At 65.2% G+C, this 57671-nt stretch carries 9 protein-coding genes (1 of these 9 running past the window's edge); 2 read left to right on the forward strand and 7 right to left on the reverse strand.

The genetic code is table 11. The annotated features are described in order from the left end of the window. Positions 1-16 precede the first annotated feature (16 nt). The 6 genes from ACQPYR_RS34685 to ACQPYR_RS34710 all read right to left on the reverse strand — a co-directional run bounded on the left by ACQPYR_RS34685 (position 17) and on the right by ACQPYR_RS34710 (position 3677). A complete protein-coding gene (locus tag ACQPYR_RS34685; protein WP_433623113.1) occupies positions 17-991 on the reverse strand; it encodes a PPE domain-containing protein in 975 nt (324 codons plus the stop codon). 14 nt (positions 992-1005) lie between these two features. After that, the gene (locus ACQPYR_RS34690; protein WP_433623115.1) at positions 1006-1302 is read right to left on the reverse strand and encodes a PE domain-containing protein; all 297 of its coding nucleotides are present in this window, start codon (positions 1300-1302) and stop codon (positions 1006-1008) included. Positions 1303-1314: 12 nt separating this feature from the next. Then, positions 1315-2664 carry a hypothetical protein gene (locus ACQPYR_RS34695; RefSeq protein WP_433623117.1) on the reverse strand — a complete coding sequence of 450 codons (1350 nt, stop codon included), beginning with the start codon at positions 2662-2664 and terminating at the stop codon, positions 1315-1317. 3 nt (positions 2665-2667) lie between these two features. Continuing rightward, complete coding sequence (locus ACQPYR_RS34700) at positions 2668-2979, reverse strand: hypothetical protein (RefSeq protein ID WP_433623119.1); 312 nt, start codon at positions 2977-2979, stop codon at positions 2668-2670. Positions 2980-3102: 123 nt separating this feature from the next. Next, complete coding sequence (locus ACQPYR_RS34705) at positions 3103-3402, reverse strand: YbaB/EbfC family nucleoid-associated protein (RefSeq protein WP_433623121.1); 300 nt, start codon at positions 3400-3402, stop codon at positions 3103-3105. Next, complete coding sequence (locus ACQPYR_RS34710) at positions 3399-3677, reverse strand: hypothetical protein (protein ID WP_397047041.1); 279 nt, start codon at positions 3675-3677, stop codon at positions 3399-3401. The genes ACQPYR_RS34705 and ACQPYR_RS34710 overlap by 4 nt, the downstream gene beginning before the upstream one ends. 277 nt (positions 3678-3954) lie before the next feature. On the opposite strand from ACQPYR_RS34710, the gene ACQPYR_RS34715 reads away from it, so the two are divergent. Together ACQPYR_RS34715 and ACQPYR_RS34720 are read left to right on the forward strand one after the other, a co-directional pair. After that, on the forward strand, positions 3955-6054 hold the full coding sequence (locus tag ACQPYR_RS34715) for a hypothetical protein (protein WP_433623123.1): 2100 nt from the start codon (positions 3955-3957) through the stop codon (positions 6052-6054). Positions 6055-6064: 10 nt separating this feature from the next. Beyond that, the gene (locus tag ACQPYR_RS34720; protein ID WP_433623125.1) at positions 6065-6844 is read left to right on the forward strand and encodes an ESX secretion-associated protein EspG; all 780 of its coding nucleotides are present in this window, start codon (positions 6065-6067) and stop codon (positions 6842-6844) included. Positions 6845-6984: 140 nt separating this feature from the next. Here ACQPYR_RS34720 and ACQPYR_RS34725 read toward each other — a convergent pair whose 3' ends face one another. Next, positions 6985-57671, reverse strand: partial view of a LacI family DNA-binding transcriptional regulator gene (locus tag ACQPYR_RS34725; RefSeq protein ID WP_433635445.1) — the 3' portion only. The gene runs 67513 nt beyond the window's last position; only the last 50687 of its 118200 coding nucleotides appear in the window; its start codon lies beyond the right edge, outside the window; its stop codon occupies positions 6985-6987.

Below are 57671 nucleotides of genomic sequence, written 5' to 3' on the forward strand. Positions count from 1 at the left end.
TTACCTCCGGGCGGCGTCATGGCTGTGCGTTCCCCGGCGCGGGCGCGTTCTGCTCGGCAACACCACCGAGCACCGGCGGTGCGGCCTCGATACCGGTTTCCAAATGCATGGCATCACCGGGGCGTGGCGTCGGGGCAGCCCCCGCACGGACAGTGCGTTCGGCCTCGCCCATGCCCGCGCCACCCGGGGCCATGCCGCCGGGCACCATCCGGCCCGTGGCATCCTCCGCGTGCACCGGCACCGGTTGTGCCGCAACGGCTTCCTCAACGGACACCGACTGCGTGACGGTCTGTGCCCGATACGCCGTCTGCGCCAGCGGCATCGAGGGCACCCCCGGGAGGACGGGCATGAAACCACCGCCGGGCATCGCGGGCGTCGCCGCGGCCGTCGATGCCGCCGCCGCATTCTGCTCGGCGTCCAGTGCGACACTGGTCGCGATCACCGGTGGATGGTCCTGCACCCAGGGAGTCGCCAGCGGCGTAGTCGCGGACTCATAGCTCTGCATCACCCGTGCGGCATCGGCTTTCGCGAGATCCTGTTCGCTGTCGACCTGCGCCGCCGCGGCGACCAGTGGCGCGCCGAGCGCGGCACCCGCGTGCTCGATGCTCTGTTTGACAGCTTCCAGTGCCGCGATCTCGGCGACATGCGGCATCGCGAGCCTGGCCACCTCATAGGCGGCGGCCTGGCCCGCCGCACTGCTGGCATTGCGGCCCGCGGATGCGGCCGCATCGACGAGCCAATCACGCAGCTTGCCGATCCGCTCCAGGACGAGATCACTGCCGTCCGACCGCCACGACTCCCGCAGCTCCGCCACGATCTGGTCGTATTCGACGACCGCCGCGCCGAAGCTGGTGGCCAGCTGCGTCCATGCCGTACCGGCTTCGGCCATCGGCGCCGCGCCGCGACCCGTGGTCAAATCACGTGCCAGCTGTTCGGTGGGTCTGGCGGGCCAGACCACACCGGTGAAGCCGATTACCGGCGGCTCGACCATCCCTGCTCCCGTTGCTATTTCACCGCCCGGAAGCCGGCCGCGTTGTCGTCGTCCATCCGATCCATCACATCGGTCTGGGAACGCAGTGTGGCGGCCAGCTTGCGGACCTCGAGAATGCCCGCCGTGGCGGCTTCGTCATAGGACGAGGCGACCGAGCGCAGCGATTGCGCGGCGCGCACCGACACCTCGTCGGTCCCGGCCGGTTCGACGGCGAGTACCGGCAGTCGCGCACGCAGGTCGGCCTCGAGCCGCGCCGCGAGCGCGTCCAATGCCATCGCCGACTTGCGGGCCTGCGTCGATTCGAACTCCATGATGATCTCCCGTCAGAGGGTGAGTGCCTTGTCCGGCGGATCGGAATCCAGTCGCCCCGAAGCTTGTTCGGGTGCCCCGACCACCGGCATCGATACACCTTCGACAGCACCGACGACCTCGTCGCCGTGCAGCCCGGTGACCAGTAGCCCGCGCAGGCCCTCGGTCGTTTGCTCCTCTTGCGCACGCGCACCGGCCGCACCCGCTGCACCGGCCAGCGGCATCGCGCCGGGCGAGGTGGCCGCACCGCGCACCGGCGAAGCCTGGGCAGCGGACGCGGTCTCCGCGGCGGGCATACTGGCACCCGCCGGTCCGAAAGAGGTGCCGCCGCGAACTCCGGCCCACGGAGTCAGCTGGCGCGCTTGCCCGCCCACTATCGGGGCGCCGACACCTGCCGCACCTCCGCCGAGCGCACCACCGGGGTTGCGCAGCTCGGCCTCATGGCGTGCCCGCGCCATATCGGCATCCTGATCGGCGATCGCCTTCGCCGGATTCAGCGCGGTCTGGGCGGTCTGCAGCGCCTGGCCACCCGCGGTCGCCAGCTGACCGAGCGGCCCCACCAGTTGCATCATCTGCTGCACTGCCTGTGACGGATCGACGTTTTTCGGCGCTCCGGTCACCGGGACCTTCGTTCCGGTTTTGGTCATGGCCGCGCTGTGCACGGTGAGTTCGGCACGAGTCTTGGCGACGCAGGCGGTGGCCTCGGCGAGAGTATCGGCCGTGAGTGCGACCACGAACGCCTGCCCGGGTGGGGTGGGCAGGAAAGGAGCCGCGGCCACCAGCGAGGTCATGAACTTCGCGATGATCCCCGACATCATCGTGGCACCCTGAAAGACACTGCCCGCCGCGGCGGTGACACCGACCGATGTCTGCGCACTCTGCTCCGAGACGGCCGTTCCGTCCGCCGCGGCCCGAGTCGCCTTCTTACCGGCGGCGGTGGCTGCGTCACTCTGCCACAACATCTGCGCTATCTGCATGGCGGAGGTGCCGAGCGACACCGCCGTCTGCACGACCGATGACACCTGGGACAGCGCCTGCACCGGATCGATCGCGGGGGCCGCCGCCGGATTGACCGCCGGGGCCGCCGCTTGATTGACCCCGGGCTCCTCGGAGCCGACGTGCCCCACGGCGGGGATACGCCCGGTGCCGAAACTGCCGGCCAGATCGGTGAGCGGTTTCGCCAGTACGGACAGATCGAGCACCGGCATCGGCGGAAACTCCGGCATCGGCGGCAAGCCGGGAATCTGCGGCAACTGCGGCAGCCCCAGATCTTTCAGGACATCGTTCACCGGCCTGTCAACTGCCTGCCCAACGGTACTGTGGCGCAACAGGTCCAGGACCGACTGATCGATCGGCGCGTTCATGGCTCAGCCGTTTATCTTCCCGAAATCGGCGGATGCGACGGCTTCGGTGCCGTCGTAGAGGGCCGCGCTCTCATAGGCGGCAACCGCCGACATTCCGTGCACATGCGCCAGCTCCGCCACCGAGGTCAGGTTGTTTGCCTGGGCGACAGCGAAGGTGGCCAGGAAGTCCTGGCCGATCAGGCCGAAGACCGGTATCGCGGCAGCCATGGTCGCGACCTGATTCGTCGCTCCCGCCAGCGCGACATCGGTCGCCAAGGCCGCGGAGGCGTCACCGTACCGGCGAATGGCATCGGTCGTAGCTACTACTTTATTCATCGCAAACCTTCACTGCCGGAACACGATTGTTTCGCATTGTTGAATGTAGCGGGTTACCGCGGCCGCGCCTCGGCGGAACCACCCACTGGTGGTAAGGGGTCATTGTCGTGATACGCGCCCCCTCTACTCGGCGGCCTCTTCGTTGAACGCGGCAACCAGATCGCCACGTTCGGCAAAAGCACGGTGCGCCGCACGACTCACCGTGTCGACCACTAGTCGCTCGAACTCGGCCGGGGTCAACTTCGCGATCCCCGCCGACAATTTCAGCTCCTGCAGCGCGCCGTTCCCGTCGACCACCACGGTGACGACTCCGTCGGATGAGGTCTCGCGGCCGCGCACCGCACCCATCTCGTCGGCGAGGTCGCGCAGCCGTTCCAGGCTGCGCTGTGCCCGCGCCTCGAGATCGTCCATCGCCTTACTCATACCGACCGCAACCAGCTCTGCGGCTCGACCTCGTACTCGGATTCTTCGATGAGCTCTTGGCGGGCAACATCTTCCGGCTTGGGCAGCCCGGTCAGCGCGAGAACGTCACTGCTCAGCCCCGCCTCCCGCAACTCCGCCCGGCGCGCGAGGCCGGCTCGATTCGCCGACTGCTTACACAATCTGACGATCTCGGCCGCCAACTCGGCGGGGGGACGACGCAATTCACCGCGTTCAACCTTGATGCCGACCGGCAAACCCTGTTCAGTGGTCTCCACCGAGATCGAGCCACTCCTTGATGCGGCTGTCCACATAACACCCCTCATCATTTGTGATGTGCCTGCTCGTTACGACACCCCAAAGGGGTTTGTCGAGGAGTGTACTGCGGCCGAAGATCGACCAGACGTTAATGCATTGCCACCACTGAGAAGTCGATCATGGGTCGGGGTGCACGTCCATGCCAGACTGGATCGAATTCTCGGCGATAGTCAGGAGCGGACCCATGGTTGACACCACGGCCTTGCCCCAGTCGGCTGCCCACACCTGGAGGCACCGATGACCCGTGATGGCGGTAGCGGCGAGGCGCCCGAGGTCCGCGGCCCGGTCAATTCCCCCGGCAAGAAGGCCGAGGACCCCTGGAAAGACGTCGCCAAACAGGTGGCCGACGGCAAGCTCCGGTTCGAGCCCTCTGCCGCTACGAAGGCGGCCACGGAATGCGTGAACGCACTCGCCGGAATCAGCCGTATCCAGCAAAAGCTCAACGGGACGAACCCTCTCAGCCCGTTGAGTCAACTGAAGTCCGGCTCCGCGCTGGCAACTCTGTTCAATGGGACTCGCCACGGCCTGGGCGAGGTGTTGCAGACGCACAGCACCGCGTTGAACGAAATGCTGAATACGTTCAAGGACGCAGGTAAGAAATATATCGAGGTCGACCTGGATTCCGCGCACGATATGGATCCCGACGTGAAGAAAGGAATGCTCAACGATCTCGACCGGATCAAGCCGAAATCGGCCGCAGATGCCGGAAAATTTCTAACCAAGATGCCGAAGAGCGATAAGCACGAAACCGAATACATGGACGTCAACTTCCCAGGCGTTCCCGTCAAGAGTAAAGAGCCACAATCAGCTTCGGAGCTGGAAGAACAAGGAGTGGCTTTCGGTAGCCGCGATTTCATCAACGGCGGAAAGAAGCTGACGGAAGACCAGATTGTCGATTCGTCCCAGGGTCGGGCGCCGCTCAGTCAAATCGTCAAGCCTGCCGCGCTCCCGGACAAACTCGTCGACTCCATGGGGTCGAATCAGACTCAGACGGAAGCGCTGAAGCTCTGGCGGCTCGAGTCCGGTCCCAACCCCGAGAACCCGGACAGCCAGTCGTGGCGCGATCTGTACAACCTCGGTCAGACGGCCGGGCACGCGGTCAAACCGGTGCTCGACGCCGCGCTGGCGTGGCAATCGATGGCGAATGAGCTGAAAAAGACCAGCAAAACACTGGCCCAGTATGCGGTGGACAAGTCGCTGTGGGAAGGACATGGGGTAGACGGAGCCGTCAAAGCGGTCGAGAACTACCACACGAAGGCAAAAGCCCTGGCTACACAAATCACTGGTATGGGTAAGACCCTCGAATACACGTCGGAATGGCTTGCGAATACCAAGGCCGGTATGCCTCAACAACCTGATCCGCCGAAGCCGGGGATGGTAACCGGATACACAGAAGACCCGTTGACCGGTAACTCGTCATATAACGTCGATATGACGGCCACAAACCAACGAAATCTTGCGATATATCGCCAGAACATGGAAAACAACTATGTTCAGGGCGTCCAGACTTCATCGCTGTTCGTTCCATCAATGGACGAGTTGCCGGTAACCACTCCGAAGAAGTCCCTCTCCAGCGAAAATCCGGGTGGCAAACAAGACACCGGCACCACCCCCAGCGGTGGCGGCACCGGCACCACCCCCAGTGGTGGCGGCACCGGCCCCACCCCCAGCGGTGGGGGCACCGGCACCGTTCCGACCGCGGCCTCCAACTACAATCCGGTCGACCCGTCCAAGCTCGCACAGGGAGCCGACGACCGTACCACCTCCCAGGCCGAGACACCGAACTACACGGCAACCACTCCGGCCACGGCTGATCCCACCCAATCCGCCACCCAGACATCAGGTTTGGATGGTCTGAGCCAAGCGGCCGGGCTCGCCCAGCAGGGTATCGGCGGCGCCCAGAGCGCGATGCAGGCCGCTGCACAAGCCGCGCAGCAAGCAGCGGCGAGCGGCCTGACTGCGGCCCGAGCCAACGCGCCGGCATTCCCCGGCGGGTCGGGTGCATCGAGCACCGGCGGTGGTGGTGCCGGCAAGATCGGTGGTGGTGCCGGGCTGAGCGGCAGCGCGGCTGCCGCACTGCAGAAGGAAGCCGACGCGGCGCGGTTGTTTCCCCGGGCGAATGCCGCCGGACCGGCCTCGCCACTCGGCCGCCTCAGCGGAATACCGGGCGCCGGTGTGCCCGCGAGCGGTGCGCCCGGTTCTCCCGGTGCGGGCGCCGGCCAGGGCCAAGGGCAGGGCAAGGACTACAAGCGGCCCAAGTACCTCGAGTCCAACAAACATCTGGAAGAGGCGCTGGGTGAGGCGCCGGCGGTAGCCAAGGCCGTCGTGGAGAAGTAACTGTGGAGAAATGACCCGAACCTGGAAATTCACCGACCTCGAGTTCGTCGTCGCTTGGGAGGCCGTGGAGGCGGATGTGCTTCCATCCCCCTTCATCTTCACCAGCAGCACGCCGCTGTACGAGGACTTCGCACGCGAGAAACGGGAACTCCGTGCGCAATTGGGCAGCAGGATCGACGATGTCGCACCGGTGCTGGATATCGTTGCGCGGCCGGATATCCGGATCGAACTGCACGGTTGGGGCAGCGACTTCGACGACGCCGACAGCCAGATCCGCCTGCTCGCGGTCCGCCGCGAAGGCTACGGATATCTGCTCAAGCAATTGCCCGGCGAAACCGCTTGGCACAGTGGCGGTTATACCATCAGCGAATGCGGTCCACTGGAGCTCGCGGATCTCCTCATCGCCGAACTCCCGGAGGCCACCTCCGGCAAGCTCCCCGATGTCGTACTCGCCCCGCGCGACCGCAACCCCGATCTGGACTATTCCTATGGCCAGTCGCTGGTAGCGGACACCTTCGACGACACCGTCGACCGCCTGGCCGACCAATTCCTCCGCACCCCCGCCACCGGCGAGGGGATCATCGAAATCGAGCAGGGACTATCCCGCTTCGGTCCCCGCGGCGTAGCCCGCAGCCGATTGGGCTGGCGCGACCTCGCCGACGACGGCCGCTACGCCATCACCACTGCCACTCCACCGGTTGCCGTGCCCGCCGACACCAAACGGCTTACCACCCTGTTGAATTCAGGCATCGCCGAAGTGATCAAGGCCATCAAGGACGAACGGCGCTGACGCGAGCTCTCGTGGCCGATGACGCCGATCAGTGTCCTACGCTCAGCGACCATCGCCATCAACGGGACCGAGCAAACGTTCCCACCAGCCGTCAACCCCGAACAGCAGGCCCTCCTCGACGCCCTCACCCACGGGCAACGTCAGGCACCAAGCATCCGGTCGCGGATCTCGGCGATCAATTGCTCGGCGTCTGCTGGGGTGATATCCAGGTGCGCGCTCAACTCTGCTGTCAATTCCGGGTCCGGATGACCCGACAGCGCTCGCCGTATGCGCTGCGCGAATATCGCGTCTATCGGGGCCGGACCGGGCTCGCCCACATCATCGCGGGGGCGGGCTCCGGAATCTCCGACCGGCATGTCCGTCAACATCGCCCGCCGCGCGAACACCGCACGCGCCTCGGTGAGCGCGGCCAGTTCGATGCCCAGCTCCCGAGCGGCCTCTGCGTCATCGGGTTCGACCCCGGTTTCCGAGAATCGCCTGTCCTTATATTTGTCGGCCGCGCTGATCAATCGTCGTGTTCGCTCGTCCACGTCCGGATAGTGAAGCTCGAAGTGGGCTCGACGCACAGCATTATGGGCCGCGGCCCAGGCGGCTAGGGTGAAGTCGAACGAAGGGATAAAATTGAGGATCGCCTTCATAATGGCTATTCGGGCTACTTGCGCGAATTCATTGCGCAACTCGTGCGGAACTCGCCAGCCGAGCGCCACCTCTTCCGCGATCGAATCGTACCCCGCGAATATTTCATCGAGAATCCGTTGTTCCTCGTCCCGCCTCGTCTCGATCAACTCCCAGAACAAGCGATTATCACGCCAGGTCGCTCCGGAATCCACTTCGGGATAGAATCGCCGCAGTGCCGCAACAAGCATTTCCTTCGGCATGTCGAGAAAGTCCCGGATGGTTCGAAGCATGAGTATTCCAGGCTTCCTGTCCCGCTCCGCCCTATAAATCCACTGCCGCGACATCCCGATGAATTCGGCAAACTCGTATTCGGTCATTTCGCAGCATTGCCGAATCCCTCTCATCCAGCCGTGAACGGATTCGTAGCGTCCAGGAGGTGGAATATCTGTTGCACGGGACGATCCGACACGGTGTTCGAGATACTGGCGAGGCACTTCCACTTCGTCTGCCAATTGCGTCCACCGGCGTCGCTGCCGAGCACCGATGAGATAGAAGCGCTCCAGCGCTGCCGCCAGGGCCTCGTTCGAAATTCCCAGAACATCTCGTAGCGCACGGAGGAATGCCGCATTCGGCCTGATATACAGCTCGAATCCGCGAATCGACGACTGTTCGGTTCCGATACGCGCTGCCAATGCTCGTTGCGTCAATCGGTGGTACAGACGTACCGCTTGCGCCCAATCGTGCACCGAGTCATAGACATCCGAGTCGGGGACCGCTTCCCCGGCGGGATCCATTCGATAGCTGTATCCCCAGGACAGCGCCAGATGGTTCCATGGGCCTGCGCGATGCAGCACGTGATCGTATACCCGCAGCAAAACGAGGTCATCGAGTGGACCGCTCGAACCCTCCAGGTGCCGACGGATCGTCATTTGACTGAGTCCGAAGACGCGTGCCAGCTCTGATATTCCGAGTCCGTTCAGACGCTGGAAGTAGCGCAGGTACTCCGCGAACGATCCGACGGCGAGCAAGCTCGGAAAGGTAAGCGACTCCCTCGGGAGGGAGAAAACCTCGGCGATCTCCGCACTGATCACGCAGTCGGGCAGCACATCAACAAGATCGTCCACATCTTGATGCCCGGGAACCCGGGCTCCGCGCTCCCACTGTTCGATGTCGAAGTACGTTTTCCCGCTCCGGGTGGCCAATTCTGTTCGGGACCACCCCGCGGCCAAACGCAGGAATCGTAGATATCCGGCGATTCGAGAATAGCCTTCCGGATATGCGGCTATGCCATCGTGGGCATGTAGCTCCGGGTAGTGTCGTGCGGCCTCGGAATACGTGACTCGGGCACCCGGAACTCGGCGCAGCAGCGCGCGCACCTGCTCCGTGCTCAATTCTGTCTCGCCTCGCTCGGCGGCGGCCCATGTCCCCCGTGGCGCGTCGATCAATTCGTCCATTCGTTCCGGCGTCACGCACAGGAACCGGCGTATCGCCGACAACCAGGCTGTCGTGCCACTCGCGCCAGGCCCCGGGAACTGTCCGGTCGGCATCGCATTGTGAGCGGCAGGGTCCAACCCGGCGCGCGTCAGCCACCGATCCACCTGGGAATTCTCCAAGTGGTGCATCGCCACATAGTCGGTGAGGCTCTGCCGCGGCTGCCCGGATTCGTCTGCCAGGCGTGCCCGATACCACTCCACGAACCGCCGTTCTGCTGGAGACGACAGAGCATCGAATATGCCCTCACTCAGATAGATCGACAACAGTTCCGGAGCAAGTGGCCGGGCCAGCCGAATGCTGATCCGGTGCAACGATGCGTCGACCTCGCTGATACTCGAGCCGGTATCCCGTGCGATCTTCGCCTTGTCGTACAGCAGGACGAAATGCCGTTCGAAAAGGTCCCGTTCGGCGTCGGACAGCACCGTCGGCAAGTGGCGAACTACCAACGGGTAATCCCGGGTCGCCGCCACTTCGACCAGTCGCATCGCGATGTCGTCGACGCTGTCGAGTGCTATCGCCATCCGCCGTATCGCGGTGCGCACCACGTATTCGACCGTGGACACACCGATCCATCGCACCGCGACCCTGCCATGCCGGGACGTCTCCGAGTCCCCGAACCTCGCGAGGAGGAAGTCCCGCCAGTCGTCGGGCAGTTCGGCGAACACGCGCTGGAACTCCGCATCACCGGCCCGCGTCAGTACATCTCGCTCCTGCTCCGTTGCGGCCTGCTCCAACGCTCGCCGGAGCTGGACATGCCGCGCATGCTGCTCCTGATCCCGCAACACGTCGTCAACCAACGACGAAACCCACTGTTGCGCATCAGCGTCTTCGGCCAAAGCTTCGACGCCGCGCTGTGCCCGCCGCAGCGCTTCCGCGGTGAGCTCCTGCGCTGACTGGTCCGATTGTGCGAACAACCAGACCCGCCGGTGCGCTACCTCGCGGAGTTGGTCCCATTCGAGCCTTCGCCACTTCTCCCCTACTCCCACCGGGTCTCGCACCAGGTCCGGCGGAAGCTTCCCGACCCACTGCTCGGCGAGGGCATACACCCATTTCTCGACGGTGTTCTGGCTGCTGCCTTCGACCGCGGCTATCGCGGTCGTACTCTGGCGACGCGCGAAAAACCGGTCGAACCGTTCCCGCTTCGACTCGGAAATCTTCGGCAGATAGGACTGTAGCGCTTCGCGCGCATAGGCGTGCACCTCCCGAATCGCCTCCGCCGCCTCGACACCGGTGCGCAGAACCCCGCCGGACAGCAATGTGGCCAATGCGACCGCGATGTCATGTTGCTGATCCCGAATGGAATCCGCCGGGCGACCGAGCATTTCCGCCAGCTCGAGAATCGGCCATTTCTCGACGAACAGCCTGCCGGCGATTTCTCGATCTGTTTCGGGGAGTTTCGGAATGCAAAGCTGCAGCTCGGTGCGCGATGCCGCACGAACCATTCGCAGCTCATCGCCACGGCGATGATAGGGAATATTGTCCGGCGGTACGTTCACCGCCGGAACCGGCGACGGGTGCGGTGCCGCGGCGGATGCCATATCGAGGATGACGCCGGAACGCACCGCTCGGTAATGGAGCCGGCGCTTCGCGGCTTCGACCCGTTCCCGGGTTTCAGCGCCTACCCCCGCACGGTTACCGAATACTTTCTTGACGGTCCCCAGTGACACCCCGCATTCCCGAGCCACGTCGTCCCGGGTAGCTCGGCGAAGCACACCACCACCGGTGTACCGCTCGGGAAGATCCGGCGGCAGCATCTCGACCACCATGTTGGCGATCTGGTCGAGACTTTCGTAGACCCGCCGTCGGTGCTGCCGCTTGGCGGCAACCATCTCGTCCACCGTCTGCCGGTTCACGAAATACCGGTCGAAGTCGTCGAGTTGCTCCGGGGCGATTTCGGCCAGTTTCCTTCGGCAGTGCGGTAATAAATGCGGTTCATACTCGGCTACCGCCTCCACCAACAACAACGTGGCATTGTCGCCACCCCCCGAATCTCGGTGCTGCCGGGCGCCGACCCGCTCCGGAATATTGTCCGGATCAAGCCGCGGGCCGGATCGCATCGACCCACGCCCACCGAAAGCGCCGCTTTCCCCGCCATTCGCGGCGTGCGCCACCACACCGTCGGGCACACCGCGCGGCACACCGCCGAACGGATTCGCCACCACCGCAGGCGGACCGAACCCGAGCCCATCCAACCCACGGGCTCGATGCGGAGGAAGACCCAGCACCGCAGCCGGATCGAACACCACCGGTGGTCGGGCACCCGGACCGAACGCCTGTGCCCGCGAGGAAAGACCAGGACCGAAAGCGGTGGCTTTCACCGGATCACTCGGGTCCACCGGCGGCGCGGGCCGGCCACCGCCCCCAGAATCACCAGTACGCGGTCCGTCCGGTCCTCGAGTAACCGGAGCGCCACCACCGCCGCCATCATCATCGTCGCGGTTTTCGATATCGATCGCAGTCGTCTGGGGGCCATCGGAAACGCCGGTGGCCGAATCGGTTTCGCCGCCCACGGCGGCTGGGCGGGCGCTTACACCCTCAGCGACCCTCCCGGCAGTGTCGTCACTATCGTCACCATCACGGTTTGGCCGATCGGCCGAGTCGGCTTCGGCACTGACTGGTTGCCCGATAGTGCCGGTAGGCCGGTCGGACACCACCACGGTGCCGAAGGTGTGCCGGATCTGCACATACCCTTCGTCGGCCAGCATGGCGTAGGCCCGGTACACGGTGTCCACCGACAGGCCGAGGCGTTCCGCAAGATCCGTGACCGGGGGCAAGCGGTCCCCGACCTGGCGGATACCAGTAATTATGGCGACGCGCAGCGCGTTCACCAAGGTCGCGAGGCGGGGGCGAAGGGGTTTCGCGCCGACCGGTTCACCCGCGATAACCCGCAGCACGGCATGGCGCGCACTGGATTCCAGCTCATCGCTGGGGACGAGCGCGACCGAACTGTCGGGGCCGACGACGGTGGTTCCGAAGCCTTGTCGGGTGCGCAGAAATCCTTCGGCGGCCAGCCGGGCGTACGCCCGTTTCACCAGCATGACCGAGACCCCGAGTTGCTCGGCGAGACTGCGATTCGACGGCAGCCGCTGCTCCGGCAGCAGTCGACCCGAGCTGATCGCCGCCCGCAGCAACCGGGCCAAATCATGGAATGTCATTGTCTCGGAAGACAATTCCGTATCCGATTCGCCGGTCACGAGAATCGGATACAGGGGCAGCGCCTCGACAAGATACGCGTATCGATGGCCGAACTCGACGGGCAGCATTGCCGCGGTGCGCTGCGTGGCCTCGGCCAGCAGCCGCTCGACACTGTCATCGGTGCGCCGCATCAGTCGCGTTATCTCGGCGATCGACTTTCCTTCAACGTACAGTCGAAGCGCCTCCAGCTGATCGGCATCGAGTTGGCCTCGGCCGAGCCAATCGAAGCAGCTTGCCAGAGCCGCTGCGTCCATACGCTGAGCCAGCTGTTCGGCCAGACGGGGAACGATCCTGCGAAGACGATCACGGATCGCGGCATTCGTGACATTGTCCGCCTCGGCAATCGCCGACGCGTCTTGGCCGAGGAACCACCGGACAAAGGTTTCCCGATGCAACGGGGACAACTGTTCGACAAGGCGACACAACTCGTCGAGATTCTCGTCGCGGGCAGCCCGGAGCACAGCTACCGCGGGCACGAGCAGCCCCTCGGACACCGCAAGCACCACACCGCCACCCGCGAGCAGCTCCGCCAGCTCTTCTCCACCGATCGGCATAGCCGCATCATCGGGTCGCTCATCCAGTTCGGCCCCGAGTTCAACCGCCAGCTGACGCAGTCCTTCCCCCATCAGACCGGTGACCACATTCGCACCGACCCCCATCGCCCTGGCCGCCGCCTCGACCGGCATGCCGTCCCCCATGAACAGCAACATCAGCACTCGACGCCGCCCATCGGTGAGCGCGGCGACAGCATTCCGGAAGTCCCGATCATTCGCCGCAACCAACGCCGCACGCTCCGCGCCCTGCGCCACTGCTTCCAGGGCGCGACGGAACCGGACATGCCGCACGAACTTGGCCTGATCCGCCAACACACCATCAGCCAGCGACATAATCCACCGGCCCACATCCCGGCCATCGCCGAGCTCACCGATACGGGCGTCAGCGCGCCGGAACACCTCCGCAACCAGATCGCCGGCGACCCTCGGATTGCCCACCACGGCCATCCGCCGCACCACCGTCGCTTCGAACCGCGCACGCAGCCGGCCGGCAGCGACCGACGAGTTCTCGTCGGCAGGCGGGGAATCCCGCGGCGGCGCACCCAACATCAACCGAGCTTCATCGGTGAGCTCGACGGTCTCGACTGTCCGTTGGTTCACCGTGTCCACCGCGCCGACAGACACCGAAGGCCGCTCCCGCCGGCGGTTTTCATCGGTGTAGGCGCCGGTCTCCTCCGTGTAGGTCGCCGCGTTGCGGCCGTGGTCGGTGAACAACGACAGCTGCACGCGCCGGCCCCCCACCGGACCGGTCACCATCACCCCCAGAAAGCCGCCGCCGTACCCCGGCCGCATCAACACCGCAGTCCAATCGGACATGGATTGCACTGCATCAGCAGCGCTCTCACCGTCCCGCCAACCCTGCGGCACCGCACACAACCGCCGCGCGACATCCTCCCGCGCCGCGTCGCCCTCGACCAGCATCAACAACACATCGGTCTTCGCCGGCTCATCCGCCAACCCCACCGACAACACGGCCGTCCCAGCATCATCACGCACAACCAACCGACCGACGCCCACCTCGGCAACATCGAGCCGGAAGCCGTCGCGACGCGACAGCTGCTCCAACACCTCGACAACAAGCATTTTGGTATCGGCGTCGACACCGGAGATGCGGTGCACCAACGCGGCAACCGAACTATCGTCGGACGACGCCGTCGGATCCTGGCCAGGATCGCGTGCAACGCCCGGTTCGTGCCCGTCGTCGCCACCTTGGACCGGAGCTTGCGGCGCTCCGGTGTCCTGACCGTCGGGCGCGACCCTGGGCAGAGCAGGTACATCGGACTCCTCGAAGGCACCGGCCCCCGGGTTGTTCTGGTCGGCGGCGTGCGCCACCACACCGTCGGGCACACCGCGCGGCACACCGCCGAACGGATCCGCCACTGCCGGTGACGGACCGAACCCGAGCCCATCCAGACCACGATCTCGCCCCGGCGGAAGGTCCAGCACAGCCGAATCGAACGCGTGGGGCGGTCGGACGCCCGGGCGGAATGTCCGACCGCGATCGACGTCACCGGGAGCACGAATTGTGTCGCTGTCCTCAGTGACAGAGTCGGAATCCACAGCAGACAGCTGCGCCCCTGCTCCGGCTTGCGCTCGGTGCAGCTCGGCCTGATCCAACGCTCCCGTCGTCGCCGCACCGGATGCCGACGGGCCGGTGCCCGTAGATCCGGCAATCGGCCGCACCGGTCGGTCGGATTCGCGTACCCCGACGGCGGCACGGGGGCGGTCGGTGATCAACACGTCCACCCAGGTATTGCGGAGCAGATCCGACATCATCGCGTCATCGTTGACCGTCCACACCATGGCGAGCAGGCCGTGCTCGGCGCACAGGCGCAGCACCCTGGCGCGGGCAGGCAGGTGATGCACGGCGACACCCGAGGCCCCGCAGGCTCGGATGCGGCGCAGCGGGAACACATCGCCCACCAGGGACAGCGCCGTACGTACCTCGGGGAAGTCACGCGAGATCGCGGCGATCGAGGAGTCCCGCAGGCTGGTAGCGATGAACCCGTCCGCGCCGAGCCGCCGCACCGCCAACTCGATCACCTCGTGCTCGTAGCCGGCCTCTTTCAGATCCAGGTGTCCGACCGCGTGTCCGGAAATGAGCGACATGACTTCGTCGACGAGCGGGACCTCGTAGCCGGCCCGCTCCGTCAATTCCGCGTAGGTCAGCGTGGATAGTTTCGGCCCGGTGTGATCGACCCGAGCATCGTGGTAGACGACGAACTTCCCATCCGCGGTGCGCCGAATATCGAACTCCACGAACTCCGCACCGCTGTGCAGGGCATCACGGTAGGCATCCATCGTTGCGGGGGTAGCCTCTTCGCCACCGCCGCGATGTGCCGAAATCGCCGGTACTCCAGTCCCTTCCCGCCCCGGGATCCGTGGTAGCTCCGGCTTGGCGAGCGGCCTCGGCAACGGCCGGGTATCGGGCGCGTAGCGGCGGCGGGTGCCGTCATCGATCGGACTGTGGCGTCCGCGTTCGGGGTCGCCGGTCCCGGATATGAGCCTGCGCTGCCGCAGATTCGGTACGGCGATGCCCGGGCGGTGTCGGGCCAGTGAGACCTCGGCGCCACGGCCGACGCCGATAAGCGCGGTATTCGCCAGCGCTTCCACCGGTTGACCTCTGGTGAACCAGTAGTAACCCAGGTGCTGCCAGAGGCCCTTCGCCAACCGGCGGTCCGCAGGGAATGCCGCGCCGGCCCGTCGCGCGCCGAATAGGGCGGTGGCCGGATCCGCCCCCAACCCGAGGTTGAGCGCTCTGCCACGCATTCCCGGCGTATTCGCACCGAACCAGGTGACCTGGTCGCCGGGTGAGCTGAGCGCGAAAACGTTGTCCGCGCCGATCCCGATCTCATCGGCATGCCGCAAGGGTCCCGCGCCCGGGGCAGCGAGAAACGAGACGGTGGCAAGCCGATTTGCCAGTCGCCCGTCCTTGACCGCGAAACCCGTTGTGGGAGCGCCATAACTGAACCCGAAGAGATGGATATCGGGCGGCGGTTCATCGAACTCCGACGCGACAACCGTGCGTGATGCGGTAAGCGCCGCGATCTCGCGCGCCAGCAACTGTCCACCCGCTTCGGCCAAACCGGTGCCGGCCATCTCGGCGGGCACGCGCGGTCCGTGTGGAGTCCGGTATCCGTTCCACAGCATCGAGGCCACCGGTCGGCTCGGGTTCAGCGCGACCATCGCCTCGTAGTGGTTGCCGACATTGGTCACGTTGTATTCCAGCAGGGCGCCCAGAGTGGAGCCGACACCCGGCACATGCACCGAAATGTCCGCAGCGTTCTTCCGAGCGTCCTTGTCATCGATGTGGCCGTAGAGCAATATCAGGCGTTCATCCTGCGCGAGCGCGCCGAAGTCGAAGGCCAGCACATACACCGGTGGCGATCCCGGCATGGCGGCCGCACGCCGCTGTGCGGCGGCCAACTGCCGCACCGTATTCCACAGATTCCGCACCGGCCGACCGATGACGCCGTTTCCGCGCCGACGCCAGTGTTCCAGCATCCGCCCGATGAACACGCAGTTCGCCTGGTGCCGCGCCGCCACCGGAATACCGTCGGCATTGCCGATCTGCCGCGGATATACCCGGATCAGCGCCCGCTGTGCCTCCGACAGCGTGGAGGAATCGTTCGCCCCCAACCCATGCCACCACCGCGCCACCGCCATCGCATGGTCCTCGGCAAGCAGCACCGGCAGCAGCAAGCCCGAATAGTTATCGTGCAGTAGGGATTTCGGGTCAGCTCCAGACCCCCACTCGTCCAACGCGGCCCGGGCGAGCCTACGCTCTCGCCCGGTGACCGGCGGGTCTGCGGGCAGGACCGCCGCCAGATCCGCCGGATCCGGTGGCCCGGACAGGCGGGCGCCATCCAGGCGGGCGCCGATGAAGAATTCCCCTCCCCCCGACGCGGACACGTCTTGTTGCGGGACATCACCTTCCCGCAACACAAAACCACGCACTTCCACCGCGGCATCCACCATGGCCGCCGCGTCCCGCATCCAATGGTCGAAGGCAACCTCCCGCCCATCTTCGACCACTACCACCCCCTCCCGCCCTGCCTTCACCCCCACTGCATGCGCCGTGCCGTCGCCGAACACCAACACCGCCACCACCGCAGCCTTGCGCCCCTGTGCCCGCTCCGCCGCGACGAGATCCCGCACCCGCGCAAGCGACCCGAACCCGCCAGGATGCCAGGCCTTTCCGACGACACCCGGCGCGTCCCAACCCCATACCCCCTGCAAGCCGGCATCGAAGTCCGTCAGCCACTCCGGAACCGAGACGCCCACTGCCGCCCACATATCCCGCGCCGCGGTGGGCAGGCAGTTCTTCGATGCACTGTGCTGCTCGCGCCCTGCGGCATCAGGCCGCGCATACTCGGCGACGGCTGTCGCGCTCGTGTCGTCGACTCCTTGCACAATCGCTTCGGAGACGGCGATGGCCCTCTCCCACATCCGCCCCAGGAAATCCGTGCGCCACCGACCCAGTCCCTCGGCCTTCGCGCGACTCGCGAATATCCGCTGCGGGGACATCACGCCGGTCGCCGAGGCGTGGACCACCCGTGCCGGGTCGGTCAGCGGCAATGCCGGATCGGCCCCGCCCGCGATTGTTCCCTCGGCGAGAGCTTCCACCGGATCGAATCGGCGAATACGGCCGAGTTCGCGGTCACCCATCCTTCTGAAAGCGCGACCCGGAAGCCGCCGCCGCCATGCCCGGTAGGTGAGAAGAGGCGGGATCAAACCCTCCCGCCGATAGTATTCATATGCTTCTTTCAGAGCCGCGGAGAGCTTCCGGCTCAGCGCCCAGTCCCCGTCGTCATCCACCACATGGACGAATTCGTGATAGGTGAGGTGATAGATCGCACCGCCGACGCCTCGTGCCCAGTATCGTTGCGCGACATTGAGCGCCAGCATCTTCTCCGCTTGCTGCAGATCGATGATCCTCGCCTTGTCGAGCCTGATCCATGCGGAGTGGTCCCTGACCCCCGTGCCTCGGGTGCCACGGCTTTCCTGGTATGCAACGGTTTTGGGCGAGCTGGCTTTGTCACCGAGATCCGCGATTTCGACGGTGCGCAGGTTGAAGCGTCCCCCGAATTCCGCGATCCGGTCGCGCAGAGCTCGGTCGATGGATGCCACGGCCTTCGGCGCGATTTCGTCGATGTCCCAGCCCACCAGCCGGATGTGATGGTCGTCGTACAACCTTTGGACAATTCGGGCCTTGACCGCATACGCGTCCAGAGGCTGCCGCGCTTCGGGAACCTCGGCCGCCGCCCCGTGGAAATCCGCCCAAACTTCACCCCACTGCTCGATATCCGACCGGTCGGCCACGTTCAGCAGCGCCGCGACATGCGTCCCCACCTCACCGCGACTGTGCAGCGGGACATGCCACGTCGTTTTCCGCCGGTAGCCGCGTTCGGGACCGTTCTGCGCGCATTCGACGGACACATGCAGCTTGCGTACACCGTCGGCCGTAGTGGACGCCCGAACCTCGAGCACCGCCATCGGTTTCCGCAGGACGGCCGCTCGGACGTCGGTATCCCGCCTCGCTACCGATTCGGTGATCCTGGCGAAATAATCCAGCACATCGGTGGTGGCCGTGCGCATCAGCTCGGCCGCCGCATCGATCTTGGCCGGATCCAGCCATCCCTGCCTGCGCAGTTCCGCGGTCAGCTCGGCGACAGCGGGTCCCACGAACCTGTTCTGGTTCGGGCTGAAGCGCAGGGTGATATCCAGATCCCGCCCCGCCGACTCGGCCAACCGGTCGCGCAGCGACCCCAGCGAAGCCGTCGAACCCGGATCCTGTTGCCTGGAGCCAGTTTCCGACTCAGCCGGATCGTCCCGGTCTTCCTCGTGCCCGCTTTCCCCCGACCGCACATCATCCGGGCGCGCATACGCCATCGCCCCGTCACCAGGCGACGACGACTCGGCAGGGTCGAGTGGGTCCGGCGGTAGGGCGGGGTCGGCGGCGAACCACACCGCCGGGTCACGTCGCCCACGACCGAACGGGTTCGCGATCGGATCCAACGGCAAATCCCGGGGATTTCCACCGATCTCGGCGAATACGCCGACCAGACCGGCCGGATCACCATGCCCGGCAGCGGCACCGCCCGCGAAAGCCCAAGCGTTCGAGGGCAACCCCGAATCCGCCGGGGCCAGGGGAGCCGAAACAGCGCCCCCCACCCGGGGATTCGACTCCCGCGGCGTGGCAGCACCCCCACTCGGCGACATACCCGACTGCGGACCGTCGACCGGTGGAGGTGGGTCCGGCTCTCCGAGATGGGTTGCGGTTTCGGTTCCGCGATCGCTCAGTTCTCGCAGCCAGCGGGCATCGGTAGCACTGCCAACTGCGACGGCCCCATCCGTGGGCCCGCTGAGCGGTCCGGTATCCGGTCGTGGTGCCGCGGCCGAGCCATCATCGTCGTCGGGTTCGTCCGGGCGGTCCCCGCGTGGGCCCACTGGCCGTGCGCCCCCGGCTTCCGGCGCCGGCGGCACCATGAGTTTCTGTCGGAAGAAGGCGTACACGAGCGCGGTCTCGAATGCGGCCTGCCGGTTGTCCGTGGTATCGGCATGCCCGCCTTCGGTGCTTTCGTAGAACCAGACCTCATGACCCTCTTCCTCCAGGCGCGCCACCATCTTCCGCGCATGGCCCGGATGAACACGGTCATCGCCGGTGGAGGTCCGGTACAGGATCGGCGGATACTGCCTGTGGGGATCCGTCTCGTGATACGGGGAGATTATGTAGGCAGCCTCCTCCGGGATGTCGGGGTTCCCGTATTCGGCTATCCAATTCCTGCCTTGATGCAGTAAGTGGTAACGCTCGAAATCCGCCGTGGGGACCTCGCCGACCAGGGCGCCGAACAGCTCCGGATACCGGGTGAGCATCACCGACATCAGCAGGCCACCGTTGCTCCTACCGACCGCGCCCAACTGTGCAGGGGTGGTAATACCGCGTCTGACCAGATCCATTGCTACAGCGGCAAAATCCTCGTACACCTTGTCTCGATCGGCTTTCATGGCACTGGTATGCCATTTTGGCCCGTACTCACCACCACCACGGATGTTGGCGGTTACCGAGATGCCACCATCCGCGATCCAGGCCATGCCTTCGGCACCGTTATAGGAAGGCGTCAAGGAGATTTCGAAGCCGCCGTAGCCATGCATGATCGTCGGACCGGTCGCATTGCGGCGACGAGTGACGAAGTATGGAATCGAGGTGCCGTCAGCCGAAGTGGCGAAGAACTGTTCGGTAACTACGTCGGTGGCATCGAAAAACTCCGGTTCCTGCTGGACCAAGCGCAACTCGCTGTCCACCGACCCGGCCAGCAAACGGGTGGGAGTCGTGAATCCCTGTGTGGAAACCAAGAAATCATCACCGCCCGTGAGCGGGTCCAAGCAGATCACCTCGGCAGCCGACATCTCCGGGATACCATCGAGCATCCGACGAGTCCAACCGTCGGCGGTGGGGGTGAGAACTTCGATCTTGGTTTGAACATCCGACAGCAAGGTCAACAGCAGGTGATTCTCGGTCCACCCGTAACCATGCAGAACGGTGTGCGCATCAGGGATGAACAGGGCCTCGAACTTGCGTTCGCCAGCCAGGAACCCATCCAAATCCGTGACCAGCAAGGAGCCAGCCGGGTACTCGCAATCGGCGACAGTCCACGAACTCTTCAGCTCCACCGTCAACCGGTTTTCAACCCACCGCACTTCCGCGTCGGTGGGAATCTCGAGCGGCTGTATCGAGCCATTATCGTGTATTACGTAGCATTTGGTATTGAAGAAATCCAGCCACCGTGCGACATTGTGCGGCCCCATACCGGGTGTGCGCTCGTGCCCGGCCACCACGATGCCGCCGGTAACCTCACCTTCGACCAGAGTTTCGGCCGCACTCAGCGGCGTGCCCCGCCGCCAGCGTTTGGCCATGCGGGGAGAACCTGCCCTGGTCAAGGTATCCGGCCCGAAATTCGTTGAGACATAGACGGTATTTTCATCGACCCACCCGAACCGGTTCCGCGCCAACGGAAAGTGGAACCCACCGTCCTCGGGTGCTATGAATCTCCTCGCTCGGAGGTCGAATTCGTATACGACCGTGCCATCGCCGCCGCCGGGAGACAGGCTGATCAGCGCCCGGTGCTGCCCATCACGCAGTACCTTGGCTTCCCCCCAAACCCAGGTCTGCCCCTGCTCCCCGGTCAACGTGTCCAGATCGAACGCGTCCAGATCGAGCAGCACATCCCATATCGGTTCGCGATCGAGGTAGCTCGCAACCTGGGTCCGCCGCCATATCCCCTTCGGATGCTCGGAGTCACGCCAGAACTCGTAGAACCAATCACCACAACGGTTCGGAATCACGATGTGGTCATCGCTGTCGAGCATGGCGCGGATTCGCTGTTCCATTTCGGCGAATTCCGGTGCGGTTGCGAACTGCGCGACCGTGCGTTCGTTGCGCTCGCGAGCCCAAGCCAATTGGCGCTCGCCTTTGACGTCCTCCAGCCACAAATACGGATCGCCGTCACCGGATGAGTCAAGCTTGCCGGCACTTGGTTCAGAGGTCGACTCCCGCGAGACCGACGATTCGTTCTCGCGGCGCTGCGCGAAGGTGCTGTTACCCCGATGCCCGGCACCTATCCGCGGCCACCGCTTGCGCGGCGACGCGGCGATATCGGCCCGGCTGGTTCCCGCATCGCCCGATGGGGGCGCTACGACGACGACAGTGATGTCGTCGACTTCACCTGCGCCGGAAGCTTTCTCGACCACCTCGGCTGCGATCGCGCCCGGCTCACCGGGGTGATTGCGCACGGCCTCGCGAAGCTCCTCGGGGACCGCCCTCGGATCGGAGGATGCGGGAGCGGACGTCGTCTTGACCGCGCCGTCGGTGGCCGTGATCACCACACCGCCGCGAGGCACTGTGATCGTGCCGTCCTCGGCAACCACGGGCGCGTCGATGTCATCCGATACCAGAACAGTGGTGATGTACTCTCCCGGCACGATATCTTCGCCCGGCCCCGCCGGGATCCGCTCATCGCGGCCGAGAGCGTATTCGATGACATTCGGCTGATCTGCCAGCCACGGGTTCCGTTCCAGCGCCTCGCTCTCGGATATTCCGTTCTCCCTCACGAAAACCCGGAGCGGCGAGTGGTCGTCGGTCAACCAGATGGCATGCCTGCCATCGGCGGACACCCAAGCCACCCGGCTGTCCCCGACCCATCCGACAGTGAGCCGATCCGCTTCCGCGACCACGACCGCGGCCGTGCACTGCGGCTTGTCCCATACCTCGGCATACTCGGGCCGCCGGCCGAGGGCCTGCACCTTCAGCTGTAGATGATGCAGCGCGTCCTGCATCACCGCTACTCGGGAGAGCTTGCGCCCGAATCGTGCCCGTGACCATTTCTCCTGCAGGTACGGCCCGAGTTCGGCCGCGGCCTCCTGAGCGGCACGGTGCCCGTCCGGCGCCCCGCTGACCCCGTCGAACGCACCGGCGACCACCACCGGTTTTCCGGCGCGGGTGAACTCCGCGACCATCATCGCGTCCTCGTTGCGACCATGGGACACACCGCGTTTGCTGTCCCCGGCAGCCGACCAGGTTTGCCCGGTCAGCCGCTGGGCCTGCTCGGGTTGGTCGACCGGTCTCCCATCCTGGTCGCGCAGCCCGTGATTCGGCCCGAAAGCAGTCGAGGCGGGGCCCCCGCCTGGTTCCCGCTCGGTTCCGGCATCGTCGGCGCGACCGACAGCGAAATCGTCCCCGGACTCACGCCACCGCACACCGTCCGCACCCCGAACACCCTCGACAACCGGGTTGCCGTCCTTATCGAGAAACAACGCCAACGTGCCGGACCGACCCGGCATATCCCCCGGCACAACGAAATCCGAAACAAACTCCCCCTTACCCGGATCCCGCAACTCGAACCACACACGATCACCATCGACATGCCGAATCAACCACCGAGCATGACCCAAATCCCCCCGCCGACCCGACAAAGCAGGCTCGAACACCACCACCGCAATCCCGTCACCCTCCCCCCGCGCATCCAGAACCCGCCCGTGCGCATCCAAACGAGCCACCGCATCAGCCAACCCCGCGACATGCTGCGCCCGACCACCCAGCGCATCCTCCATCACACTGACCAGCACCCCGCCCAGGCCGGCCCTGCCCAGCAACCGAATGTCGTTGCGACCGAACCACCGAGCCACATCCTCGACAACCTTCGGACCGCACTGATAGTCCTCGAGACCATCCGTCGTCGCAGCAGCAGGATCGGTCCACTCGGCCGTCACCTCGGGTTCCGGTGCCGCAGGCACACCCCGAGCCTGCAGCGGGACCTGGGGAGGCTCAGGCGCCGGAACCGCGCCACTCGATTCACCCACTGCCAGTAGGTGTTCGACGCTTGTCCGCAAAGCCGGGTCGATGGCTTCGACATGCTCGGGCCGGGCGGGGGCGTCGGCGTACCCGCCCTGGACGGCCCACTGGATGATCGCGTCGATATCCGAGGTGCCGAGGTTCCTGCGAAGCTTGTTCCGCGCCTGCTGAAACGCCCTGGTGGAAACGCCTAGTTCCCGGGCTGCGTCCGCGTCGGAGAGCCTGCGCGGAAGCAATCGCAAAACCTGCTTCTCGCGGCGGGTCAGCGATGCGAAATCACCTGTCGGGCCGACCGGTTCGACAATGCCCTCCGCGGCCGCATGCACGGATTTGGCGACCCGGGTCAGTGTGCTTCGATCAGTGCCCAGCTCGGCGGCGAGGGCATCGAGATAGGCGCGCACCCTCGGTGCGGTTACGCCGAGATTCGGGGCAATCGCGTTGAGGGACAACCCCGCCGCGACCTGGCGGAGCGCGGTCAGCTCGCGTGTGGTCGGCGCTGCCTCGGCGTGGCTTTCCGGCGCCGCTGTGGCCGGGCGGGCAACTGCGCGCTGCATTGTGCGTACCGCAGCGTCCAGAGTCTGCTGGACCTTGCCCGTTGAGGCGTCACCGCTGGCCGAGGGCGACTCGGGTTTTCCGGTGGCATGTGCAGTGCGGACCTCGGCGGCATCAACCAAGTGAATGGTTTTCGCGATCAGCTGTCCGGTGGTGCCGCTGCCGGTCAACTTCTTCAGGCGGGCCATCGTCGTCCGTACAGCTTTGAACGGAAGCTGCAGTTCCGTCGCGATTGCCTGGTCGGACCTGCCTTCGGCCTTCAGGAGGATGATCCGGCGTTCCTGAGCATCGTCGAAAGAGTGCTCATTCGCCGTGGGCGCAGGCGCGAGGATCTCCCCGCGAATGGCCGCAGCGACCAGCGCTGCCTGATTGTCGACGACGCCGAACGCCTCCGCCAGCGCGGTGTATCGAATATTCACCCACCCCAGTGACCGGTCGAATTCTGCTGCTATCTCTTTTCGGCCGTGACCACAGGCGATCATGGTGAGGATGCGCATCAATTCGGCATGCTGTCGCCCATCGGGTTCGGTAGGGGTGGAAACCAGCTGGTGGATCGTCTTCGCCACCAGTTCGGTTGTGGTCTCCGAATGCGTGACTTCCCTCAGCTCGGCAAGTACCTGATGCACGGCGCTGGGTGACAGGTGTACCTCGTCTACACACTGCTCAGCCGTTTTGCCTTGCGCTTTCGCAGCGAGGATGGCCCGTTCCTGTTGTGTCAGGACGATCGGGAACTGCGCGGGCGCGTCGATGAGCCCGCGCCGGATTCCGGTCGCCACCAATGCAGTGTTGTGGTTGACAGTCCACCGTTCAGCGGTGCTGTGGACAGCGACATCCAGCTCTGTGGCGAGGGCGGCAGCGCGGCTGATCAGCCACGCGGGTGAATGGTTCAGAGCTGTTGCGGCACTCGCGATGGTATGACCTGCTGCGAGAAGTTGGAGCACAATTCTCTGGAGTTTCGGTTCCCAAGGTTCCTGAATTATCCTCTCGGAGACCGCGAAATCGAACACCTCCGTCCAGTTGTCTGCGGAAAGTTTGTGCAGGACATCCTTTCCGATCGCAGAGGCCGTCTGTGTGGAAATACCCAGTTGTTCGCCCGCTTCGGCGTAGCTCATGCCTTGTGATCGCGCTTCGATAATTTGCGTTTCTCGATCGGACAATCGCGGCCGGACCGTTCGACTGGTCGATGCTTCGATAATCCCCATTTCGATTATGCGCCGAAGTATGACGTCTCGGAGCTTGAGGCCCAGGCGGTTGCCGATTTGCTGCGTGTATTTTTGAACGGTGTTGGCAGACAATCCCATTGCCGCAGCACACTGCTCGGGTTTCTTGCCCTCACCCAACAGTACGAGCAGTTCGGCATGGCGTGGTGGAAAATGTATCGGGCGGAGTTGTTTTTCCGCTGCATGTGTCGTTCGCTGTGCGCCTTCGGATTCCGCCCGATCCCCGGCGGCTCGGGCCAGCGCGCGACCGTAGTCGATATTCAATCTCTTGGCGATCTCGACGTACAGTCGATACAGAGATTGTCGAGTAACGCCCAACTCATCTGCAATTTGCGCATCTGTCGATGTGCTCAGCCGTCTGAATACCTCCATGTATTCTCCGCCAGGATCCAACTCGGCGTCATCCTCACCGACTTCATCACGACCCGACCCGGCGTCACCCTCACCGACTTCATCACGACCCGACCCGGCGTCACCCTCACCGACTTCATCACGACCCGACCCGGCGTCACCCTCACCGACTTCGGCATTGCCGGTCCCATCGGCAGGCGAGCTGTGATCGGGTATCGCAGGGGCGTCTGTTTCCGGCTCGGAAAGTCCATCCTGTCCGATATCCACCCGAAGCTGGTGGGCGAGTATGCGGGCAGCTACCACAACTCTCATGCCGTCGGGTTGGCCGACTCCGACTCCGGCAGGCCCGACACGTGGGTGCTGCGGCGTCGGCCAGAGAGCGTCGAGCAATTCGCGTTGGGGGTCGCTGAGGAGCGGCGATTCCATGGCATGTTGTAGCTGTGCGAGAGTCGCCGTCTCGAGAACCTCCACGAGTTGGCCCGGAGTTTCCCTCACCGGGCGGGCCACGGTATCCGAATCACCGAACGCAGCGACCGCCAGGACGAGTCGTCGCCGGAATTCGACGAACATGTCGAATCGCGGAATGCATCCCCTGGCCTTGGCAACGATCCAGCGCTCGATATCGAGATCGTCAGGCAGCTGCCGGAGGGTATACACCGCGCGGGCGAACGCTTCCTCGGTGACTTCGCGTGCCAGCGGTGAATCGCCGTAGCGGCGCGAAATCCATCGATACACCTTGTCGCCGAACCGCTGTTTCAGCAGATCGATGGCCTGCTCCCAGTTTCCCTGTGCATCAATCTCTTTGACGACCAGGGTCAATTGTTCCGGGGTCAACTCCGACTTCGGTGTGCCGTCTGACGGGCTCGATGACGGTTTACCCCTGTTATCGCTCGTGGCCGGGGCCGCGTTCGCACCGGCGTTCCACTCCAGACCGTCTTCTCGATGGTGGAACTCTTTGCCGACCCCGTCGCGGAGGCCGAGTGGATCGAGGGTACCGGCACGGCGGCTCTTGCGGGCCGGCCGATCCCCTGCGGCATCTTCGTCCAGCAGCGGCGCATAGGAGGACGCGGCTCCAGGATCCTGCCCGGCCAGTCCCTGCGACCGCACATCATCCGGGCGTGCATACGCCATCGCCCCGTCGCCAGGCGACGGCTCGGCATCGGCAGGGTCGTGCGGTTCCGGCGGCAGGTCGGGGTCGGCGGCGAACCACACCGCCGGGTCACGTCGCCCACGGCCGAACGGGCTCGCGATCGGAGCACGCCGCCAGTTCTCCTCGGCACCGCCAGACGGAACCAGAGACTCACGCAGCCGACGTAATTCGGCGCCGAATCGGTCCGGCGACGGCGGCCCCGCGCGGGACTCGGCACGATCGTCCGGCAGGCCGCCGATCGGCACCGCCGGGGCGGAGTCGCCGAGCACCTCGCTGTGGTCGCGTCCTTCGTCGAACCGCACCTCGGGGCGACCATCGATGCCGATGACGATGCCGTGCACCGCGGTGATATTCCAGCCGGCCCGCTCGTAAAGCCAAGTGCGGTAACCGCGTTCACTGGACCAGGTCTTTTTCCTTCCGTTGATCTTCTCGGTGATCACCACACGGCCGTCGGCGGTGCGCTCGATCGCGAAGGCGTGGGCACCCGCATCGCCGAATACCATTGCGCCGGCGATGAACCCGGCCTCACCGTCCTGCACTATCCGCAGCGCCGCACGCAGACCATCGACACCGGAGCCGAAACCGCCCTCATGCCAGTCGGCGCCCAGTGCCCGCGCCAGCTCGTCTTCCCGGACGCCGTTGGCTTTGACCTCCGGACTGTCCACGAGTGCAGGCGCATTCGGCACAATGCCGGCCACTCTCTTCACGAAATCCCGACCGGCGTTCGCCACCATCGGGGCGCAGTTCATCAGGCCGCGTAGCTTCTTCGGAAGTCCCCTGACTGCCGGCCGCTGATAGGGGATCACACTGTCGCCGGCAGCGGCGCCTGTATGGCGTTGAATCGCTCGCTGCGGCTTCCGATCGGCGGGGTCGGTGTCCAGCAGCTCGGCTACCGAGCTGACCCCACGCTGCCGCAGTTTCGCGACCGTCCTGACCTCGCCACCCAGCTCGCCGGCAATCTCGGCATCCGACCAGCCGAGCAGGAACAGCTTGATCGCCTCCGCCGTGTCCGGGGACAACAGCGCAAGGCAGTGCAGGAAGTCAGCGGGATCGTCGGCCAAAGCTTCGATGACTCGCGGCCCCGCCGCGCCGCGGGGTCTCCACACCCAGACACGGGCAAGGTTTTCGGCGAACTGTGCCCCGACATTCGCCTGGAGGTCTTCGACCCGGTCTGTGGTGATCCTCAGGTCCGCAGCGGTCTCGGCAACCGAGCGCCCCGCGAAAATGCGCCGGTCGATGACCTTGCTGCGCATGTCGAAATTCAGCTCCCGCATGTCAACCCGCAGCTGGTCCGGGTCGATCCGGCCGAGCGACTCGACCATCCGCCATGCCTCGTCGGCCGTGACCCAGCCGAGTTTCGGCTCGGCGCCGAACAACTCGACCGCTCGACGGACGGCGTGCGCGCGCAATGCGTCCACGATTCCCGCAGTCTCGCCGAGCTCTGATCCGGCACCGGGCGCAGTCGGATCCGGCTGCAGCTGCCCGGATGACGTAACAGGCATCGGTGCGGTACCCGCTGTGCCCGCGAGGTTCGCGAGTGGGTAGCTGCCGGTCGGTTCCTGCCCAGGAGCCAACGGTCGCAACGGATTGCGATCCTCATCGAACACGATGCCGTGCAGCGCGCCTTTCGGCTGCCGCCATTCGGTGAACAACACATCGATGACCTGGTGGCCCTTGCGTTCGTGCACCCACACCCGGCCGTCGTCACGCCGGTACAGCATGAACGCGTGCGCGCCGAACGGCTCGTGGGCGACGGCACCCATGACGAACTTGCCCTCGGCAGCCAACGCCCGCATCTGCTCCAGGGATTCGAAGGGCTCTTCTGCCCAGTCGGCCCCCAACAGCTTCGCGAATTCGACCGGGCTCAGACCTGCCAGCCGGATCTGCTCGTCGAACAGCGATGGGATATCCCCGGTCAACTCGAAACCGAGCAGCCGCGCGAAGTGCAGGATCTCGAGCGCGCAAATCTTCGGGATGTCGTCGGACCGATGCGACAGCTGCGCTCGGCTCGGCTCGACCACGCCATCACCTACGCTCGGAACGGCCCGCGTCGACCTACCGCGCTCGGCCTGTCGAACCGGAGCGGGCATCGGGCGGGCACCCATATCGGGTTCCGGCTCGGCCAACAGTTCGGTCAGCTGAGCGAAAGCCTGATCCAATCGCTGGTTGAACCGGAGTTCGGCATCGGGGGTGTCCATCACCAGCCGCTCGAACGCCACCGTCTCGAGCTGGTCCGCGTCGGCCCGCAACCGGGCGAACCGATCCGCCCAAGCGACGTATTGTTCAGCGGCCGTACGCAACCGGTCCAGCTGTGCCACCCGCGACCGCCAGTTTTCACCTTCGCCAACGACCGACCCGATGCGCGCGACCAACCGCGCCGGGTCGATCGGGTCGGTGACGGCGCCCAGATACTCCAGTTCGGCGGGGAAATCCGCGATGCACTCGGCACGGATCGTGAAATAACGCCGCTTGGCTGCCAATCGCTGCCGATGGCTGCCGCGCAGATTGTGTTCCAGCGCATCGAGTTGCGCGGCCCGCTGCGCCGCGATCGGATCCGCACGCAGTTGCGCCCGCAATCCCACCAGCATGTCGCCGAGCCGCGGCCGAGGTGCCGCCGGCCCGGCCTTCGCAGTCCGCGTGAGATTTGCGAGCAGATTGTCGAACAGGCTGTTCAACTGGTGGCGTGTGACGAGTTTCGCTTCGTCCGTGGGAGCCAGGGCGACCGCGAGATCCGCCCCGAACAGCTGGCCGGCGAGCTGATCAAGGGTGGCCGCCGCCGAAGCGAAGTGTACGAAGGCATCCCGGGTGTCGGTCTGCTCGTGCATACCCGTCGCGGCGTCGCGCAGCACCCGTTCCACGCCGACGAGTTGGGTAAGGCGGGTGTCGGCTCGCTGGATGGTGGCGAAGGCCAGCATCGCCTCGAACAAGTTCAGGAAGACGAGATCATCATGGATGTCATCGGTCGGCTGGGAACGGATCGACTGATCCAAATCCAGCCACACTTGCCGAGCGATCATCGGGTCGGCGAATACGTCGACAGACATTCCGTGACGCGCGGCGACCTGCGGCATCAGCTCGCGGAATCGCTGTTCCCAGTCCGCACGCACCAGCGAACCCTGCGCCGATAGCTCATCCAGGCTGGTGAGTGCGTCCTCGGCCAGTTCCCGCAACACAGCCTTCGCCTGGGCACGGCGCTCGACTTCCTGGAAAGCCAACGTCACCAACGACTTTCCGAGATCGGGCTCTTGTTCCCGCGGGTCGTCCGCCGCATGCGTGTTGATCACGACCCGCGGCCGCTGCTCGGACCGATACCGCTGCTCCAGCAACTCGGTGACGCGCTCGACAAAGGCCGCGAGATCCGGCCCCCGCCACACCAGCGTCGCTACCGCCGCCGCGTCGTCGTCGGGCAACCCCAGCTCGGCAACCGACGTGTTCTGCCGGTCGAGGCCGCGTATCAGACTCTCCCGCAGCGAGATCGGGTTCGTGCGCCCCACGGTCGCATGGACCTCGATCAACTGCGCGGTATCGAGGTCACCGAGCACAACCTCCGCGCTGCCGCCCCACCCCAGCGACAGCGCACGCGGCTCCGGGAAATTCCCCACCTCGCTGGAAAGCCAGCGCAGCAGCACCCGCAGCTGCCACAACTCCTGTCGCCGTTGCTCCCGCAGCTCGCCCGGCTGCGCCGGCACCGCACGCTCGAGCTGGGCCAGCTGTGCCTCGAATGGATACAGCCACGGATCCTCTAGCTGCGGATCACCGTCGAACTGGGTTCGCATCTCGGGCATTTCGCACGCTTCGAGCACGATGTCCACCCCGGCATCGTGACCGGCGAGCAGCATCCGTGCCCGACTACCGGTGAGCGCCTCCCTGGCCGCGTTCATCGACGCCACCCGATCAACCAGGTTCCGGGCATCCACCGCCGTCCGGATTCGCTGCGTCTCGCTGTCGGGTCGTGCCGAGGCAAGCCGGTCGCTCATATCGTTGTCGAGCAGCATCACCAATACCACCCGCTTGGACGGCTCCCGCTGCATCTGCTGCTCGAGGTGGTGGGCGGCCGCGGACATCTGGTCTTCCAAGCCGAGGATGCCCGGCACCGGCCCGGGCAGATACCAGATCACCGTGTCCGCCGTTGCCAAGATGTCGGCGGTATCGGTGTCCGCCTCGGTGTCCCCGATGGCCACCAACAGTTGGGTCCGTCCCCCGTCCGGCATCTCGACGCCGTCGGGACCCTGGTCCGGAAGGTACCGGGCCGACAACAATTTGGTCCGCAGCCCGCGTCCCGCGATCTGGTCGTCCACTATCCCGAGCGTCTCGGCGGCCCTTTCCAACTGATGTAACCGCGACAGCTGCGACCCGTCGGACCCGCTGTTCCTGCGCTGCCGCAGGATCTGCTCCTGCAAGTCCGCTCGCGCCCACGCGTCCAGGGCTGCCGCGGGCAGCGCACACATCACCTCACCCAGTTCGGGGAACCGAGAGAGCAGCTCAGCCGGTGAAACCCCCAACTCGCCTGCCCGGGTGAGGATTTCGGCCACCATGCCGCCGCGCCGACGGGATGCCGCGACGATCTCGTCCGGCTCGCCCCGCAAGGACAATGCCGCCGCCAGCGACGACGCCCCCGCTCGATGCACGATGTCCTGCACGGGCGCAACGAGATCGGGGACGGTGGACTCGAGTTCAACCCAGGTGACCGTGCCATTCGCGGCGCGGTCCACCCCGGCCCGGCTGTGGCTCGTCCCGATGTTGGGCACCGGCTGCAACACTCGGCTGCTGTTGTGCAGTTCGATCCGCAATCTGCCCGCGACCGCGCGCAGCACCAGCGTGAGGTCACCGTGGTGCGCCAGGCCGTGAACCAGCTCACGCACCCGGTCACCGATCTGGCCGACCGACCATCCGACCCAACCCACCAGCTGTTCTTCCAACCAAGGCTGAACGCTCGACAGATCGGGCTCAGCTGCCGACTGCCCCGGGTTCCAGTCCAACTCGGCGCCGGCTTCGCCACCGAAGGTCGCCATCGGGTTCAGTCCCCCGACAGACAATTCCAATTCGGACGCGTTCGCGAAGCTCCGTGGTTGTCCGACGGGCGCGGCGACGTTCTCGGTCGGGACTTGCTCATTGCCGGGCGCCCAGCGATTCCGGTTGTTCAGCATCCGCTGGGTGATTCGCTCGTGCAGAATCCCCACCACCGGCGCGAGGCTATCGGGCTGTTGACCGAAGTCGACTTCCCGATATCGAAGCAGCGTCGGATAACCGCGATCCCAGTCCCACGGGCCCGTTTCGTCCGAGACGATTTCCAGGATCACCCGACCGGACGCACCCTCCACCGAATGCAGGGTCAATTCGACCGCGAGCCCCTTCTCACCCGCTGCGCCGATCCCTCGCAGCGATGCGACTTCCACCTGAAAAGCATTGCCTGCCACCGTGCCCGGACCGGTGAACAGCCAATCGGCGGACCGGCCCCGGTCGGAATCATGTATCAGCAGCTCGGCAGGGACTTTTCGCGGCTGGGACAGCCATAGGATGCCCTCGTTAATCCCCGCAGCTCGATGGTGGAACTCTTTGCCGACCCCGTCGCGTTCGGCAGCGGAATCTGCGGGGGAGGCCGACGGCGGGCGCGCATCATCAGGATTCCGCCCGAAGTCCCTATCCGACGGCAACAGCGGCAACTTCTGCTCGCCCCGCCCCTCGACAACCTGACCATCCTCGTCGACGATCGCCGCCCACACCCCGATCGGTTCCGGACGGCCTTCGATCCGCTGCTCCTCGACCCACTCCTCGAAGTCTGTCTCCACCTCACCCGCGCGGACCACGACAACCCGACCACCACCCTTGTGCACCAAAAACACCGCGTGCCCCATACCGGTGTCGTCGTACACCTCGAACAGCACGGCCGCGGCCTTCTCACCACGACCGGCCAGCTCACCGACAACTGCGGCCCGACCGGCAAACCCAGCCGGCCTATACCCCAACGCGGCAGCGATCCGACCACCGGAGACGCCCTCCAGCCCCACCGAACCCAACTCGGACCAATTCACCAACCCTGGACCGTGCAGCTCATCCAACGCCTCGAACGCCACCGGCACACAGTCATTCACATGACCGACATCACCGTGCGGCACCGAACGGATCGGTGCAATGCCGGAATACGCCGACACAGGGCCACCGATATCGGGGCCGGGGAACGGCCCTCGATTACCCCAGCCCCCTCCCGAATCATCGTCTCCCTCATCGAAATACAACGCCAGGTTGCCGCGGTCGGTGTCGGCGGTGACATCGAGTTGCCGGGAGCCGGGCGGCCCCGACAGCTCCATGGTGAACACACCGTCGCCCTCGGTGAGCCGTGCGCCGGGACGCGGACCGATACCGACAAGCCCTTTCAACACTGCGGTAAACGCCCGGGTAACTCCATCGGGATCGGTCCATCCGGTCATCAGCTCCGGCAGCAGCAGCTCCGCCTGCAATGCCCGGGGCTGCGACTGAGCCTTCAGACGTGCCTGCACTCGTACCGTGCCATTACCCATCTCGACGTCCAGCAGCCGGGCGCCGTCGGCATCGCGCACCTGAACGCGATGCCCGGGACCGATAAATTCCACCGGCCATAGCCGAGAACCGTTGTGCTTCAACGCTTTTCCGAGCACCGCAGTGACCGCGGCCCGGTTGTCGGCGCCGAGATCCGGCATTCGGGCGAGCGCTTCGGCGATCTGGGTTTCCGGTGACTTCGGCTCCGGAACCACAGGACGGATCTGTGTGTCGAGCTGCCGGGCTTGCGCCTCCCGCTCGCGCAGCAATTCGACGGCCCGCACGATCGGATCCACGGCCAGGAACCGCTCACACAGTGCGGCCATCCGCTCGACGCGATCCTCCGGCGAGTTCGACAACTGCTGTTGCCGCTGGGCCTGGCCCAGCAGGTTGAAGGCCTGGTCCGCAGTGACCTGAGTAGGTTCGATACTCAGGAATCGGGCCAATTCGTTTTTCGCCTGATCGCGCTCCTGAGTCAGGTCACCCACCAACGGTGTGCCCGGCCGCACTTGTGCCGGATCCAGCGAGCGCTCGAAGGCTAGGAGATCGCAGGTGGCCCGCTGGCGGTCGGCCTCCTCGTAGGCACGGACCGCAGCGTCGAGTGCAGCGGCGCGGGAGGCCCATCGGTGATACGCGTCGATCGATGCGACCAAGGCACGGGTCCGCGGATCGGTGGCCCGCCGAAGCAGTTCCAGTTCACCGGAAGCCGGTCCCAATTCGGCCAGCTTCTCATCTGCCAGCATCGCCAATTCGGCGCGCGCCTTATCGCGATGCTCCAGCGCCGCACGCAATTCCGGGACCAGCGCAGTCAATTGCCCCTCGACGTCGAGCTCAGTCCAGGGCTCGAGGTAGGAATCAGGGTGTCCGCCTTGTGCATCCAAGGTTGTTCGGCCAACCGCTGCGGCATCGACCCGATCATGCCCACCAGCATCGCGCCAGGCCGAACGATAGAACTCGGCATAGCTCATTCCGGCAAGTCGTGGCCCGACCTGATGCAGAAGCGGTAGTACCGCGGCAACACCGGCCTGCCGGGCGAGTTCGAGTTCGGCTACCGACGCCGGGCGCCCGCGCGCAGCCGCATCGAGGGCACGGCGGAATGCCTGCGAAAAGGCGAGTTCCAGCGTATCCGGTGGTTCCGTGTCGTGGCCGACCTCCCGCAGTTGCAGCATCGCCTCGGCTCGCGCCGCCTGCGCTATCGCTTCCTCCTCGAGGCGAGCGGCCACATATCTCTCACGATCCGGATCCATCACATCGCGAATGGCACTGCCGGCGGGGCGATTGCGCTCGTGATGGACATGCACCGCGGCCGCGACCATGGCGGCGGCAAGTTCGGCATCGGAGGCGCCGACATCGAGCACCAGAACCTTCCGGGCCGGGTACAACCTGTCGTCGGCATTCGCCTCCAAAAGTATGTGGATGCCACTGCTCAGCAATTGGTCTGCCCACTGCCCGATTTCGGTCTCGCGCAATATCTGTCGGACCCGGCGTATACGGCGAGCTGACGCCTGTTCGGCCAAGTCCAGCCAGGAAACCTCGGGCAATTCAGGCTGCGGGCGTGGTTCCGGATTCCGGATCAGCTCCACCTGCACCACGGCATCCACATCGCTGCGGGCCGAGCGGTACTCACAGCTCAGACCGGACAAATCCGGAAGTTCAGCCTGCGCGGCAATCGCGTTGTCGCGCAGGCGAAGATGATCGGCCTCATCGGCCACAACGACCAGGCGTGGCCGATCGCCGCCGATCACCGCGACATGATCGGTCAGCAGCATGCCGGGCTCGTGCTGGAGCACCACGTTCAGCACGTCACGCGCGACCGCCGCATCGACCGCGGCGTGGGTCACGGCCGCGTCCCGCGCCGCTACATACCGCCATGCGACCAGGTCGCGCAGCAGCAGATCAGAATGTTCCCGCCGGCGAGTATCGGCAGGCGACGTGCCGGTGGGCTGGACAGTACGATGCCGCTCGATCGCGCGCTCCACGATTGCGAGATCCCGGTCGGCGGCAGTTCTGGCCAGCACCAATCGCCGGATCTCTGCCGCTTTCTCCGGTGTGCTCGGAGTGTGTAGGTTCACCCGATCGACTTCGGCCCGGCTACTGTGCCATTGCGCCTCGGCCCTTGCCACATAGTCTGCGGGTGTCCCGTCCGCTTCGGGCATGGCCAGGAATTTTGTCAGGGCCCTGACACCGGCCCGATAGCCGACAGCCTCGAGTTGCGACTCGGTGAGGTTCGGAGAAATCTTCCGCGCAACCGCAACAGCGGCATCGTAGGCGTTGGTGAAGACCGGGTAACTTCTCCGAGGACTGACCTCGTAGCCGCGCGCGATCATCGCCTTGATAAACAAGGACTGTGTGGCGAAAGCCTTTGCTTCGTGGTGCAAAACAGCATCGACATATTCATCGAGCGACATCGTGAAGCGGTTCACGAGACTGCCTGCAAGGAAATCCACGGCGTGCTGATTTTCGTGAATCAAGTCAATCGCCTGGGAAAGGAAATCACGACCCGATGCCAGGATGTACCTCGTTAGATCTTTGGATCTGAATTCACCGTTCGCGTCCAGCAGATGCCGCACATGACGAGTCTTGACGGTGGGCACCAACCATGCCGTCCATTCCGGCCCGGCCTCAGCCACCATCGCCACTACCTGATCGGCAATGGGGTCCTGCGACAAACCGACCGCGAATTCGAGATCGGCGGCATCAACCTGCGTCCCAGGCAAATCCAGCGGATTCCCCGCACGATCGAACCCGACCGCCCACACCCCCTGCAAATCCGCCAACGCCCCCGCACCCATCACATCCTCGAACCGACCGAACACCCCCTTACCCGGATCCTCGATATGAATCTCACCGTTGCACACCACCAACCGGAACGCATGCCCGGCCACACCATGTTCATCGGCCTTGTCGAAACCGTCGAACACCAACACCGACGCGCCCTCACGCACCGACTCCGGCAGACCCAGCAACGCGTCCACAACACCCCGATGCGGACGAACCGGATCAACCTCGAACCGCCGAACACGCGTCGGATCCGCCCCCGCGATACGCACGATGTCGTTCACCACCATGCCGCCCAGACCGAGCTCCTCCGCACTCGGAATCTGATTCGGGTCAACCCAATCCAGCAATTCCAATACCAGCCGTCCACACTGGTTGCCGATGTGGGCGGCCTCCCGCGCACCGGTCGAATCCTCCGGTGCGGCATGAGCAACCACACCATCATCGATCGGAACCGGCGGCAGCTTCGGTGGCTGTGCCACCGACCAGAGTTGAGCATCCTTGTGCCCCAATGCTTTTCCGAGTACTGCCACAGCGCCACGCAGATCTGTGAGCCGAGCGGCGGCGGGGTCGGTCTCGACATCGGAATCCGGTTCGATCCCCTTCGCGTCGGTCCACACCCGTTCGTAGATCTCGGCGTAGGTTCCGCCTGCCACCCGAGGTCCGACGCGTTCCAGCAATGGCCGCACTGCTGCAACGCCGGCCTGCCAAGCAAGTCCGATGTCGGCCGCCGATGAAGGACCGGGCTCCACTCCATCGAGAACCTGCTGATAAGCCGCCGTATAGGTCAGTTCCAGCAGATCGGGAGGCGCTACATCCGGCGATTGAGTGACGGGACTGTCTCGCCACCGCTCCCGCAATTGCCGCAGCGCTTCCGCGCGGCCGGCCTGCGCCTCGGCTTCCTCCGCGAGTCGGCGCGCCACCCACTCGCCCGAGTCGTCGGAGGTCATCAATTCCCGCACCGCGGTATGGCTGCGATCCTGTTGCTGCCGGACGTGGAAAGCGCCCGCGACCATGGCGGCGGCCAGTTCGGCATCGGAGCCACCGGCGTCGAGCATCAGGATTCCGGGTCCCGGATATAACCGATCATCGGAATACGCATCCAATAACACATGAATACCGTTGTCGATCAACAACTTATCGGCCCATCGACCGATCTCGGTCGACCGCGACAACTGCCGCGCCCGACTGATGCGTGTGGCGGAAGCTTGCCCGGCCGAATCCAGCCACTGCACCTCGGGCACGTGTGGTTCCGGCTGGGGTTCCGGATTCTCGATCCGGTCCACCGTCACCATTCCATTCGAGTTGCTGTCGGCGGACAGGTACTCGAAGGCCAGATCGGCCAATTCGGGATGGGTGTCGATCACGGCATCCCGCAGCCGCGCATGATCGCCCGTACCGGTCACTACCACCAGGCGAGGCCGGTCACCATCGATCACCGCAACGTGATCGGTGAACGACCTCCCGGACTCACGCTCTACCAACGCGTGCAATACATCACGCGCAACCAGCGCATCGACTTCGCCTTGGCGAGCAATCACATCTCGTGCCGCCGCCGACCACGCTGCCTCCACGTCACGACGCTGTAGCGCGGCATGTTCACGGCGACGGGTTTCGGCGGGTGACCCCGGCCCGGATGAGAGGGAGCGCTGCCGCGCGATTTCCCGGTCGAGGACGCGATCCATCAGGGCCAGATCCCGCTCGGCAATGGTTCGCGCCAACGCGGACCGCCGGATTTCCGCGGCACTGTCCTGCGAGTACGGCGAGTGCAGGGTCACCTGTCCGGCGGATTTCCGGGCCTCCATCCAATCGCGGCGGGCGCTCAGCACGTAGGCCCCCTGCTTGAAGAGCCTCTTACTCGACGCCATAGACGCTTCGAACTCGTCCGGGGATGCGACGAATTCGGCGAATCGGTCCGGGCGCACGACATAGATATCGAACTTTTCGGGTGAGGCGAGATACACCTCCAGAGCACGAACACCGGCTCGATAGCCGAGGAACGCCTGCTGCGACTCGGGGAGATCGGCATGAGTTTTCAGTGCCGCCTCGACAGCCGCACAGTGTGCCTCGGCGTAGATGACGCGGTGGCGATCGTGAATGTCGTCGAGGACGTAACCACGGGTCCGCAATGCGATGGAGAACAGTGCCTCACGAGCGAAAGCCCTTGCCTCGCGACGCAATACCGCGCGGATGTACTGGTTGAGCGGCATAGTACGCGGGTCCGCCCGAGGGCTGTCGATGAAGTCCGCGGCATGCTCGTTCTCGTGGACCAGGACCTTTCCCCGGGTCAGGAGATCCACGCCGGATACCGGGAAGAGATGCGCCAGCTCGGCGGATTCGAAGTTCCCGATCGCGCCCGGCGTCAGTGTGGACACATGCCGAACCTCCACGGCCGGTAGCAACCGCGCCAGCCACTCCGGCCCGGCCTCGGCCACCACCGCCAACACCTGATCGCCGATCAAGTCTTGAGACCAACCGACCCGGAACTCGAGATCGGCGGCATCGGCCTGCGTCCCAGGCAAATCCAACGGATTCCCCGCACGATCGAACCCGACCGCCCACACCCCCCGCAAATCCGCCAACGCCCCCGCACCCATCACATCCTCGAACCGGCCGAACAGCCCCCTCCCCGGATCCTCGATATGAATCTCACCGTTGCGCACCACCAACCGGAACGCATGCCCGGCCACACCATGCTCATCGGCCTTGTCGAAACCGTCGAACACCAACACCGACGCGCCCTCACGCACCGACTCCGGCAGACCCAGCAACGCGTCCACAACACCCCGATGCGGACGAACCGGATCAACCTCGAACCGCCGAACACGCGTCGGATCCGCCCCCGCGATACGCACAATGTCGTTCACCACCATGCCCCCCAGACCGAGCTCCTCCGCACTCGGAATCAGTTCCGGAGCAACCCAATCCAGCAATTCCAATACCAGCCGTCCACACTGGTTGCCGATGTGGGCGGCCTCCCGCGCGCCCGTCGAACCCTCCGGCTCAACATGGCCAACCACACCGTCATCAACGGGAACCGCCTGCCGCACTGCGGCGCTCATCGGCTTCGGCGCCGGCGCCGGATCAGCCATCGGAACCTGCTGGGGCGCAACCGCGTCCCCAACCGATCGATCCGACTCGACCCAATCAGACCGATGTAGCTCGAACCAGACCCGTTTCTGCCAGCCCTCCTCGTAGTACCGCAGCAGATCGACGCCCGACCGCATCCATGGCCCGTCGACCGCTTCGACTCGGCCCGGGACGGGAGGTAGATCGACCTCGGTATCAAAAACGGCCTTCTCGTCGAAGACGGTGACCCGCAACAGATCACCGGTCGTCTCCACCTCGACTTGCACATCGCCGGAGGTATGCACCAGTGCGTTGTCCAGCAGGGTGCCGAGTATGCCCGCGGTGTGCTCGATCTTCACCTCGGACCAGCCGGGTAGCTGGTGTGCCAACCAGGACACCGCGGCTGCCTTCGCCTGGGGATCGGCCTCGGTGTCCCGGACGCGCACAACATGCTGCGCGCGTCGCGTTGATCCATCCGTCGCGAATACGGTCGCGGCGGGCTCCGACGCCGTCTGGTTCGAGGCCGGCGATGTTTCGCCGGCCTCGAACCACACGGCGCCCGATGCTGTCATCCACGCAGTCAGCCGTTCCCGCAGATCACGCACTATTACCGCGACCCGATCCGGCTCCGCGCCGAGATCGACATCGCGAAGCTCCACCGTCGCAACGCCATCCACCCGCCGCATCACCACGGTGACCCGGCCGGGTTTCCCGCGCACCGGGTCGAGCTTCAATACCGCTTCGATGCCGTCGCCGGAGGACTCCATCCCGACGAGGTCCACGGAGAAGCCGACGCCGTAGCCGACGAGCAACCGCGCGATATCGCGGCCACGCCCCGCGAGGACCTCGTCGAACGTCACCGCGCCGAACTCGTTGCGCCACAGCGAACCCGGCGGGGTGAAGTCCTCGGGATCGAAGTCGACCGTATCGAGATCGATTCCTGCCTCGGCCAGATCGAACAACAGAGTTGCGGCGTTCTTCGGGTCGGCGCTCACGTTCGCGAACAGCCCGCCGCCCAATGGTTCGAGCTTGGTAAGCCGGCCCTCGACGAACCATGCGGTCCCGACGCCCGCGATGCCCGGTCCGTTTCCGTTCTCCAAGTAGTTGACGTACGCGTCGTAGTGCAACAATTCGCCGCTGTAGTAGTCCTGCGGTCTCGACCCGAGGATCAGCGGATCACCGGACTGGTCGGCAGTGCTGTGGGGGTTCCTGTCCGGCCCGAGGAACACCGTGCCACGCCGACCGTCGGGAAATTCCCAGTCGCGGACAACGTGAAGCTGGAACACCGCCGCGCCCGACCGGGGCTCGGTCGCAGAATAAGCGGGAAGCATGGTGTCGTACTCGGGCGGTGAGATTCCGCCGCGCAGGGTCGGCTCAGCGCCGGTCGGCTGCGTGTCGGCACCGGGCGACTGCGCTGCCTCTGCCGCATCGGCGGCGCATCGAATGAACCAGGGCCGGATCTCGTGCTCATCACCCAACCGGCCGATCTCCGCGCGCGCACGCCGCACAGCCGCTGCAGTGATCGACTCGGCCACTTCCCGGTCGGCGACCCTCGCCATCACCGTCAGGAACATCGCCTGTGCATAGCGATCGGACAACCAGCCGAAGGCCTCGACATCACCGGCCTGGGCGGCCCGCACCCATGCTCGCACATCCGTACTCGCGTGCCGCTCGACAAAATCCGGATCGAGTTTCCGCACCAGCGCATGCGCAGCCGCACGCAGTTGGTTGTGCACGGCATCGTGGCCGACTACCCGACGGGTTGCGATCTTCTGTTCACTCATGGGCGGGTCGCCGAAGAACAGGTCGAAATCGGCCTTTTGGGTTTCCGGGAGCCCAGGCACATGTGGCGCCAACATCTCCGGGTCGGAGAGCTGCAATTTCTGGATCAGCTCCCAGGCCGCGGAATTGGTGAGCAGCACCCCGCCGGACAGCAGGCTGTGCACATCGTTGGCCAACCTGGTTCGATATGTCTTGATTACATTCTCGTCGCGCTCCAGCCTGCGCGCGACCTCCGACACTTCCAGCTTCTGCCGGAACAGAAGTTCGGCGATTTTCCGGTCTCCCACAGGCAGATTCGGAATGCACCGCGCCACATCGTCCGGGTGCGCAGCGCGCGCGGCCCGCAATGATTGTCCACGCCGCACACCGTCGCTCACCGACCGAACCGGCAGCAGCGCTGTGTCGATCTCGACACCGTCGCAGAGCACCACGCCGGAACGCCCCGGACTCCAACCCATCCGGGCACCGATCTCCCGAATCCGCTGCGCGGTTCGCGCATTCGCGTACTTCTTGCTGTTCTCTTCGTTCAGTACGCCTCGAGCAGTGCGCACGGAGACGCCTGCTTCCCGAGCTACATCCTCCTCCCCGACATACCGCAACACCCCGTCTCGCCCATACTGCTCCCGCAGCTCGGCAGGCAAACGCTCGGCCAGAAACCGGCCGATCTCGCTCAGCCGCCATCGAACCGTGGATTTGTGGAAGCCCAGCTCCTCCGCAATCGTGGTGAAGGACTTGCGTTCCTCGAAGTAGAGCTTGAAATGCTCTCGCTGCGATTGGTCGAGCATCACCAAGTGGGGCTGCAGCAACTCCTTGCGATGATCGAATACCGCGACGACAAGCCGCAGAGTCGCGAAGTCTGAACGGGCGGGCGGCTCCGCCGCAAGCACCTCCGGATCCGCCGAGGCTGTCCCACCGGTGAGCGATACCTCCACATCCCCCTCGACCACACCGAGTTCATTTGCCAGTCGCCGCAGAATCTTCCGCACCATTTTCCGTACGTCGCGTACCGAGATACCCAAGCTCCGGGCAATAACGTCGATCTGCACGCCGGCGCCCATGAACAACAACGTGAGAACCCCGCGCTCACGCTCTGTGAGCACCTCCAGAGCAGCGTCGAAATCATGGTCACTGGCCACGGTCAATATCTGTCGCCACACACCCGACGCCTCAGCGGCCACTGCACGCCGGAAACGCGCGTACTGCGCGACCTCGAGCGGATTCAACGACACGACATCATCGGCAATCGAGTCGATCCATGCGTGGACGTCGTCGAGTCCGGCGATCTCGCTGATGCTCAGGCCCACCCGCCGGAATACCTCATCGACCAGCACGGCGGCGTTCCTTCGGTCCCCCACCACGGCCATCCGCTGCGCCACCGCGGACTCATGCCGCGCACGCAAGCGATCAACCGTCACCCCCGAACCCGGACCACGTACCCCAGCATCATCCGATCGACCCGAAACAGGCTGCCCACCAACGAAATTCCGACCGAGACCCCGATCCAGCGGCGCACCGCCGACTTCTGGAGCGTTCGCATCGCCGTCGCCACGGTCCTGGGCCGCACCCAGGTTCCCGGCCGGACCACGTCCAGCCTGAACCTCCGCTCTCTCGAACTCATCGATCGCCTTGCCCTCGGCATCCAGGCCCGCCACATGGATTTTCGCGGAGCCGATCCAGCCGGAGTCCACCCAGCGCCGTACTGCCCGACCACGCAGCAAACCTCCGGCGGCATTGTCGAAGACAACCGCCTCACCGGGCACGACATCGTTTTCGCCACGCAGCTCGGGAGGCAAGGCGTTCAGCTTCTCGGCGAAAGCCTCGTCGACCCGGGCGACTGCGAATGCGTGACCGAGTCCGTTACCCGCAGGGTCGATACCACCTACCAGAACACCACCGTGCAGACGAACATGCTCGACCATGGCGGCCAAACCATCTGTGCCCGTGCCGAAATGCTGTTCGCCCCAACCGATATTCATGCCCTCGACAAGCTCGACCTTGCCGATACCCGCCAGCGCGATCGCCTCGTCGTTCACATCCTTCGGACGCATCAGCGCACCCGCATCCCCCGGCGCGGCATCGCGAACGAAACACTGCACCAACGGACCACAGTTGAACGGCCCGGCTTCGGTTTCGCCCGGCTCATGCCCAATGTCGGCCAACCACCGGCCGAAACGGTCACCGTCCGACTGCGGTACGGCTGATGCCTCGGTAAGAGCGTCCTGGCTTGCCGCCGGTGTGGTCTCGGTGCCGTCTGCAACCGCCGGCTCGGCGGGCAGCAGCGGCGCCAGCTTCAGCACGGTGCGGTACTGCAAGGCAGTGAATGCCACCGCGTCCAGTCCGAGTACCGCCGCCGCTTCATCCGGTTCCAAACCCAGCTTGAACCGCTTCTCGAGGTACTCCAACTGCCGTGGTGGCAGCTCTCGCCGAGCGAGCCGCCAAATCCGCTTCCAGTTCGTCTCCCAGGCTTTTTCGAGCGCGGCCAACGCTTTTCGCGATTGCGGAACCGGCCTCGCCGGACGAGTCTCTGTGCCGGCATCGACTATCTCGGCTGCTTCGCCGGCGGCGCTTTCGTCCCGGGACAGCACCGCCGCCACGCGACCGACAGCACGTTTCTGTAGCGATTGAATATCCATGCCCGCGGGCAACCGCAGCGCGATCTGCCACAGCTCCAGCTTTTCGGACCCGTACCTCAGCGTCATGAACTGCTTCTGGTAGTCGGACCTGAGCCTTTCGACGGCACTCCACACCGCCTGTACCGACTCCTCGTCACCGGCCAGCGCCTCAGCGACTGCATCCAATGCCGGACTACTCGGCGCCGCAGGCGGCGTGCCGCCGGTGAGTGCCTCCGCCACCAAGCGAACAGCGCGCTTGTATACCGAGGGGAGATCGTCGACCTCGGGCATCAGGGGCGCGATCTGGGGCATCGTGGGTTCGGTCTGCCCCGGCTCCAGCACGAACTGCCCCGGCTCCGGAGCGAACTTCAGCTTCAACAGACGCTTCTGGTTCTCGGAATTCAATTCACCGACGGCCTGCCAGAACGCCGCAACCGACGCCGCATCACCACTCAGCGCGGCTCGGACCACGTCCATTGCCGGACCATCCGGACTCGCAGCCTCCTTGCCACCGCCGGTGAGCCTGTCCGCCACATCCTGCAGAGCGCGGTACTGCAGCGAAGTGACATCCCCGACCTCGGGCATCACAGCTGCGATCTGCGTCAGCGTGGGTTCTGTCTGTCCCGGCTTCAGATCGAACTGCCCCGGCTCCGGAGCGAACTTCAGCTTCAACAGACGCTTCTGGTTCTCGGAATTCAATTCGCCGACGGCCTGCCAGAACGCCGCGACCGACGCCGCGTCACCACGCAAAGCAGCACGGACCACATCCCCGGCAAGGCTGTCGTGTCCTGCGTGCTTCGAATCAGCATTACCGGCATCCAGGTCCGGCTCACCTTCGGCAAGCCTGTCTGCCACATGCCGTGCAGCGCGCGTCAGCAACGACCGGAGATCCTTGACCTCGGGCATCAGCGGCGCGATCTCCCTTAGCGTGGGTTCTGTCTGCCCCGGCTGAAGATCGAACTGCCCCGGCTCCGGAGCGAACTTCAAACGCAGCAGCCGTTTCTCGTTCTCCGCCGTCAACCGGTCGACCGCACTCCAGAACTCCCGCACCGACTCCGCGTCACCGCCGAGGGCAGTCCTGACAGCCTCCATCGGGGGACCGACGGGCCTCACGTAATTCTCACGGCCGGTGAGCATTGCCGCCACGTGATGAAGTGCACGAATCCGCAGCGCGCGGACATTCTTCGCCGTGACCAGCTGGTCGACGATGTCGTGACGGATGGGTTCCCGCTGGCCCGCGTAGGTCAGCTTCATCAACCGCTTCTGGTCCTCGGTTGGCAACCGATCGACCGCATTCCAGAACTCCCGCACCGACTCCGGATCGCCGGCCAGCGCTGCCTCGACCACTTCTTCAGCCGACTTGCCGATATACGTCTGCGATCGCAACGCGGCCAATACGCCGCCCGGAAACGGTTGTGCAGCAGCACTTTCGGCTTCCTCGCTGCGCTCCGCAGTCTGCTTCGACACCTTGCCCGAATCACGGCCGGCGTCACCACCGGAGCCCTTCCCGGTGACGTTGCCGACGCGGGGGCGACCTGACCGATCGGTATGCGCAGCCGGAGCCGCTTCCTGCTGTTCCCAGGTGGTCTCGAGCGGGCGGACCGGATCGCCGCCGCGGTCGAAGTTCCGGCCACGAACCCGGCCCTTCGGCGCCCCACGAGCAATGACCTCGGCACGATCACGACCTTCGACGAACACCTCGCCCGCGCCGGGCTGCTTCCCCACGACGATCCCGAGCACTCTGCCGACCCCGACGGCCCGCTCTGCCAACCACGCCCGGACTTCCGTTTCGCCGACCCAGCGCCGGACCTGCCCGCCGACCTTCTCGAACACCTCGACCTGGCCATCGGCACGCATCTTCACGGCGAACGCATGCCCACCCGCATCACCGAATTCCATGACACCGGCCACTGCCCGACGCTTACTCGGATCCTTGCGGGCCGCCGGATCATAAACAACCCGCAACACCTCGAGCAGCCCGCCGAGACCGGCACCGAAACCGTTGTCTTTCCACTCCCGTCCGACCCCACGCGCGATCGCTTCCTCCAATACCCCTTGCGCGTCGATCTCGGGGGAATCAGCCAGGCCCGGCCCACGGGCCACACCGATCTCGTCCTGGAAATCATTGATGAATCCGACCATCGCCGGCGCGCAATTGAACGGCCCATCCCGCAACACATCCGGGACCTCGAACACAGCCGTCTCACCAAAAACCGGCGGGCCCTCAACGCGAGGTTCGAGACCGGCCTGGCGCGACGGCTCCGCGTCCGGCAGCTGTCGCGGGGCAGTCGCCACCGCGACGGTTCGTGCCAAGGCCGCATCCAGTCGTCTATTCAGCTCGGCACGCACGTTGTTGAGACGGGCCAGCCCGGGATCCGCATCCAGTCGTCTACGTGCCTCGATATCATCGTCGTCGGCGAGATCGCTCTGAATCAAAACACCTTCGATCCCGATATCCAGATATTTCCCGGTCTCGAGCAGCGCACTCGCGAGGTCACCGAGCTTCTTGCGCTCAGCGTGTAACCGCGCCAACCTCTCTTCCGCCTGCCGCAACCGGATGACCGCGGCCGCCATCTCCCCAGCTGTCTCAGCGGACTGTGAACGACCCAGGGCGGCCAGCCGATGCGCCGAATTTCGTTGCTCCGCGTGCGCTTCCTCGAGCGCATTCTCCAGCTTGTCGAACACCTCGGCGCGGAACCCGGCGGCTTTGTTCTCATCGACGAATTCGGTAGCGTCGCGCAATATCACATCGAGTTCGACCAAATCTCGAATAGCGTCGAACACCGGGGAGCTGCCCAGCTCCGGCCCCAGCTGCTTCGCCATTTCGTCGACCCGGGCTGGCGTCAAATCCTGCGCGGTGACACCGTTGAGCAACCCAGCGACGAGTTTCGCCAGCGCAGCGCGGCGATCCCGCAACTGCTCCAACTGCTCATTGTCGAATTCGCCCGGGTGTACTCCGAATCGGGCACCATCACCAACGAGATACTCGCGCTCGTCGTCCAGTTCAGCTGTCGTTCGCAGCCGCAATGCGATGAGCTCCACACCCAACCCGAACCGTACGGCCGGCAAGCCATGCGATTCCGGCACCATGCTCGCCAGGGAATCGTCCAACCGGCGGGCAGCATCACGCAGCCGGTCGGCTTGTGCGTCGATCGCATCGATCGCGTTCTTCACCTCGCGCAGCCGCTCGAATTCCACCGCCAGCGGCTCCAATTCGAGCACACGCAGCAGATCGTCACCGAGCAACACCGCGACCTGCGCAACCACCGGAGCATCCAGATCCACACCAGGCAGCGCATCCGCGAGCTGCATACCCGCCATCGCGAACCGGTCACCCACAACCTGCTCGACCGCCGCATCCGGATGCAATTGCCCAGGCTCCCAACCACAGTCGGGAACACCGAGCACCTGCTGCGGCAACAGCGGCAGGTTGCGGGCCTCGCTCAATTCGGCGGCGAAACCGCCGAGCTCGGCGGCCTGGGCTGCCAGCGATCGGAACTGCTCGCCACGCTCACTGTCGGAATATGTCTCGAGCAGCAGCGCGTCCAACCGGTCGATCATCGTGATCCGAGCATGCAGACCATCGACTTGTGCGATCCGCCCGTACCGATCACGCAACGCCTGCTCGAGCTTTTCCCGCACTCCCGGCGGAAGGTGTTCCGGCAGCAGGGTGAGAGCCCGCTGCACCCCGGCGTCATCGGTCACCGTTCCGGCGGGCTGACTACTCTGTTCCTCCATTTCCCGATAGAAGTCGGACAGCTTCGTCTGCAATTTTTCCGGGGTCAGATCCTGCGTGCGATAACCGTGTTCGATCACCAGTTCGGCAAGTACCCGCTGCAGGCGCAGTTCGTCCGCGGATCGGATGGCAGCCAGGGCGGCCGGCAGCTGCGGGCCGGCCGGCTCGTCGCCGAACTCCGGCGGCAAGGGTGGTCCGTCGCCACCGTCGTCGCCGCGGCCGCGCCCACCCGACTCGGCGTTGCCCTGATCAGCACTGTCGATGTGTTCGGAGTCGTTGCGCTCGTGCGCATCCGGAGCGGATCCATTTCCGTCCGATGCATCCGATACATCGAGTCGATCCAGCTGCACGACAGTGCCGTAGCGGTCGATCACCACCAGCTCGCGCAGCCCCGCGATCGGCCGGTGGTTCAACTCCCGCGCCAGCTCCTGAACACCGGCACCGGCATCGACGAGGTCGACCACGATCCGATCGGCTTGCCGACCTGTGACCAGATGCTCGAGCCATGAGCGCAGCGTCCGGACACCGGATACCGGCGGCACGGCGTGTGCGAACTCCCGGCCGTCGAGGCGCAGGTCCCGGCCGCGCTCGACCCGGAAACCGGCCCGGTCCAACAGCTTTGCCGATGCACGCCGCGATCGGCTCCAAGTCTCGGTCGAACCGAGGATCGCCCCGGCAGATTCGGTGCGCATCCCGACCGCCAAGCCGCGGATACGTCCCCTCGGCGCCGCGCGAGCGATGATTTCGGCACGATCGCGACCTTCGACGAACAGCTTGCCCGAGCCCGGCGTCTTTTCGACGACAATCCCGAGTACTCGGCCGACCTTTCCGGACCATCGGGCGAGCCACGCCCGGACTTCGGCATCGCCGACCCAGCGCCGCGCTTTCCCGCCGACCATCTCGAAGACCTCGATCCGGCCGTCGGCACGCATCTTCACGGCGAACGCGTGTCCACCCGCATCACCGAATTCCATGACACCGGCCACTGCCCGGCGCTTACTCGGATCCTTGCGGGCCGCCGGATCGTCGACCAACCGCAGTACCGCGAGCAGTCCTTCGGTCCCGAGCCCGAACCCGTTCTCTTCCCACTCGAGGCCGATCCCGCGTGCGATCGCCTCCTCATAGACACCGTGCTGATCGATTTCCGGCGAATCGGCCAACCCCGGTCCGCGCGGCGCGCCGATCTCGTCCTGGAAGTCGTTGACGAAGCCGACCATCGCCGGCGCACAGTTGAACGGCCCACTCCGCAGCACATCCGGGAGTTCGAATGTGGCTGTCTCGCTGGCGACTTCGATGCCGCTCGCGGCGATCGCCGCCGGATCGGCTGCACCGACACCACGGTGCACACCATCGCTTCCGCCGATCTGCGGCGGCATCGATACCGGCGATTCCGGAATATCGGTGACATTCGACAGCGAAGTATGCCCGAAATGCTCCATCGCCTCCCGGATGCGCGTCAGCCTGGCCGGATCGGCTGGCTCGAGGCCTCGCAGGAAGCGGCGGACCAAGTTGGTGCCTACCTCGGCTCGCCGCGCGACATCCCGTACCTGGGCATTCGACAGACGCCGTGGCACCTGTCCGTCGGAATCGGCAGCTACCACGGAATCCGCTGTGGCCGTGGCCGATCCATGCCAACGGGCCGCGAGATAACGGTCGACGAGCTCAACCAGCTCGACCAGCTCGGGCGAACCCAGATCCTCGGCCATCCGCCGCAGCGCGGCCAACGGCTGTTCGGGATCTCCGAGCACAAATCCGCGGTCCAACTCCGGCACAGCCAGAATCCGGCACAACAGGCGGTCCAGGCGCTCGGTGTCGGCCGCTCCCTGTGCCTGGAACGACGACCTCAGCCTTTCGCGTGCGGCATGCGAGCGCCCCGCAGCCTTGACTATCGTCATCGTGCGCTCTGCGATCCTCGCGTCGGCTCGCACCTGCTCGCCCAGCCACGCCGCAACCTGCGCCGCGACATCATCGACGTCCCGGTTCTGCACCATGTGCTGCCACTGCCCAGCCGGCATCAGCCGCAGTTGCATCTGGATGATCTCCACCGCGTGCCGCAACATGCCCTGGGTGAGCACACCGCGCTGCAACCCCAGCCGTTGTGTCAGTTCATCGACCAGGATGGAGATCGCACCGTCGTCGGGCGCCGTGTCGCCGTCGGGTACCGGCCTTTCGACAGGTGAGCGAGCTCCAATCAGTCCCTCGGGACCACGGTCCGGCGTCGGCCGGTGGCCGGAGCCGCCCGGGATCGAATTCGATTGCGACCCTGAATCAGCCACGGCAACCGAGGTATTCAGCGCGGGTATGGCCACTGCGTCGCCGATTTGCCCGCTCGTTGGTGTCGGTTCGATCAGGACATTGCGCAGGAGAGCCAGTTCGGCCTCGGTCACGCCGAGGCTTCGCAAGAAGGCAGGGGCACCCCCTTGGTGGTCGAGGAACTCGAGGACCTTGCGGATAGCGACAGGTTCGGTGGCTCGCGCCCGACTACCCGGCAGTCCTCTCAGACGGTGGAGGTTCGCGTTCGTGAGGGCGTAATCGTGGACGATTGCCTCGGTCCGAACACCGACGGCAGCGAGCAGCAACGCGGTGAGAATTCCGGTGCGATCCCTTCCATGGATGCAGTGAATCAGGACCGCACGCCGCTCGGGATCAATAAGGTGTCGCACCGCCAGAACAATTGCCTGCGCACTGACTGTCGATGTCAAAGTCTGCAGGTAGAGTTTTGTGAAGTTATTTTTTCCGCGGGGTAATTTACCGTCGGTGCTGATAGGCAGATTGACACACTGGATCCCAGCCCCGGGCAGTAACCCATGACCTCCCTCCAATGATTGTTCGGGCGTTCGCAGGTCGAGCACCACGTCGACTCCGAGATTGCGCAATTTGCGCACATCGGACTCGGTGGCGTATTGCGGGGTGCTGGACCGGAAAAGCACCCCGAAGCGTGTACGCCTGCCATCGCCAGTTGGCAGTCCACCTATGTCACGCGCATTGGGGACCTGCTCCAGCGACAGCTGCCGCTCACCGAGACGCGTCCCCCATTCTCTGTCCCACTGGTCGGCGCGCTCGAGGACGGCATGCAGTATTTCCAGCGCCTCCCAGCGGTCCAGCGCTTGCCGGCCAAGCTTGCCCAGGTTGTCCGGCGCCAGATCCTCCGGCTCGACTCCGAGTCGCCGTGCCAGCTGGTTCCATTCGTCCTCCACCTCACGGCGACGGCGCACCAGCTCGTCCCGGTCCTGCCCGAGGCCCTCCAGCTCAGCCCGATTGCTCTCGGGATCAGTTTTCGCCTTCGAGGATGCGTTTGCACGGAACGGAAAAAGCGTGAGCCAACGCTGATCGCTGCTCAACCGACGTTGCTCGAACTCGCCGTCTTCACCGCGACGCATTTCCAGTTGAGCAATGTCGAACAGCCGCAATTTCACGCCGACGTCGTTCCATTTCGACCCGTCGGTGTCGACCGGCGATATCAACGACTCCGGATCGGGCCATGGGTACCCGAATTCACTTTCGTCGACTACAGAGATGTATCGGAGTTCGATATTCTCGGCCCGCTCCAGCGCGGTGGCAAACTCCGGGTCGACCAGCGCGGATTCGAGCGCGGCGGAGTAATCGAAATGCGCATCGGGATTGTGGACGCGCGGACCCAGCACCGTCACCACGGTTTTTTGGAGCTTCCCGTCCTCTCGGAGTTTCTTCTCACTGAAGCCGACAAATGGCGTCACAGCCTGCGCGTTGGCCGCCTCGAATATTTGCGGCCATGCACGGCGGCACGCCATGAGGTCACTTATTCGAGCGATGCGGGAATCGAAATCCGTCACTCGATTGACGAGCGACACGACATGCCCCGGCAACCGATGTGGCAGCGGGTCCGAATTGTTCGAGCCCAAAAATCGCGACCGGATCCCGAAACCGGCGGCCAATCGACACCACTCGTCGCGAGGGTCGCCGCGTTGCGCTACCGATTCGGCGCGAGCGGCCGACGAGATGTAGGGACGAGCGATCTGTTGATCCAGCTCATCGATGCGCCTGGTCAGCTCGAAGAGCGCTCGAAGATCGTCCAATTGTCCGGCCGCACCTACGTGGTCGGCAAGTACCTGCAGAACAACCCGCCACGGCGCATTGGCAGCGGCCGCATGCTGCTGTACGGACCCACCCCGGTTGCGGAGCCGGTCGATGAACGAGTCGAGAGATTCCTCGGGGAACGCTGTGCCCGTTTCATCGACCTGGATTTCGATAACCGGAATACCCTGTCGCTCCAGCGCTGCCCGCAACCGGGGGTCCATGGCGCGACCGTCTTCGCCGGTCCCCGTAAAGACCTCTATATATGGGACCGCGCCCATGAAGAGCCGCGCTTGCGGGCCCAGCGACTCCCCGCCCCGGGCTGTGGCCGCGTCCGCGAGAATCGTCCTCCACACCTGAGCACGTCGCCGTGCGACAGCGGACCGCACTTGCCGAACCAGACGGCGATACAACACCCGCTCTCCAGGGGTGGTACGTTCCTCGGGCAAGTTTTCCAGGATCGCGACGATATCGGCATTTTCGTCCAGCGATCCTCGTCGCATCGCCGCCAAGATTTCCGGAATGACGGCAGCACCGGCTTCAGCGTATGCCTCGAGCAATCCTTTTTGCAGTGCTTCCGAGCGAGCGAGCTCTTTGTCCTGAGCGAAACTGTACCCGGTGAACTGATCGCCCAACCATTTGTCGAATCCTAAGGCGCGAACCGCAAGTGGTTGTCTTCTGAATTCCTTCCGTAGCTCATCTATGGCCGCTTCTTGGTCCAGTCGCAGCAAAAAGAAGGTTTGTATGTTCCAGCCCTGGAAGTGGAAGGTGTGCATCAATTCGTGCATGAAGACCCAATACCAGGCGCGATCGGCCGAGCCGCGGTGAAAGTTCGCCTCCATATCGGCCTGAAAGCCGCGTTCGACATTTCGGGGATTCCGCATCCAGTGCGCGCCGAGCGTGATCGATCGGGGCCCCATGGTAGTGGCAAATGTCCCCTTCGGACGACCGTCCACCCGAATCACACTCGGGTCGATCTCACGGTGCAATCGATAGACATCACGGAACGCGGCGTCCACCTGCTGGATCGCGCGCGGATCGCTCCCGAAAGCGTCCAGACCGACAGTCAGGATGCCGAATTCTTCCAAGAGCGCCGCACCGACCGCTCGGGCGGCCTCAGCGGACGCCGTCGCTTCCTCGATTGGAATACGCGGGCTGTATGCGTCGCGGCGGTGCCATATTCTGGCCTGTTCAACCAGCAACAGATACAACACCCGCTGGCCATCCGTGAATCCGCCGACCTCGACTGCGGCGAACGACGACGACAGTGCCCAACTCGGCCCGAAGGCCTGCTCCGAATCCGTGACCTTCGGATTGAAACAATCCTCGTCGAAGTTTTCACGCAGCCAATCGCCGAACCTCAGCCGCTGTCCTTGACCGCTCTCGTCATAAAAACGCCGCAGCCGCTCCAACGCCAGTGGCGCGGCACGCCATTGACCGGCGATATCGAGGCACTCGGCGAGGGCACGAACCGTCTTGTCGTACACCACCCCCTCGGCCAGGGCCGGATCCGTTGCAAGCCGCTCGCTCAGTCCCACCGACTGCGTGTAGACCGATCCGGTAAATGCCGGCCCGGTGGTCTCGGGTAGCACGTACCCCGCCACTACGCGGACCTCCTGCTGCTGCGCTCCGATTGCGAACCCGCCGCGCACTTCGATCTCGCTGTGCGCCCAGCACATATCGACGATCGCCTGTGCGAACTCGCGAGCCGCCCTGTGCGTGATTGCCCGCAGCCCGAATCCGACAACGTCGAGGCCCAGCGTCGTGCTCAGCACGGTCTCGATCACGCGCGGGTCGTCGATGTTCTCTAATTCCTCGTTTGCGCCGTTCGAATCGTCGCCGAGCATCGCCGCCAGCGACGCGGCCTCGGACCCCTCCGGCAATTCCTGCAACCCGGTCCACGGTTCCAACGCAGTCCACGGTTCTGCGCCCGCGTCTGCGACAATCGCGTTCACCAGCTCGGCGATGGTTTCGCGTTGCAGCCGAAGGAATTCGGGTCCGCCGCGTCGCAGCCCCAGCCGCTGCGCCAGTTCACGCAACGATGTCCGTTCCCAGAGCCATCCCCGGACAAACTCTTGCTGCTGTTCGGTCAGACCCGCAACGGCGGACCACACCCGATTGCTGTCTGCATCACGCAGTGCCCGATATCTCGGATCATCGTCGAGCACATCGGGCCGGGCCGAACGCATCTCGGCGAGCAGGCTCGCCCGGAACCGGCCGAACCGCGCCTGCTCCTCCGGCCGAGCTGGTCCCTCTGTGGGGCCATCCGCATCGGAGGTGCCGCGCTCACCGGCATCGGGCTGCTGTGGTTCCTCCGGTTTGCTGAATCGCACATCGACTTCGGTGAATTCACCGTAGAACTGATCACCTTCGATCGAACCCGCACCGTCGTCGCCCTTGAGGGAGAGGATGCGAACTCGGGTGTAACCGTATTCACCTGCCACTATGCCCGTGAAAGTGCGTCGCGCCGCATCCTCAGGGGACAATCCCGCCTTCAGGAGCTTGTTGAAGGTTTCGAGGTTCGACCCCAGCCAGCCACGTACATTGTCGGGAGTCAGGTCCTGGGGACGAATCAACTCACCGGCTACGTTGTAGAAGTTCCAGTGCCCATGGATTTCCCGCACCGGACGGGGAAGAGAATCCATGAGATGCCGGAACATCTCCCGTCCTGATGGCGTACCGGGACCAGCTTCTATGGTGAGACGGAGAACACCGTCTTCAATTTCTGCAGTAACTCCGTAATCCTTTGTCCCATACCGGCGCTCGTAGTCCGCAGCGTCCAATTCGGGAAAATCGGTCCACCCACCACGGCGGTCGCCGTCGGATACTGGCGCTTCGACAGGAGGGCGGGAGCCGATCGGTCCCTCGGGACCACGGCCCGGCTTCGGCCGACGGTCAGGGCCGAGTCCATCCTTCGGCCGACCGCCCTCTCCGAAGATGATCCAGTTGATCTCGGTCGCACCGGCAGCCGCGGCCTCGGCGATCCAGGTGTCCACGTCGGCGCCGCGCACGATGCCGCCCACGGCATTGTCGAAAACGATGACTTCGCCGGGCTTCAGGTGCAGATGTGCGTTGCGGGCCGCGTATTCCGCGGTGACCTTGAATACCGCGAACGCGTGCGCGCCCTTGTCTGCGAAGTCCATCGTGCCGGCGATGGCACCGCCATGCGACCACACGTGTTCCACCACGGCTTTCAAGCCGTTCAGGCCGTAACCGGCCGGCGAATCCTCCCAGTTCGCACCGAGTCCGCGGGCAAAGGTAGAACCGGTCATCCCCTGCGCTGCAAGGTTTTTGGTTACCCTCGCGGGTTTGATGCGATCCCCCAAGGGGCCGAAGAAATCCTTGATCTCCGCTTGTACGAGCGCACCGCAAATCCGTTCGCCCTGGCGCTGATGGGCGCCGATCCGATCCCATTCCCAGGACACGACGCTGCCGTCGGCGGCGGTCGCCCGGCCACGGCCGTACCCGCCGGACACCTGGTAGCCGAGGTCACCGATGGCCTGCAGCACCCGCTCCCGGGTCCACAGGTCGACAGACTGGTTCGCCAGCACCCGTTCGACAGTCGTCGAGCTCGTTCCCGCACGCTCGGCGACATCAGCGATGGTGACCCGGCGGCGAGGGGTGCCGACGTCGAACCCGAGCCGCTCCCCTTCTGTTGCCAGCCGCCGCGCGGTATTCGCGGCCACCGGACGTCCGTGGTGGGCTCGGTGTGCTTGTGCCAGGCCGGTTCCGGCCGCGTCCGCCACCTCGGCCAGCCCGACCCGCATTCGCACGCCCGGACGTACCGGCCCCCGTTTGCGAGGCTGGTAACCGGTTTCGGCGATCGCTTCGGTCACCTTCTGCCGCGTTTCCTCGGACACCGGCAGACCGTTGATCACCCTGCTGACCGTGCTGGGGACAACTCCGGCCGCCCTTGCCACATCGTGAAGCGTCACGGGCCGGACTTTGTCCGCCGGCGCCGCATCGACAAGGTCGGCGATATCGGCGAGGGCACCGCCCAGATCCGAATACGCCTGCAGCACAACCCGTCTGTTCTCCATGGAGCCCTTGCGCTGCCCGAGAATCCGGTACACCGTGCTCTCGGACAATCCGGTCGCACGCGCGATCGCGGGGATCGACGGTCGAACCGCCGGACGCGAAGTCTGCTCGGTGTCGGTGTGTGATGCCTGCTCGGCGATGGCGGCCGCCCTGGCCTGCAGATCCTGGAATGCCTGCAGCACGACGCGCCTGGTCTGTGCGGAACCGCGCCCTTGGTTGAGAACCTTGTACACAGTGCTCTCGGACAGCCCCGTCTCACGCGCGATCGCGAAAGCCGACGGTCGGCCCGCGCGGTCCAAGAGTGGGCGGGATGCGTTGTCGTCGAGATCAGCGAGCGTGCCACCCAGATCCGCATAGGCTTGCCGCACAACGCGCTTGGTCTCCGCGGGCCCCTGCTGCTTCCTCAGAGCCTTATGCACCGCGCTCTCGGAAAGGCCCGTTTCCTGTGCGATCGCGGCGATCGACGGACCGCTCGAAGGACGTGGCTCCCGCTCAACGGGTGCCTGCACCGGCGCCGCCTCGATGTCGAGCGCTCCGGCCAGTTCCGCGATGGCAGAACGAAGCATGTCGACCAATACGGGCCCGTCGAAACCGGTGGTCTCGGCCAGCGCGGTGAGAACTTCCCCGTCGCGGAACCGGCGCAGTACGACCGTGCGTTCGCCCTGGCTGTGTAGTCCGGTCAGCGCGTCCCACATCCGGTCCGCTTCCACCTGCGCCAGCCGCCCGGCCGACGGGGAGTACCTCAGGAATTCGGATATCCGGCGTTGAAAGTGCGGGTACTCGCGTCGGAAGTGATCGAATGCGAGCCGTTCCGACGCGATGGCGAGAATCCGCTTCGAGGTGAGCTGCCGGCGCGTCAGATATTCCCGGGCCGCTTGCTCGAACGTTTCGCGCGCAACGGTTGCCACGACTTCACGGTTGCCGCGAGTCTGGGCCGACAGCCGATCTGTGAGCTGCTCGCCATACCGTCGATACAGCTCCGCTGCCACCTCGGTCTCGCGTGCGGCAGCCGCCGCGCCAGGTGATTTCGGACGTCGATAATCGGTGATCGGGTCGGGGGCGCGCGCAGGCGGGGCCGGCATCAGCTCATGCGGGCGGACCGGATCCGCGGCGGCGCTCAGATCCGCTCGCCCCGCGATCCAATGCTCCTCACCGGCCGGGAACAGCCGGGCAGCGCGGCGACTCCAGTGTTCGACCGGCTCGCCCTCGCTGTCGAATTCGATGACATCGACCCGGCCCACACCGTCGGCTTGGCGCTCGAGCCAGTCGGATACGGCGGTTTCGCCGACGATCCAGCCGTCCACCGCCTCCGGATCGCCGGAATCCAGAACCGCGATCTCGCCCACCCGGTCGTGCAGGACCGGATAGGCGTCGGCCAAAGCCTCGTCGACCTTGGTGAATGCGATGGCGTGATGGCCGATCTGCTCGGTCCGCACCACGCCACGATCGAGGACCGGCTGCAGGACTTCGACCACCGCCGCGACCATGCTCCGATGGTCGAACTTCACCGCGGTCACTGCCATTCGCAGGCCTACGGCACCGTGTCCGTAGGGACCCACGCTGTCGTCCGGAGTCCGGTACCAACCGCCGCGCAGGGAGGTCGCGAACTCCTCGTCGGTCTGACCGTCCATACCCGCTTCGACCACGACCGGCCGGATCTTCGCCCCGTGGGCGCCCAGCCGAATGCGCGCGGCCTGCTGCATCAGAGTGGCGCAGTTGCTGTCTGCGGCATCCATCAGATGCCGGGTCAGCGGATGGGTCGGGGGTTTGGCCTCGAATACGTCGTATGGCGAGGGTCGCGGGTCGTCGTCGGGCATCGTGTCCACGAACGGTTCGACTGCCAGCGGAGCAGCGACGCCGTAGGCGGTGAATCGTTCGCCGTCGAAGCGCAACCGCTCCAGGGTGATGTGCACACTGCGTTGCAGCACAAACTTTTTGCGTTCCGGATGCCAGAGCACGCCCGTGCCCGCGGGTACCCGCAGGAACAGCAGGTTGCGGTCGGCCAATTCCTTATCGGCGGCCGCTATCTCGCCGGTGGTGAAGCCGACCTCCCACAGGTGCGCACTGCGCATCATCCACGGATGCGCCGGATCGAGATCGTTGCCCGCGCGCAGTTCCACGACCAGGACCAGGTCCTGCGTGAGCGGCTGCTCCGCGACCAGGTCGTCGACCGTGGCGATCAACGGCGATGCCTCCGTGCGCGACATTTGTCGCGGCACCCCGGATTCCAATACCGAGTTGGGCGCGGAGAATCCGTTCCAGGCGTCGGTATTGCCGCCGTCCCAGGCCGAGGTGAGCAGACGGATGCGTTCCTCGTCCAGCGTTGCGAAGGTCGCGCCGTATTGGTCGTCGGCATAGCCGACGGCATCGGCGGAGGTGTCGAAAATCAGTGCACCATCGGATATTTCGGCCAATCCGACGGCATGTTGGGCGGCCTGCGACAAGGCGGCGTAGGTCGGGTCGTCCACTGTCGGCACGGTGCCGGTGTCTTCCGGAGCATCCCCCGCCTGTTGTGCCACGCGACGCACGCCGTCGGCCACCTCTGCCGCCGAACGGTATCCGAGCAGCCCGGCCACCTGCCATATCCGCATGCGGCGTTGCGGTGTGATGCGGCCCGGCTGATGCCGTAGCACTTCGGCAGCCGTATTCGGATCCACGCCGGCCACGATCGCGACGTCGCGCTCGGTGACCACACCCACACGATGGGAGGCGGCCGGCGGCCCCGCCGGGGCAACACCGGCAGAGGCCCGGTCCTCGC

The organism is Nocardia sp. CA-120079 (genome assembly GCF_050955745.1).
GTDB lineage: Bacteria > Actinomycetota > Actinomycetes > Mycobacteriales > Mycobacteriaceae > Nocardia.

Bases quoted from the DNA above. Each gene is read 5' to 3' on its own strand.
- ACQPYR_RS34685 (WP_433623113.1), bottom strand. From the start codon at position 991: ATGGTCGAGCCGCCGGTAATCGGCTTCACCGGTGTGGTCTGGCCCGCC.
- ACQPYR_RS34690 (WP_433623115.1), bottom strand. From the start codon at position 1,302: ATGGAGTTCGAATCGACGCAGGCCCGCAAGTCGGCGATGGCATTGGAC.
- ACQPYR_RS34695 (WP_433623117.1), bottom strand. From the start codon at position 2,664: ATGAACGCGCCGATCGATCAGTCGGTCCTGGACCTGTTGCGCCACAGT.
- ACQPYR_RS34700 (WP_433623119.1), bottom strand. From the start codon at position 2,979: ATGAATAAAGTAGTAGCTACGACCGATGCCATTCGCCGGTACGGTGAC.
- ACQPYR_RS34705 (WP_433623121.1), bottom strand. From the start codon at position 3,402: ATGAGTAAGGCGATGGACGATCTCGAGGCGCGGGCACAGCGCAGCCTG.
- ACQPYR_RS34715 (WP_433623123.1), top strand. From the start codon at position 3,955: ATGACCCGTGATGGCGGTAGCGGCGAGGCGCCCGAGGTCCGCGGCCCG.
- ACQPYR_RS34720 (WP_433623125.1), top strand. From the start codon at position 6,065: ATGACCCGAACCTGGAAATTCACCGACCTCGAGTTCGTCGTCGCTTGG.